Here is a 54,911-nt window from a genome sequence, read left to right on the forward strand (position 1 = left end):
CGCTAGGTTTCGTCTCCGCCGCACTGCCCGGCGTCGCGTTCCTGCTAGTGGCATCCGCGTTGATCGGTGCGGGCACGGGCATCATCACGCCGCTCGGATTCGCGGCCTTGGCGGCGAGCACACCACCCGAGCGACTCGGTCAGACCATGGGTACCGCCGAACTGGGACGCGAACTCGGTGACGCCGGCGGCCCGTTGTTCGTCGCCGCGATCGCGACAGTCGCCGTACTGGACGCCGGCTACCTCGCGCTCGCCGTACTCCTGGCTCTGGCGCTGCTCATACTCCGCCCGGCACGAAGCTGAAGAGGCTCCGGCCAGTCACCAGCGGCTCCGGTACGCCGGTGAAGCGGTGCACGCCGACGCCGAACCCGGCGTCCTTGTCCGACACCCAGACCAGCTCGAAGCCGTGCTCCTCGAACCATCCGCAGATCGTCGGCACGAGATCGGGATCCTCCCGATGCCGCGTCCAGATCACCGTCGCGCCGGTCCGGCACAACTGCGGGCTGGCCGCGACCGTGCGCTCGATATCCGCGTCCGTGATGTTGCCGAAGATCCCGCACAGCAGCACCACCTCAGCCGGCACCATCCCGTCGTAGTGATCCGTCAGCGACGCGTCACCCGTGACGACCTCGACCTGCTCCGGCGCCCGCTCCCGCGCGTACGCCGCCAACTCGGGATCCAGCTCCACCAGTCGCGCCCGCACATCAGCGCGCCGCGGATGATCCTCGAGTACGTCGAGCAGATCCCGCCCCTGCCCCGCGCACAGACTAATCACGGGCACTGGGCCCACCGGCGCTCTCTCCAGCGCGGCACGCACTTGCGTCTGCACCGCCACCAACCGCCGCGACAGCTCCGAACCAGGATCGTCGTACTTCTCGTGCCACGCCCGCCAGTCCATGTCAGGAGACATTAGGGATGCTGCGGTCCATCAGATCGAAGGCGTGGTTGACCAACGCCAACGCGCGCTCCCGCACCTCGTCGTCCGCGACGCCGTCCTGCGTCCACTGCTCGACCTTCCGGAGGACGAGCGGATGGACACTGAACACCTGATGCGCCAGCACCTGACCGCTCAGCTCACCTACCTCGGACGCCAGAGCGGCGGCGACCGCATCCTCGTGCACGGCCCACATCTGCTGACCGCGCGCCTGCAACAACGCGCTTCCGGCCAGGACCCGGCGGAAGTGCGCGGTCGGTCCGCTCGGATGGTCCTCGAACCGGCTCAGCGACCGACGGCGCAGCCCGGCCAGCAGGCTCTCACCGGGCTGCCGGTCGGCAACGGCCCGCAGCCAGCTCTCCTCGATCTCCCCCGACCGGTCGAAGAACAGATCCTCCTTGGCCGGGAAGTAGTTGAAGACGGTTTTCACCGACACGTCCGCGGCGGCCGCGACGTCGGCGACCGTCGTCCGGTCGAACCCGCGGTCGGCGAACAACCGCAGCGCCACGTCCGCGATCCGGGTCCGGGTCTCGCGCTTCTTCCGCTCCCGCAGACCGGATTCGGCCATTTCCGCACCTCCTTGAAGGAATAGCTTACATCGAGCTATATATTTATAGTCGACTGTAATTTTCCTTCAGACTGTAGGAGAACATCATGACCCGGACGTCGGTGCTGATCGTGGGAGGCGGGCTCGTCGGCCTGTCGGCGGCGCTGTTTCTGCAGTACCACGGCGTGGACTTCGTGCTGGTGGAACGCCGTACGGGCGCGTCCGTGCTGCCGCGGTCGCGTGGCGTGCACACCCGGACCGTCGAGCTGTACCGGCAGATCGGCATCGAGGACCGCGTCCAGGAGGCGGCGGCCACCGCGCTGAAGGCCGGTGCTTTCGGCGGCGCGCGCCACGGCCGGAACCTGATCGAGGCCGAGGGCCTGGACCTCAGCGCCCTGCACCGGAAGGGGATCGGCGGCGACCCGAGTCCGTCGACGTTCTGCTTCTGTCCCCAGGTGCTGCTCGAACCAGTGCTCGCGGACCTCGCGCGCGAGCGCGGCGGTGACCTGCGCTTCGGCACCGAACTCACGGCGTTCGCGGCCGGCCCCGACAGCGTGACGGCGACGATCGGCGGCGAGCAGATCGAGGCGGACTACCTGGTCGCCGCCGACGGCGCGGGCAGCCCGGTGCGGACCGAGCTTGGCTTCGGCGGCTGGACGCTGCCGCCGACCCACCGGTACCTGAACGTCTTCGTGCGCGCCGACCTGACCTCGATCGTCGAGGGCCGCACGTTCAGCCAGTGCGACGTCGCCAACGACACGGTCCGCGGGATCGTCCTCGCGAAGAACAACACCGACGAGTGGTCCTTCCACCTCGAGTACGACGACACTCCCCCCGGCAACCCGCTCGAGCAGATCCACGCGGCGATCGGCCGCGACGACATCGCGGTCGACGTGCTGGCGTCGAGCACCTGGGACACCCGGGTCCACGTCGCCGACGAGTACCGCCGCGGCCGGGTGTTCCTCGCCGGCGACGCGGCGCATCAGCACGCGCCGTGGGGCGGGTACGGCGCCAACACCGGGATCGCCGACGTACACAATCTGGCCTGGAAGCTGGCGATGGTGCTGAACGGGCGGGCCGCGCCGGAGCTGTTGGACACGTACGAGCCGGAGCGGCGGCCGCGGGCCGTCCTCGCCGCGCAGCAGGCACGGCTGCGGACCGACTTCTTCGCGCGCTACGGCATCGAGAACGAGACCAACGCCGCGGAGGTGGCCGAGCAGATCGACACCGGCGCGATCATGACGCGCTACAACTACACCGACGACGGGTACGTCGACGTACTCAGCGGCCAGGTAGGTACGCGGCTGCCGCACGGAGAGCTGTCGTCCGGGCAGTCGAGCCTCGACCTGTGCGGACCCGGGTTCGTCCTGCTGGCCGGACCGGACGCGCCGGACTTCGGCACTGCGGTCCCGGTGCACCGGATCGGCAAAGGCACCGAGCTCGACGGCGACTGGGCGGAGCTGACCGGCCTGGCCGCAGACGGCGCAGTGCTCGTCCGGCCCGACCAGCACGTCGCCGCCCGCTCGGACAGCGGCCTGACGCCCGCCAACCTGACCACCTTCCTGCCCTGACGCACGCGATCTGTAATCTCGCGGTGACGGACAGGCAGGAACTTCCGGGGCCGATGGATAGTTGTCCTTGGGGAGCCTGCGCACGATCAGAGGAGAGTCATGGCACGGCGTGTCGAACAGAAGGCTGCGGCCCGCGAGCGGATCGCGGCGCAGCTGGCCGCGCAGCAACAGGCGGAGCGCCGGCGGCGGCTGCTGCTCGCGGTCGGTGCGGTCGTCCTGGTCGTGGTGATCGTCGGCGGCCTGGTGACGATCCGGCTGGTCGGCGGCGGGAAGAAGACCGCGACCGGTCCGAGCGGCTCGGCCGGTGCGGACCTCGTCACGGCACTCTCCTCGATCCCGGACTCGACGTTCGCCGCCGTCGGCACCAGCGAGGTCAAGGCCGCCCCGTCAGCGATCACCGCGCCGGCGCTGACCGCCGGCGGCAAGCCGAAGGTGCTCTACATCGGCGCCGAGTTCTGCCCGTACTGTGCGGCGGAGCGCTGGCCGGTCACGGTCGCGCTGTCCCGGTTCGGCACCTTCAGCAACCTCGGCACGACGCACTCGGCGTCCGAGGACGTGTTCCCTAACACGCCGACGCTGTCGTTCCACGGCGCGACGTACACCAGCCAGTACCTCGCGTTCACGGGCGTCGAGACGACCACGAACGAGATGGTCGGGAACGGTTACAAGCCGCTCGACACGCCAACGGCCGAGGACCAGAAGACGTTCGACACGTACAACAAGCCGCCGTACGTCGCCAGCGACGGCTCGATCCCGTTCATCGACCTCGGCGGCAAGTACGTCGGGTCCGGGGCGACGTACAGCCCGGACCTGCTGGCCGGTAAGACGCAGACCGAGATCGCGAACGCGCTGAAGGACCCGTCGAGCCCGATCGCGAAGGCGGTCGACGGTTCGGCGAACGTCTACACGGCGGCGATCTGCAAGCTGACGAACAACCAGCCGGAGAAGGTCTGCTCGACCGAGGCGGTGACCGCGGCGGCGGCGAAGCTCGGCGCGGCGAAGGGCTGAGCGTGCCTAGTTCCAGCAGCGCAACCGCACAACGCCCGTCCCGGACCTCGCTGGGCTGGATTCCCTGGGCCACGTTGGTGGTGTCGGTGGCCGGCCTGGCGGTCGCGGCGTACCTCACCTACGAGCACTTCACCGCCGGCACCACACTCGCCTGCCCGGACACCGGCGTGGTCAACTGCGCCAAGGTGACGAGCAGCCAGTACTCGAAGGTCCTCGGGATCCCGGTCGCACTGCTCGGCCTCGCGTTCTTCGCCGGTATGACCGCCCTGTCGGTGCCGCCGATGTGGCGTACGTCGTCCCCGTGGCCGGGCCGCCTGCGGCTGGGCGGCGTACTGACGGGAGTCGTGTTCGTCTGCTACCTGATCTGGGCCGAACTGTTCCAGATCAACGCGATCTGCCTGTGGTGCACCGTCGTCCACGGGCTGACGCTCGTACTGTTCGCGCTGGTCGTCGTCCGCCTGGCCCTGGTCCCGCCCGCGTCATGAAATAGCGTCACAACGGGTACCGGAGCCGCATGCGATGGTTGCGGCTCCGTGGGCTCCTGCTGGCGAACTTGGTGCTGTTCTTCAGCTTCCTGGTCGGCCTGGCGTTCGTCGGCCACGCCCACGAGAACTCCGAACTGTCCGAGCACGGGCAACCGCGGCAGACCTTCGGGCAGTACGTCGGCTCGTCGTCGTTCGGCGAGGCGGTGTTCGAGAACTGGGAGTCCGAGTTCCTCCAGATGTTCATGTACGTCCTGCTCACGGCGTACCTGGTGCAGAAGGGCTCGGCCGAGTCCCGGCCCATCGACGAGCCGGCCGCGCAGGACGACGATCCCCGCGACCATCGCACCGACCGGAACGCGCCCTGGCCGGTACGGCGCGGTTCCGAGGTGATCCTCACGCTGTACGAGAACTCGCTGGCGATCGCGTTCGGGCTGGTGTTCCTGCTCTCGCTGTGGTTGCACGCGGCAACCGGCGCCGCGACGTACAGCGAGGATCAGGCGCTGCACGGCGGGCCGGCGGTGACGACCTGGCAGTATTTCGGGACGTCACAGTTCTGGTACGAGTCGCTGCAGAACTGGCAGAGTGAGTTCCTGGCCGTCGCGGCGATCATCGGCGGGTCGATCTACCTCCGGCAGCGGCGCTCGGCGCAGTCCAAGCCTGTCCACGCGCCACACTCCGAAACGGGTGGCTGATGACCGCGGAAGAATGGGTTCCCCACGAGGGCGGTATGCGCAAGCTCCGGGCGCGACTCCCGGACTGTCGTGGCTGCGAGTTGTGGGAGGACGCCGAGCGGGCCGTGGCGGGTGAAGGGCCGGTACGGGCAGAGATGATGCTCGTCGGCGAGACACCGGGCGATCATGAGGACAAGGAAGGCCACGTCTTCGTCGGTCCGGCGGGTCACCTGCTCGACAAGGCGTTGGTCGAGGCGGGGATCGACCGATCGAAGGTGTACCTCACCAACGCGGTGAAGCACTTCCGGTTCGAGCGGGAGGGAAAGCGGCGGATCCACAAGACGCCGACCGCCGGTCAGGTCACGGCGTGCCACCCGTGGCTGACGCGTGAGCTGGAGATCGTGACGCCGTCGCTGGTGGTAGTGATGGGAGCGGTGGCCGCGAAGGCACTCCTCGGCTCCAAGTTCCGAGTCACCCAGGACCGTGGCAAGCGGTTGGAGCTACCCGGTGGGCAGGCGGGTGTTGCGACGGTGCATCCGTCCGCCGTGGTGCGGTCTCAGGAGTTCCGGCGCGACTTCGGGCTCTTCGTCGACGACCTCCGGGTCGCGGTCGAGATCCTCGATCAGGTCGTGTAGTCGACCACCAGGACGGATTCCACGATCTGCCCGTCGGTCCGGGTCATCTGCTGGATCGGCATCCCCGGCAGGCTGGTCGCGAACCAGAAGATCTCGTCGGTCCCGCCGTCCCGCACGGTGTAGCGCAGACAGTCCAGCGGGCCGATCGCGGTCTCGATCCGCTCCGGCTCGATCGTCGTGTCGGCGGCCGCGAACGAAGCGTGCCGTTGCAGGTCGAGCCAGGTCGCCTTCAGCACCTGCGGCTCCCCCAGCGGCGCTCCGTCGAGCGACCGCCGCGAACGTTCCAGCGTGGCGCCGGCGTCGTCGCAGTCGACGTACGTGCTGATCAGCAGGAACGGGTCCGCACCGGCCGACTCGACGCGGCGCGTGATCGACTTGCCCACCCTCGTCGCGTCCCGGATCTCAGCGGCCGTGAACGGCGTCGGAGCGTGCCCGGCCTCCAGCACATGCGATTCCACTGCCCCACTGTAGATCTCGCCTCACCTGCCTGACCATCGCCAGCTGCGGACCTCGGGCAGGTCCTCGCCGTACCGCGTGACGTGGGCATGATGACGGGTGCGTTGACCGGCGAAGTACTGCCGCGTCGACACCGCCCGGGACCGCAGCGACGGCACCCGGTCGATGACGTCCATCGCGAGGTGGTACCGGTCCAGGTTGTTGCGAACGACCATGTCGAACGGCGTGGTCGTCGTACCCTCCTCGATGTAGCCGCGGACGTGCAGGTTGGCGTGACCGTTCCGCCGGTAGGTCAGGCGATGGATCAGCCACGGGTACCCGTGGTACGCGAAGATCACCGGCTTGTCCGTCGTGAACAGAGCGTCGTACTCCGCGTCCGGCAGCCCGTGCGGATGCTCGGTCGCGTCCTGCAGCCGCATCAGGTCGACGACGTTCACGACCCGGATCCGTAGCTCCGGCAGGTGCTCGCGGAGCAGGTCGACCGCGGCGAGAGTCTCCATCGTCGGGACGTCGCCCGCGCAGGCCATCACCACATCGGGGTCGCCCTCGTCGTTGCTCGCGAAGTCCCAGACGCCGGCGCCGCGGGCACAGTGCACCGCCGCCTCGTCCCAGTCGAGCCAGTTGGGCTGCGGTTGCTTGCCTGCGACAACGACGTTGATGTAGTTCCGGGTCCGCAGACAGTGGTCCATCGTGGACAGCAGCGTGTTCGTGTCCGGTGGCAGGTAGACCCGGACGACCTCGGCCTTCTTGTTCACCACATGGTCGATGAACCCCGGGTCCTGATGCGAGAACCCGTTGTGGTCCTGCCGCCAGACGTGCGACGTGAGCAGGTAGTTCAGCGACGGGACCGGCCGTCGCCAGTCGAGGCGGTTGATCGTCTTCAGCCACTTCGCGTGCTGGTTCACCATCGAGTCGACGATGTGGACGAACGCCTCGTACGACGAGAACAGACCGTGCCGCCCGGTGAGCAGGTACCCCTCCAACCAGCCCTGGCACGTGTGCTCGCTCAGGATCTCCAGCACCCGGCCATCCGGCGCGAGATGATTGTCGGTATCCCGCCGCTCCGCGAGCCACCGCTTCGGAGTCTCCTCGTAGACCGCCGACAGCCGGTTCGACTCGGTCTCGTCCGGACCGAACAGCCGCAGGTTGTCCGGGTTCAGCCGGAACGCGTCCCGAAGGAACGCACCGAAGACCTTCGTCGGCTCCCCGTCCTCCGCGCCGGGCGCCTTCACCGGTACGGCGTACTCCTCCACCGGCGGCAACTCGAGATCACGGCTCAGCAGGCCGCCGTTCGCGTGCTGATTCGCTCCCATCGTCCGGGCCGGATCCGGAGCGAGCTCCAGCAGCTCGGCGACCGGCCGGCCCTGATCGTCGAACAACTCCTCAGGCCGGTAACTGCGCAACCAGGACTCGAGCTGGCGGAGATGATCCGGGTTCGTCCGTACGCCGGACAGCGGCACCTGGTGCGATCGCCACGTGTCCTCGACCTGCTCGCCGTCGACCGTATGCGGGCCCGTCCAACCCTTCGGCGTCCGCAGCACGATCATCGGCCAGGCGGGGCGCACCGACGGCTCGCTCGACGAGCGCGCTTCCCGCTGGATCTCGTCGATCCGGTCCAGGCACGTGTCGAGCGTCGCGGCGAGCGCCTGGTGAACCCGGCCCGGCTCGGACCCCTCCACCAAGTAGGGCTCGTATCCATAGCCGCGCAGCAACGCGGTCAGCTCCTCGTCGCCGATCCGCGCCAGCAGCGCCGGATTCGCGATCTTGTAGCCGTTGAGATGCAGGATCGGCAGTACGGCGCCATCGCGCGCCGGGTCGAGGAACTTGTTCGAGTGCCAGGACGCCGCGAGCGGACCGCTCTCCGCCTCACCGTCACCGATCACGCAGGCCACGACCAGTTCGGGATTGTCGGCGGCGGCGCCGTACGCGTGGCTGAGCGAGTACCCGAGCTCGCCGCCCTCGTTGATCGATCCAGGGACGTCCGCCGCCACGTGGCTCGGTATGCCGCCAGGGAACGAGAACTGCTTGAACAGGCGGCCCATGCCGTGCTCGTCGCGCGTGGTGTTCGGGTACGCCGCCGTCCAACTCCCCTCGAGCCACGTGTTGGCGACCAGCGCCGGCCCGCCGTGCCCCGGTCCGGTGACGAACAACAGCTCCCGGTCGCGCTGCCTGATCACGCGGTTGAGGTGCGCGTAGATCAGGTTGAGTCCAGGCGTCGTACCCCAATGGCCGAGCAGGCGCGGCTTGAGATGCTCCGGGCGCAACGGCTCCCGGAGCAGCGGATTGGCGAGCAGGTAGATCTGACCGACGGACAGGTAGTTCGCCGCCCGCCAGTACGCGTCGATCCCGCGCAACTCGTCGTCGGTCAGCGGTCTGGCGTCGAGCTTCTGCACGCTACCGCCCGACGGCCTTCGCCAGTTCGGACTTGGTCATCTTCGAGCGGCCCTTGATGTTCTTGTTCTTGGCCTCGTTGTAGAGCTGCTCCTTGGTCCGGCCCTTCGACCCGCTGTGCGAGCGAAGACCGCCGCGCCGCCCCGACGAGATGTCCTGCGTCGAGGTCCGGCTCTTCTCCTTGGCCTCACCGGACCGCGCGCGTTCCTTGTTGACGGTCCGCGCCGCGATCTCCTCGGCGGTGTCCTCGCTCCGGCCCCGCTTCTTCAGGCCGGCCTTGATGTGCTCGTACTGCCGCTCGCGCTTCGGACTCGATCCTGCAGGCATGTCGTTGCTCCTTTCACCCAGTCCGCCCAGTACCCGGCGACGCTCCGGGCATTCGCCGGGTTTGGGCCCTACCGGGGCGGAAACCGGAGGCGCATGCCGATTGAGCTTCCGATCGCGTCGCCCCTCGACACAGGACGCGCGCTGCGAGACATCTTCCTGCCGCTGGTCGCGCAGGGCGCCATCCTCCGGAGGCCCCGTCTGGGCACGCTCGCGGAGCGGGTCCACGCCGACGATCGCGCGCTGCGGCTGGTACGCCGGTTCCGCTCGACGTACGGCGACGGGCCGCTGCTGTTCCACTTCGCCGGACGGACGACAGCGCTCGTGCTCGCTGCCGACGACGTACATCGGCTGCTGGCCGGGACGCCCGAGCCGTTCGCCGCCGCGACGACCGAGAAGGCCGGTGCCCTGCGGCACTTCCAGCCGCACGCGGTACTCGTGACGGATCCGCCGTTGCGCGCTGCCCGTCGTGACGTGAACGAACGAGCCCTCGACACCCATCAGCCGGTGCACCAGCACGGGCACCGCATGCTCGAGGTCGTTCGCGAGGAACTGGACACCATGACCGGGACCCTCGGCTGGGAGGAGTTCCGCGCGCTCTGGTCCCGCGTCGTACGCCGTATCGTCCTCGGCGATTCCGCCCGGGACGACACCGGCCTCACGGACGACCTCGACCGGCTCCGGGCGGACGCGAACTGGGCCGAGTTCCATCCGCGCCGGGACGCCGTCCGCGAACACTTCCTCGGCGCGCTCGCGGCGTACGTCGCGAAGGCGGAACCCGGGTCTTTGGTCAGCACGCTCGATCATCTCGACGGCGACCTCGATCCGGCCGGTCAGGTCCCGCACTGGTTGTTCGCGTTCGACGCGGCGGGGATCGCGCTCTGGCGCCTGTTCGCCGTACTCGCCGCGCGACCGGAGGCGCTCGAGCCGATCGTCACGGAAGCCCGCCATCCCGACGCCTCTCCGCTGCTCGCCCACGCCGGCGCAGCGGTCCAGGAATCACTGCGGCTATGGCCCACGACTCTCGTCGTACTGCGAGAATCGCCCACCCCCACCGAGTGGCGCGGCCGCACCGCCCCGGGCGGGACCCAGTTCGCGATCGTCAGCTCCGTCTTCCACCGCGACGGCGAAGCCCTCGACTTCGCCAACTCGTTCGAGCCGAGCATCTGGCTCGACGGCCGCGCCGACGGCCCGTGGCCGATCATCCCGTTCAGCGCCGGCCCAGCCGAGTGCCCCGGCCGCAACGTCGTACTCCTCACCACCAGCGCCGCAGCCAGCCACGTCGCCGCCCACTACGACCTCGACGTCGACCCCTCGACACGAGGGAAGCTCGCCGGGCCGCTGCCCACCACCTTCAACCACACCACCATCCGCCTGGCCTTCTGGCGAACCTGACGGATCAGGTGCCCGCCAGCCCAAGCCGATACGCGATTGAGAGGTTTGAGTGCTGCGCTGGTTGGGAACCGGTAGTCAGCTGCGCTCAGATGAGCGCACCGGGGTGGGAGGGTGATCATGGCTGTCGGCGGCGTGGATACGTACTACGACTATGACGAGCGTCAGTGGAAGTACAGACGCCTGGGCGGGGGCCCGGTACACAAGCCGGTCGTCTGCCCCGAGCCTGCCGACAAGCAAACAGAGGCCGCACAGACGGCCGCCGTACGCCGCGGGCGGCACACGTCGGCGACGGCTGAATCGGTCGGCGGGCACAACCGCTGACATCCGAACGCTTCGCGTCGGGCAGCACACGGCCAGGCCGAGTGCAGCCAAGCTCGAAAGCCGGGTCTCGTCCTGGCGCCCGGGGTTGGGTCCGGCGCGAAGCCTGGGGCACTGTCTAGTCAGCAGCTGCCGGGGTTTCGGTGCGTTGTGGGCTTGGCGACGGACTGGCCGTGGATGGGCTGGTCGGCGTGGGAGAGCTGCTTGGCGGCGTCGGCGACGGTGAGGCTGTCTGCGTTGCAGACGCGGACGCGCTCGGCGGCGTACTGCTGGGCGCGGTGGTGCTTGTGGAGGTGCTCGGCGACGGCGTGTTCGCCGAGGATGTGCCGGTCGACGGGGTGCTCGGCGTTGGTTGCACCGACGTACGTTGCGTCGGCCGCGCCGAGGTCGACGAAGTAGTCGAACCCGCTCCGGCCGTCGCTGTTTTCGTCGCGGCCGGTCTCGGTGTCGTGGCGCGGCTGCCGGATCCCGGGCCGACGTCGGTTGTCGGCGGCAACTTCGGGTCGTCGTTCAGTACGACACCGGCCAGCACAGCCGCCCCTGTCACCAGAACGGCAATCCCTCCGACAAGAAGAGCCTTCCGCCGCATCAAGGGCGGCTGCTCGGGCGCGATCGGCTGTTCCGCGGTGACGACTGGGAGCGTGGATGCGACCGACGCGAGGTCCGGCTGGCCGCGTAAGGCGCCGCCGGCGATCTCGGCTGCTGTGGGACGCGCAGCCTCGTCCTTCGCGAGCATCCGCAGCAGAACGTTCTCGAACGACCCGCCCAGCTCCGGCCGGGTCAGACTCGGAGGCGTGGGATCGGCATCAACGTGCTGATAAAGGATCGCCGCCGGATGCTCGGCCGTGAACGGTGGCTGACCAGTGACCAGCTGATACAGCACGCACCCCAGCCCGTACACATCAGCGGCTTTGCCCGCCTGTCCTCCCCTGGCCCGCTCGGGCGCGAGGTAGTGCGTACTTCCGACGATCTGCCCGGTCGCCGTGAGCGTCGTCGTACTGTCACCCGGAAGGTGGGCGATGCCGAAGTCCGCGACCTTCACCGTTCCGTCCGCGGTCAGCAGCAGGTTGGACGGCTTGACGTCACGATGGACGACGTCCTCCCGGTGCGCCGCGGCCAGCCCGGCTGCAGCCTGTTCGACGATGTCGATCGCCTGTTCCTTCGGCATCGGCCCGGACCGGTCGAGTTCCGCTGCCACGGTGCGGCCTTCGACGAGCTCCATCACCAGGAAGAACCCGTCGCCGTGGGGACCGAAGTCGTACACCGAGACGACGTGCGGGTCACTCAGCCGAGCGGCGGCCCGCGCCTCGCGCTGGAACCGCTCCCCCGCCCGCTCATCACGATCGGACGGCAACAGCAATTTGACCGCTACCGGCCGGCCCAACTGTTCATCCGTGGCCCGGAAGACCTCGCCCATGCCGCCCCGGCCCAGAGAAGGCCCCAGCAGATACCGCTCGGCAATCAGCATTCCGTCACCCGTACCCCACCCCAAACCCAAGCCAACCGCTCCCGCTCATGCCGTACCAGCATCCCCCGAGACCATGAAACCGCTAGCTCGGGGGTACGACAGCTTCCCGAAGCATCTGCAGAGCGGCGAGAGTAGCCTGCTCGACCACCTGGGCCGGGCCGCCGTCGAAGATGTCGTGACTGGCTTGCGCTTCGGCCAGGTGGTAGACGGCCGTGTAGACCGTGCCGGCGGGGTGGTCCTCATCGGGATCCGGGCCGCCGACACCGGTCACCGCGACGGCGACGTCGGCTCCCAGCAGTTCCGCGACCCCGCGGGCCATCTGAACGGCGCAGCGACCCGTCACCACGGGACCCGGATCGACGTTCAGAAGCTTGAACTTGACGTCTGCCGCGTACGCGACCACTCCCCCGGCGAACCACGAACTCGCCTCGGGTGCGGCTCCGAGTTGTCCGGCGATGGCTCCGCTGGTGAGCGACTCCGCGACGGCAACGCGCAGCCCGGCAGCCCGTGCGCTGGTGCCGACCAGCTTCGCGATTTCGGCCGACTTTTCGCTGAGATCCACGTCAACCGGTACCCCTGCGTATGTGTTCGGGACGTACGCATGTGAACGGGTACCGGCGCGGTCATCAGGAACTACCGAAGGGACAGTGAGATGCCGGGCGATGTTGTGGATCTGATCATGCAGGACCATCGGGAGGTCGAGCGGTTGTTCGACGAGTTGAAGGACAACCCGGACAAGCGGCCGAACCTGCTGCCGGTGCTGACGACGTTGCTGACGGCCCACAGCCGCGCCGAGGAGGCCGAGGTCTACCCGGTGGCGGCGTCCGAGGCCGGGGAGAAGGAGGAGGTGTCGCACAGCCAGCAGGAGCACATCGAGGCCGATCAGCTGCTGGCCAAGCTCGCGGCGACCGATCCGGCGTCGGCCGACTTCGAGAAGGTCCTGCAGAACCTCGTCGACGCGGTGTCGCACCACGTCGAGGAAGAGGAGACCAAGGTGTTGCCGGGCATGCGCTCCAACCTGTCCGACGAGCGCCGTACCGAACTCGGCGAAGCGTTCGCCGCCAGCCGCAAGCAGCACCTGGGCGAGCAACCGGGCGACATCACCCGCGACCAGCTCGCCAAGCAAGCGGCCAACGCCGACATCTCCGGTACGTCGAATCTCCCGAAGGACAAGCTCCAGCAAAAGCTGCAGGACGAGGCCGAGGGCTGATGAGCGATCCGACGCAGATCAGGGAGTGACTATGATCTGCGTCGGCTCGAGCGTCACGGATTGAGCAGGATCTTGACCGCGCCGTCGGCCTTCTGCTGGAACATGCGGTACGCGTCGGGGCCGTCTCGCAGTGGTAGGTGATGGGTCGCGAAGGTGTCGACGCCCAACGGGTCCTCGTCGGTGAGCAGCGGCAGGATCTGGCCGCTCCAGCGGCGGACGTTGGCCTGTCCCATCCGCAACTGGATCTGCTTGTCGAACAGTGTCAGCAGCGGCAGCGGGTCGGCCATCCCGCCGTACACCCCGACGAGCGAGATCGTGCCGCCACGACGGACGACGTCGATCGCGAGCAGGTCATCGGAGCACATCCGCCCCTCCACGCCGTACGCCTGCGCCCGCTCCAACCGGTCGGGGACCAGATCGACGCCGATCACCCGATGGCCCCGGCGCATTGCGATCCGGCAGGCCATGTCAACGCCCTCACGCTGAGAACCTTCCTCCGCGGCCTTCCGCAGCTGGACGGCCGGTACCCGGCGCCTACCCCAGCAAACGGCGGTGATTGGACGTCAGGGCATCGGGCACTCGATGGATGAGCGACCTCCTCGCACTGCGGCTTCGGAAGGAGTAGTCCCATGGGTGAGCATGAGGCCTGGACCACGATTGATGTCGCGCCGAACGTCGTGTTCGAGCGGCTGTCCGACCTGGAGCATCTTCCGCGGTACCTGCCGTGGCTGAGCGAGTTGCACCGTACAGGCTCGCGGCCGGTGCAGGCTCAGGGGCCGGAGGCGCGGCGGCCGCATCAGGCCGTCCGTGAGGAGGTCGATGTGACGACGGAGGGCGACGAGCGGCACGAGGGGTGGATCGACGTTCTCGACGAGGACCGGGTGCTGCGGTGGGGCGCGGACGGGCCGCGGGAGTATCAGGGTGAGCTGGCGGTCGACTTCGTCGCCGACGGTACGTCGAAGCTCACGGTTCGCCTCCGGACCACCCATGACGTCGACGTCGACGGGGAGCTCCGGCAGGTGCTGGGCGAGCTGAAGACGACCCTGGAGCACGAGAGCGAGCACGCGTCCGGCGCGCCGGACGCGTGACGGTGGGTCCCGGGCGGTCGTCGGCGCGGACAGAGGGTAGGATGGGTTCTCGATCGCGCACACAGGAGCGGTGAATTCTGAGCCGTGTTCCTGGGGGACCCTCTGGACGGCCCTCTGCACGACACCGCTTGGCATGACGTGGAAAGGCATGGCGTCTGGTCGACGGGTCGGTCCTCGCGTGGTCTGGGGTTCCGCCACGGCTCGGTCGTGGCACGACACAGGAGGAAATGTTGGCCCGACGAGGTCAGCGCCAGCCCGGCGCTACCCGTTCCGCTCCCCGTCGCCGGCGTCGCGTCCGTGACGGCGAGTCCGACGGTCTGATCCAGGTCCTCGCACAGGCCGTGCGCGAGGTCGAGGCCGCGGTCACCCGTGGTGCGATCAAGGCGTCGACCCGGACGAAGTTCCAGATCGTCGCCCTGCTGGTCCGCGAGGAGCGGGCCCGGGTGAACGGCGCCGAGTCCGCCACCGAGGCGTACCGCACCGAGCAGCTCCGGCGGCTCGACGGGATCGCGACGATCCTGGCGAAGACCGCCGCGCTGGAGCCGTCGCTGCTCGGTCTGCTGGCCGAGGACGCGGTGATCTCCGAGGCCGCTGCCGCGCTCAAGCGGCAGATGCTGGAGGACGCCGGCATGGAGGCGCCGGAGGAGGCGGAGCCGGAGCAACCGGTCGCTCCCCCGGAGACGCAGACCCGCCGGGTGGTGCCGCAGGCGGTCGTCTCGCGGCAGCTCGCCAACCCGTTCCTGACCCCGGACTTCTCCAACGCCCCCGCCCGCGCGAACAAGCCGAGCCGGCTGGGCGGCTGGGAGCTCATCGGACCGCTGCTGCGCTCCTTCGAGCACGCCGCGGCCTCGGCCACCATGCACCTGCCCGACCCGAAGTCGCTCCGGCTCGCCGGCGGTATCGACGCGCTCCGCCTCCGCGGCCTCGAGCTGATGCCGCACCAGGCCGGTCTGATCGAAGCCGCGGCGGAGGGACACCGGACGTTCCTGCTCGCCGACGAGCCGGGTCTGGGCAAGACCGCCCAGGCGCTGCTCGCCGCGCAGGCCGCCGACGCCTATCCCCTGCTGGCCGTCGTGCCGAACGTCGTCAAGACGAACTGGGCCCGCGAGGCCGGCCTCTGGACACCGCGCCGGACGCCGACCGTGATCCACGGCGACGGCGACACGATCGACGGTTTCGCGGACATCGTGGTGGTGAACTACGAGATCCTCGACCGGCACGTCGGCTGGCTCGGCGACCTCGGGTTCCGCGGCATGGTCGTCGACGAGGCGCACTTCATCAAGAACAAGAAGTCGCAGCGGTCCCGGAACGTGCTCGACCTGGCCAACCGGATCCGCAGCCGGCACGCCCGGCCGCTGCTGATGGCCCTCACCGGTACGCCGCTGATCAACTCGATCGAGGACTTCACCGCGATCTGGGAGTTCCTCGGCTGGATCGACGAGAAGGCCCCGCGGCCGGAGCTGATGGAGAAACTCGACGCGACCGACCTGACCCCGGCCGATCCCGGGTTCAACGCGGCCGCGCGGGCCAGCGTGATCGACATGGGCATCGTCCGCCGCCGCAAGGTAGACGTCGCCGCGGACATCCCGGCCCGCCGGATCGCCGACCTCCCGGTCGAGCTGGACGGCGCCGTCGGCCGCTCGATCCGGGCCGCGGAGCGCGAGCTCGCGGACCGGCTCGTCGAGCGGTACCGGACCGCGCTCGAGACCCGCCGCTCCGGTGTCGTGGTGGAAGGGATCGACCACGACCTGGTCCGCCAGGTAGCCGGCTGGGAACGCGCCGAGATGGCGACCAAGAAGACCGGCGACAACGTGTTCAGCCTGTTCCGCCGGATCGGTCAGGCCAAGGCAGGCCTCGCCGCCGACTACGCGGCGCAGCTCGCGCAGAACGTCGGCAAGGTGGTGTTCTTCGCCCGCCACATCGAGGTGATGGACACCGCCGAGGAGCTGTTCGCCGAGCGCGGCATCCGGTACTCGTCGATCCGCGGCGACCAGACCGCCCGCACCCGGCAGAAGAACATCGATGCCTTCGTCAACGACCCCGAGGTGTCGATCGCGGTCTGTTCGCTGCTGACCGCGGGCGTCGGCCTCAACCTGCAGGTCTCGTCGAACGTCGTGCTCGCCGAGCTGTCGTGGACCAACGCCGAGCAGACCCAGGCCATCGACCGGGTGCACCGGATCGGCCAGGACGAGCCGGTGACCGCGTGGCGGATCATCGCCGCGCAGACCATCGACACCCGGGTGGCGGACCTGATCGACGCCAAGGCCGGTCTGGCCGCCAAGGCGCTCGACGGCTCCGACGAAGAGGTCGGCTCCTCCGCCGACTTCCAGCTCGAGGCCCTGGCCGCCCTCCTCACCCGAGCGTTGGAAGCTTCAGCCTGACAGCTCGCCCACCGGCAGCTCGACACTCAGCGTGTTGGTTGCCGGTGCAAGGGGGCAGGTCCACTCCGGGCTGTAGGCGCAGGACGGGTTGTACGCGAAGTTCAGGTCGACGACGAACTCATGCGGGTCGCTGCCGAGGTCGGCGCCTTTCACCGTGTCGATCAGGTAGCGGCCGCCGCCGTACGTCGAGCTGCTCGCGTCCTTGACCGGGACGAAGAGCCCGCCGCCGTACGACTCCAGCCACCAGACGTCCAGGTCCCCGACCGGTAGGTGGAGTACGCCGACGCGCGAGAACGGGATCACGCCGTCGGTCGCGGACTGGAACTCCCAGCTGAACGGCTTCACGTCGGTGTCGATCGTCGCCTCGAACCGGAACTCGGGGCGGTACGCCGCAACGGGCGCCCCGGCGTACCGGTCGCGCCGTTCGACCGGCACCGGAGAGGCGGGGTGCTTCGTCAGCAGGTCGTTGCGGGTGGCTTGCCAGTGCGCGTGGGCGGCGGCTGGGTCGGGCTCGGCGCGGACGGCCTGGTAGAGCGCGAAGACCTGGCGGCGCCAGTCGGCTACGGCTAGTGCGGGGGCCGCGAACGTCACGGGTTCTCCTGTCAGCTCTTGAGTGCTTCGGCGGATTTCGCCCAGTTGTCGTGCAAGCGGTCGACGTACGACTGCGCCTGCGAACCGGCCTTGCGGCCGCGGGCGAAGATCCGCATGTTGCCCCCGCCGGCGTTGTAGCCGAGGGCAAGCAACTCGTCCTTGGTGTACAGGTCGGCGCGCTGGGCCGGCAGCCGTTTCGCGAGGTCGTGCAGGTGCCAGGCCGCGGCCTGGATCGCCAGCGCGGGGTTGTCGGGCAGCTCCTCCCACTTCCGCCGGGCGAAGTCGCGGCCGCGTTTGGTCTCGTCGAACGCGGGTTTGTGCATGTTCGCGATCCCGAACGCCGGGTCGGAGTCCACCTCCGCCCACTGCCGCTCGAACTTCGGGTCGTGCGGCTTGTACGACTCGTTGTACAAGATTGCCATCAGCAACTGCGGGTTGATCCCGGCCTGCGTGGCGTACCGCCGCACGTCGGGCGCGAAGTGCGCCGGATCGTAGTCGTCGTACCAGGGCTTCGACGTCGTGGTCTTCGCGGTCGGATTGGCGGTGGGCGTTGCGGTGGGTGCTGCTGTCGACTTGGTGGCGGGCTCTGTTCCGGCGGTGGTGTCCTCTTTGTCGGAGCAGGCGGCCCAGACCCCCACGAGCAGTACTCCGACCGCCACCCACCCCCAGCGTTTCGCCACCCCACCACCGTAGTCAGTCCGGGCAACGCGCCGATCCGCGACACTTCCGGAAAGCGCTTGCTACGGTGGTCAGGTGATCTACGAGCTGAACCATGTCGGTGGCCGGGTACAGGATCTCGAGGCAAGCCTGTCGTTCTACGGCGGGCTCGGGGCGGAGGTGGTCGACCGGTTGTTCATGCCCGGTCCGCGCGTCAACCGGGTACACATCCAGCTCGCGACCGGCCTGGTCGAGCTACTGCACCACGAGGAGCCCGACCCGCAGGCGACGTACGGGCTGAACCACATCGGCTTCATGACCGACGACCTCGACGGCGACTACGCGCGGCTGATGGACCTCGGGTACGCCGAACTCTCGTCGCCCCGCGTGGCCGGGAGCGGGCAGGGCCGGCTCGCGTTCCTGTCCGACCCGAACGGCGTACGCGTCGAACTCCTCCAGCGCTCGGAGGAGTTCCGGGTCGCACCGATCACGACGGGGCCGGTACTCGGGTTCACCCACGTCGCGGTCGCGGCGCCCGATGCCGCGGCGGCGGCCGAGTTCTACGGCACCCATCTGGGCATGGAACGCATCGCCGACGACACGTTCCGGCTGGGCGCCGACACCGTCAAACTCGTGCCACCACCCGCTCCGACCATCGCGCATCTCGCCTTCACCACCGCCTCTCCCGGCGCACCGACGCAAGACCCCGACGGCACCCCCATCACCTTCCTCCCCGCCTGACCCACCACCGCCCGTAGCTCCCGCGCGACCGGGACACATCTGCAGCGGGACAGGAGGTATCGGTCAGCTGGGTAGTGCACCTGAGCGTGATCGCGCTCGTGCGTACGGTGTCTCGCTGGTGCTCTACCTGTCGAGCCGCCGCAGCTTGTGTCCTGGCCTGCGGTCACCGAGCAGGCGTTCGGGCGCGTGCGAACAGACGGGTGGTGGCCAGCGACTGACGGTGCACCCGAGTGGGGCTGCCACCGCAGACGCGGCCGATAGGGCCGCTCTACCCGTTCGTCGGTACATCATCCGGGCCAGGCGCTACCCCACCCATCCGTCACCAAGAACGGTTATCCCCTCGAGTTGGGGTGGATGGGGTCATCCCCTCGCGCTGGGTGGGTGAGCGGAGGTGGTGGGCTCTAGCGTGGGGGGCGTGTTCGACTACGACGCTGAGATGCGGTTCTTGCAGGGGCGGTTTCGGGGTGCTTGGGGGGTGCGGGACGGGGATCGCGTGCTCGATGTGGGGTGTGGGGGCGGGCAGACGTCGCGGGAGGCGGCTGCGGATGCTGGGCGTGGGCATGTGCTGGGGGTGGATGTGTCCGAGCGGATGCTCGAGCACGCGCGTCGGCAGACGGCGGAGGAACACGTCAGTTACCTGCTCGCGGACGCGGCGACGTACGACTTCGGCGAGGCGTCGTTCGATGTGTGTATCAGCCGGTTCGGGGTGATGTTCTTCGACGATCCGGTGGGTGCTTTCGGCAATCTGCGGCGGGCGCTGCGGCCCGGCGGGCGGCTCGTCGCGATGGTCTGGCAGCCGCGGGCGGAGAACGAATGGGCCCAGGTGATCCCCGCGACCATCACCCAGGCCACGGACGACGGCGGCGGGACTTCGCCGGACCGCTCGGCAGGCGGATCGGTTTGGGATGAGTCGCCGTTCTCGCTCGGGGATCCGGAGGTTGTGCGGGGCATTCTTACGTCTGCGGGCTTCGGTGAGGTGGCGTTCGGCGAGGTTCGTGAGCGGCTGTACTACGGGCCCGACGTCGAGGCGGCGTACGAGAACGTGCTCCAGCTCCGCGAACCGCTAGCGCTGCTAGCGGAACTGACCCCGTCCGACGCCGAGCGCGCAAGGACCGACTTGCGTGCGATGCTCGCGGCGCACGGCAGCGGTGACGGCGTCCTGTTCGACTCCGCTGCCTGGATCGTCACCGCGAAGTGACCGGCGTCACATTTCGCGGACGTCGTATCCGCCGCGACCCGCCCGACGCCCAGGCATAAGCACCTCACACCACTTGATCAAGGAGCACCAGATGCGTTCCCTCATCACCACCGCGTTCATCTCCCTCGACGGCGTCGTGGACTCGCCCGGCGGTGAGCCGGGCTACCGCAACACGGGCTGGACCTTCAAGGACGTCGCGTTCGACGAGGCGGCGTACGCGCTCAAGGGCGAGGAGCAGGAAGCCGCCACCGCGCTGCTGCTCGGCCGGGTCAGCTACCAGGCGTTCTCGCCGGTCTGGCCGGGGATGGTCGAGGAATTCGCCGGCTACAACGCGATGCGGAAGTACGTCGTCTCGACCACCCTCCAGGACAGCGACCTGGTGTCGAACTGGGGCGAGACCACCATCCTGCGGTCCCTCGACGACGTCGCCGCGCTGAAGGAGACCGAAGGCGGCCCGATCATCGTCCACGGCAGTGCCACCCTCAACCGCAACCTGTCCGACGCGGGCCTGATCGACCAGTACAACCTGCTGGTCTTCCCCGTCCTCCTCGGCGCCGGCAAGCGACTCTTCAGCGACGCCGACCGCGACAAGCTCAACCTCAACCTCACGTCGAGCGAGTCCTACGGCAACGGCATCCAGAAACTGGTGTACTCCGTCCAGCACTGAGTTGTCGGACCCCTGTACTACGGTTCCCGCATGGGTGTACTGGGGAGGCACGAGGACGAGCACTACACGCCCGAGGACGGAATTCTTGTGGTGCAGGACGTGGGCGGCGGATCGTGGTACGAGGACCTGACCGCTAACGACGCGCATCCGGTCGGCACGCTCGGGCGGTCGGGACGCGGGTGGTTGTACGCCGCGGGCGGTGACGGGCCATGTGTCGTCCGTCTGCAGCTGCGCGACGACCGCCCCGCCGACGACGACCAGTGGAGCGATGTCTTCGAGGTTCCGTACCTGAGCCCGAGCGGCGCCGTCGGGCTGACCGGGCTCACGTCGGGCCCGGGTGGCGAGCATCTGCGGCTGGGTGAGCCCGGGATGTACCGCATCCGCGCGGCTCACCGCTCGCTGCCCACCGCTCCCGAACTCCCGGAGGACGAGGACGATCTCGAGCCGACCGACCTCTGGCAACTCGCCTTCTGGCCGGACCAGGAGCCCGCGGATCCACCCCGCTGGCTCCACCGCCACCGGCCGCCGGTGCGCAAGGCCGACCCGGGATGGAGGTCGGTGCTCGGGTTCCAGGAGATGGAGGTCGCCAGCGTTGTCGAATGGGGCGGGTCTGCTGCCGGCATGACCGTCGCCGACATCGACAGCTGGGGTGCCGATCACCATCGCGGCCCGAACTGGCTCGATCAGACGTTGCGCGTCAGTCATCCGCGCGAAGGCTGGCCGACGCTGGCCGAGATCGCCCGGCAGGTCCGCGTCCCCGAGCCACGGGTGCGACGCGACCTGCTCCCCCTGTACGTCGCGCTCCAGATCCTCACGTTCGACGGGACGCGGTACATCGCCGTCGAGGACAAGCCCGCGGCGAAGTACGTGCTGCGGCTACCGGCTGACGTGGTCACTTCGCTCGATGGGGCGCAGGCGGTGAAGCAGTTCACGGGGTACGCCGCGGATCTGGTGTCGGTCGTGTTCTGGGGTGGCGGCGAGCAGACGATCGCCTCCCTTGCGGAACGGACCTTGGCCTCGGAGGACGACGTACGCAGGACTCTTCGGTACGCCGAGGATCGCAAGCTGCTCGAGGTGCAGTGGCGTGGGCAGGACGCGGTGTCGTTGACTATTTGTCCAGCTGGGAGACCGAGGTGAGTATCGACGTACGGCCGGCGGATGTCTTCGAGGATGTGCGGGCGGTGATCGGGCCGAAGTCGCCGACGTCCAACGTGTGCTTCTGCTTGAGTTATCGGATTCCGTCGAAGCTCAACAACGCTCTTCGTGGGCCGGCGCGGGGTGCGTACGTCGAGGAGCTTTGTCAGGCGAGGCCTGCTCCTGGCGTGCTCGCGTACGACGGTGACACGCCGGTCGGGTGGGCCGCGATCGCGCCGCGGGCGGCGACGTCGTTCGCCCGGAACCGGAAGATCCCGCATGTGGACGAGCTGCCGGTGTGGTCGTTGTGGTGCGTCCGGGTCCGCCCGGGGCATCGCGGCCAGGGGATCTCGCATGCGCTGATCGCCGGCGCCGTCGAGTTCGCGCGGGAGAACGGTGCACCGGTCGTCGAGGCCTATCCGCTCGACAACGGCGACAGCAAGGTCGATCTGACCATGGCGTACGCCGGGATCCGCAAGAACTTCGAACACGCCGGCTTCACCAAGGCCGCCGACACCACGTCAACCCTCGCCGGACACCCCCGCATCCTCATGCGCCTCGACCTCCGCTGAGCCACCGCGCGGCCTTACGTGTCTCGATCTGCGTTCAGCCAGCGCGCGGCTGCGTGGTAGGTGTCGTCGGGTCTGCTGTTGAAGGCGATCGCCGCGTCCGGTGCGTGTTGCCGAGTCAGGTTGACGATCCGTTCGAACAGCTCGAGCTGCTCCTCGTTCCTCCGGATCCCGCCGCCGATCACCACGCACTCCCAAGACTGCGCCGCCAGCGCCGCGCGCACCACCGACTCGATATCGTCGCTGCCGTCCAGCCCGACCAGGCAGGTCTGCGCGCCGACACCGTGAGCGGCGAAGTCCGCCATCCCGACCTGGATCCCGGTCGCGACCGGCTCTGGATCCCAGGGCCCAGGAACGCGGTACGGATCGAGACCGATCACCAGCACCCGCGTGTCCATACCGCGACCCTACTCCTGGAGGTCGAAGGACAGCAGCGTGATGCTGTGCGGCGGGAAGTCGTAGCTTGCGTCGGTCAGTTCGACGACCCCAGGTCGCGCAGACTCACGGCGTCCGGGGCGCTCAGACTGTTGGACGCGAGTACGTCGTCCGCGGTCAACTGCTTCACCGCGGCCCGCGCAGGCAGGGCGTCCCGACTCGCGTCGACGCTCAGCCCGGCGCGGATCACGGCGTCCCGGTGGCGGTTGATGACGGCCACGCGGATCGACCCGCCGTCGGCAGTCTGAGTCGCCGAAACGTCCAAATCCGGCACCGTCGCCGGGAAGGTGCGGAACTCGCCGCGGTGATCACGCTCGTCGCCCTGCCGAACAGCGGTCAGCCGACCAGGCGACCGTACGTCGGCGGCGAGCGCGATCGGGCCGAGGTGGTTCTGATAAAGATCCCAGACGTGGTACGTCGCCGCGCGCACGGCACCGTTGGGGCGGGCAACGATCACGCCGTTCGCGTTCAGCAGGTTCACCGTGTTCGCCATCGCGACCGGGACCTCGCGACCGCCGGCGCGGTGCAGGGCGTGGAAGACGCCGGCGTAGAACAGCGCATCGGCGAGCGTTCGCGGACTCCACCGGTTCACCCTGTGCGCCGGATGGGTCGCCAGGCCGTCGACGTCGCGGGCGACCGTCCCGCCGTCGTCGGACGGCTGTGGCTCGGGCCAGGTCGCGGGCTCGACGTGCCGGATGTTCCATTCGTCGAGTGAGAGGGCCAGAGGGCGCTCGCCGGCGTTTCGCGCCGCGAGCTCGCCGACGAGGTCCGAGTACTGGACGATCTGCTGCTCGAAGTAGAGCGACTGGGCAACGATCGCGTCGTACTCGGATGCGCCGTCGATCTGCTGGGTCGTCGCGCCATATAGATGGAAGGACAAGTAGTCGATCTGGTTGCCAACGGCCCCTAGTACGGTCTCGGTCCAGCGGTCATCGGTCTTGCCGACCGCGACGAACTTGATCGACGGGTCGACGGCGCGCAGGAAACGGGCGTGTTCGGCCGCGTCGGCGGCGTAGGCGGCGGCGCTTCGGTGGCCCATCTGCCAGTCGCCGTACACCTCGTTGCCCAGCCCCCAGTACTTCACGCCGTACGGCGCCGGGTGGCCGTTGCGCGCCCGCTGCCGGGTGTACTCGGTGTCGCCGGCGTAGTTGGTGTACTCGAGCCAGCGGACCGCCTCGTCGACGTCGCGGCAGCTGTGCGCCAGGTACGGCTCGGTCCCAACCTCAGCGCACCAGGCCAGGAACTCGTCGGTGCCGAAGCGGTTGCTCTCCTCTGATCCCCACGCCAGCTCCAGCCGGCGCGGCCGGGCGTCGCGCGGCCCGATGCCGTCTTCCCAGTGGTACGCCGACGTGAAGTTGCCGCCCGGCCAGCGGACCACCGGGAGCCCGAGTTCCCGGCAGAGCTCGATCACGTCGGTCCGGAGACCGTTCCGCGGGCCGTCGCCGCCGTACGCCAGGGGTGAACCCTCGTCGAAGACGCCGCCCTCGATGTTGCCGAAGAACGCGGACTCCAGGAAGTGTCCGTAGATCATCGGGTCGATGGCGTGCCGCCGGTCCCGGCGGATGTCGATCGTCGCGACGGGAATCACGGGTGGGAGGCCTCCAGGTCGGGAGCATTGAGCACGGCGTTCGGGCTGGCCGGTGATGAGGTGAGTACGAGGGCGATGCCGCCACGGGCTGCGGCGTCGGGGCCCAGGGCTGCGCGGGTGATTCGTACGGAGCGGTGGACCTGGCTGTGGGTGTGCCTGCGGAACGCGGTTTGCAGTGGCTTGAACAGGTGGTCGCCGGTCTCGGCCAGTTCGCCACCGATCACGACGACTTCCGGGTTGACGGTGTTGCAGGCGGCGGCCAGTACCTCGCCGACGCGTGCACCGGCGACTGCCAGCAGGTCGCGGGCCTTGTCGTCGCGGGCGTCGAGGACGTTCTCGGATTGTTCTTGCAGGGTCGTCAGCGACACGTAGCGCTCGAGGCAACCGCGGCCGCCGCAGGAGCAGGCCGGTCCGTCGCGGTCCACGCTGATGTGCCCCAGCTCCCCCGCCGCGCCGCCGGCTCCCGCGAGCAGTCGTCCGCCCAGCACGATTCCGCCGCCGACGCCGTACGACAGCCGCAGGTACAACGCGCTGTCCACACCGGCACCGGCGCCCCACACTGCCTCCGCTAGCGCTGCTAGCCGCGTGTTGTTGTCCACGTGCACAGGTACGCCGAACCTCGCACGCAGGGTGTCCCGCACCAGCGCGATCCGATCGGCGGACCGGCCGACTCCCGACGAGCCTTCGGTCGACACGGGTCCGACGATGCCGACGCCGACTCCGGCGAGCGCGATCAGCGAGATGTCGTGGCGGGTGGTCAGGTCGTCGACCAGGTCCAGTGCGAGCTGCAGGCGGCGGGGCCACGGCGTACGGTCCGCGCAGGCGACCGCGCCCGAGGCGACGAACTCGTGCGCGACGTTCGAGATCGTCACCTGGATCCGGCGCTGCCCGAGATCGATCCCCAGCGCGAGCCCACCGGCAGGGTTCAGCGACACCACCGACACCGGCCGCCCACGCCCGCGAACCGCCCCCACCTCGCGGGCCTCGACCAGCGCCTGCTTGTTCAAGAGGGTCTGGACGATCGACGAGAGCGTCGCGCGGGACAGGTTCGTCTGTTCCGCCAACTGGGCGCGAGTCAGCGGACCTCGGGCGCGCAGGACCGACAGCACCCGTTCCTCGTGTGTCTCCCGGAGCAGCCGGAGCGGCCCGGACGATTCGCTTCCCACGGGACCTGACTCTGACCGCCGCACCCTATTTATGTCAACACTCCAGTTTTAATACACTGTCCTCATGCCGCCGAACGTTCTGCTCCTCTGCACCGACCAGCAGCGGTTCTCCGCGCTCGGTGCCTCCGGCAACGACGAGATCGAGACCCCGAACCTCGACCGGCTCGCCGCGCAGGGCGCGCTGTTCGAGAACTGCTACGTGCAGAACCCGGTCTGCGGCCCGTCCCGCGCCAGCCTGATGACCAGCCGGTATGTGCACCAGCACGGCCTCTGGGCGAACGGCGTCGGCCTCCCGGAGCACGAGCGCCTCTTCAGCAAGGAGCTCGCCGACGCCGGGTACGACTGCGGCCTGGTCGGCAAGTTCCACCTGAACGCCTGCTTCGGCGGCCGTTCCGAGAAGCGGCACGACGACGGTTTCCGCGTCTTCCGCTGGGCCCACGACCCGTACCCGGGCTCGTCCGAGAACGAATACCACCGCTGGCTCCACACCGTCCGCCCGGACCTGGCCGGTACAGAGGTCGACTACGACACGCTCCCCGCCGAGATCCACTACAGCCACTGGATCGGCGGGCAGACGATCGACTTCCTGACCCGGTCCCGCGACCGTGACAAGCCGTTCCTGTTCGTCGCCAACTTCTTCGACCCGCACCACGGCTTCGGCGCCCCGGAGGACTCCGTACGCCGTTACCGGGACAAGGCACTCAGCCGCCCGCTCCCCGACGACCTGACCGGGAAGCCCGCGATCCAGACCGAGGCGTCCCATGCGTCGTACGCCGGCCACGCGCGCGGGTTCACGTCGTACAGCCCGGAAGAGCTGCAAGAGGTGAAGGCGGCGTACTACGCGATGGTGACGCTCGTCGACGACGAGGTCGGACGGATCCTCGACGCGCTCGACGCCGAAGGACTCAGCGACGACACGCTCGTCATCTTCACCAGCGACCACGGCGAGATGCTCGGCGACCACGCGCTGATGCTCAAGGGCCCGATGATGTACGAGCAAGCCGTCCGCGTCCCGCTCATCCTGCGCCGGCCGTCCGTGATCCCGGCCGGCACCCGGAACACCGAGCTGGTCCAGTGGATCGACGTCGGCGCCACGATCCTCGCCGCCGCCGGGCTGCCGCCGCTCGGCGAGGGACAGGATCTGTTGCCGTTGGCCACCAATCGCGCGACGGGGCGTGGCTGGGCGCTAAGCGAGTACCGCAACAGCGGGCACCCGTACCCCGAGCCGGTCCACCTCACGATGCTCCGACGCGACCAGTGGAAGCTCATCGTCCAGCACGGCTCCCCCGCAACCACCAGGGACCGAACCGGCGAGCTGTACGACCTCACCGCCGACCCGAACGAACTGCAGAACCTCTGGGACGACCCCCTGCATCGAGACATCCGGACCGAGCTCCAGGAGTTCCTCCTCGACGTCCTGGTCGCCACTGAGGACCGCAGTCAGGAACGCGTCGCGGACTGGTGAGAAATTCGCTGGCGAGCACACCGAGCGGACGCGTACGGTACCGACGGACGTGACTTCACGCGAGGAGGTGGGACCCATGAATGCTGTATCTCGACGGGTGCTCCCGCTTTCCGTCACGGCAGGGCGATCGGACTAGGTGTCGCCAGGAGCGCCGCACTCAGGCACTCCTGAAAGGGCACCACCATGACCGATCTGCAGTTCATCAGCACCACCACGACGGACGGCGTTCTCGAACGCGAGTTCACCCTCGGCGACAGCATCCACGGCATGCTCTGGTCACCAGCCGCACCGCCGGCCCGGTCCGCTCCGCTGATCCTTCTCGGGCACGGCGGCGGACGCGACGCCAAGGCGCTCCCGATGGTCGGCCGCGGCCGGCACCTGGTCGCGGCAGGCTTTCACGCCGTCGCGATCGACGCGCCCGGTCACGGCGAGCGGCCGCGTACGGCGCTCGACGACCAGCAGATCGCCGCGATGCAGGAGGCGATGAACACCGGCGTACCGGTCGGACCGATCGTCGTCCCCTACAACCTGCACCTCGCCGAGCGTGCCGTCCCGGAATGGCAGGCGACCCTCGACGCGCTCGAACAGCTGCCCGGGATCGACGGCCCGTTCGGGTACTTCGGGCTCAACATGGGCACCGCGATCGGCGTACCGCTGGCCGCCGCCGACGCCCGGGTCGCGGCCGCGGTGTTCGGCATCTTCTGGTACGACGGGACGCTCGCCGAGCACGCCCGCCGGATCACGGTGCCGGTCGAGTTCCTGCTGCAGTGGGACGACCAGCACATCCCGCGCGACTCCGGGCTGGCGTTGTTCGACGCGTTCGCGTCGACCGAGAAGTCCCTGCACGCGAACGCGGGCGCCCACAAGGAGGTTCCACGGTTCGAGGTCGAGAGCATGGTGCGGTTCTTCGACCGGCACCTCCGGAGTTAGGCCCGTGGTCAGGACGTGCTGAAGCGCTGTTCGACGGTGTCGAGGAAGGCTTCGACCTGGCGGTAGGTTTCGGAGCTGTAGACGCCGATGCTGCGTTCGGTGCCGAGGGCTTCGCGCATTGCGTCCAGGTAGCGGCGCTGCAGGATCTCCATCTGTTCGCGGGTGTCCGCCTTGGTCTCCCGGAGCTGCTGGCTCCCGGAGACCAGGCGCGGCACGATCCGGTCCTTCAGCGTGCTGACCACGACCGGATCGAGAGGCTCGCCGTCGACGGTCTGCTCCTCGAGCGGTCCGACCGCATCGATCGCGGCCTCGCCGATCTGCCGCATCAAGGCCTGCACCGAGTCGCGCTTGTCCGCACTGCTCTCCGAACGGAACCGCATCCTCGCGATCACCGCAGGCAGCGAGATCCCGAACAGCACCAGCGTGATCAGCGCGACGATGAACGCCGCGAGCACGACCGTGTCCCGGTGCGGCGTACCGGCCGGGATCGTCTGCGCGGCCGCAACCGTCACGACACCCCGCATCCCGGCCCAGGCGAGAACGAGCAGGCCGCGGCCGGTGATCGGTTCCCGCTCCTCGAAGTCGGCGTCCGCCCGGCCGCGGGCGAGCCGTTTGCGCGCCCATGCGACGCGGTTCTCCTCGCGCGCACCGGCCGGCTCCATCGAATCCAGGTGCTCCTCGAACTGGTCCAGCTGAGCCCGGACCTGCTCGCCGCGGTCGCTCCGGCCGAACCGGCTCTGCAGCCAGGGCCAGGCCAGCCCGAGGAAACGCAGTACGACCAGCAGACCGACCACCAGCAGCACGAGCCCGGTGATCTCGCCGACTGTCGTCTCCGCCCGGGCGTCGTCGACAAGCTCCGGCAACTGGTACCCCATCGCGAGGAAGACGCCGCTCTCCAGGATGAAGCTGATCGTCGTCCAGGTGGTCGCCTGCGTCTGCCGGTCGCGCGCACTGAACTTCCGGCTGCCGAGCGCTCCGGTCAGCAGACCGGCGACCACGACGGCGAGTACGCCGGACGCGTGCGCCTCCTCGGCCGGGAAGTAGGCGAGGAACGGTACGGCGAACGAGATCGTCGTGTTGAGCACCGGGTCGTCGAGACGCTGCCGCAGTACGACGGTCAGCAGACCGATGGCCGTACCGATCAGGATCGCGCCGACGACCGCCCAGGCGAAGTCGAGCGCGGTGTGGCCGAGGCTGAAGTGGGTGGTGACGGCGAGCGCGGCGACCGCCGTACGCAGGACGACGAGCGCCGACGCGTCGTTGACGAGACTCTCGCCTTCGAGCACGGTCATCAGGCGCGGCGGGAGCCCGACTCGGTGCCCGATCGCGGTCGCCGCGACCGCGTCGGTCGGGCTGACGACCGCGCCGAGGGCGACGGCGAGCGCGAACGAGATCCCCGGGAACAGGGCGTGCACGACGAGCCCGATCACCAGCGCGGACACGATCACCATCACGATCGACAACCACGAGATCAGCCCGAAGTTCCGCCGTACGTCGAGCACCGGGAGCTGGACCGCCGACGCGTACAGCAGCGGCGGCAGGATGCCCGCGAGGATGATCTCGGGCTCGACGTGGATGGCCGGCGTGCTCGGCAGGTAGCTGGCGCCGATGCCCAGGGCGACGAGCAGCAGCGGTGCCGCGACGCCGGTCCGGCGGGCGAACACGGAGGCCGCGATCATGATCGCGAGCCCCGCTCCGGCGATCAGAACGATCTGATGGTCCACGTGACAGCACTCTAGGGCCGGTCACCGGCGGCCCCGGGTAATGACCAGGGATTCTCACTGGTGTCACGGGGGTGCCGCGGCGGCACAGTGGAGGTCGGTGAACGAGTCGAATCCCCTGGAGGAAGCAATGAGCACGGACCTGAAGCTGGAAGCCGTCGTCGTCCCGGTCGCGGACGCCGATCGGTCGAAGGAGTTCTACAGCGGCCTCGGCTGGCGGCTGGACGCGGACTTCGCGTTCGACAACGGGTTCCGGGTCGTCCAGTTCACCCCGCCGGGCTCCCCCGCCTCGGTCCAGTTCGGCACGAACATCACCTCGGCCGAGCCGGGCACCGCGCAGGGGCTGTACCTGGTCGTCAGCGATGTGGAAGCGGCCCGGTCGGAGCTGCTGGCGCACGGCGCGAAGGTCAGCGAGGTCTTTCACCCGGCTGCTCCGGGCGCGCAGTTCGAGGCCGGCGACACCAGCGGCCGGGTGACCGGGCCGGCAGACGAGCGGTCGAGCTACGGGTCGTTCGCGACGTTCAGTGACCCGGACGGCAACACGTGGCTGTTGCAGGAGGTCACCAAGCGGCTGCCTGGTCGCGTGGACGATGCGACGTACAGCTCCGTCGATGACCTCGAGGCAGCCCTTCGGCGCGCTGCGGCCGCCCACGGCGAGCACGAGGCCCGCACCGGCCAGGCCGACGAGAACTGGCCGACCTGGTACGCCACCTACATGCTCGCCGAGCGCACCGGAGCCGAACTCCCCCAGTAAATGTCCATGGCCGCGCCTAGCCTGCGAGCATGAACCGGATCGATCGGCTGTACGCGCTGGCCGAGGAGCTGCGGGCGGCGGGGCCTCGAGGGCGTACGGCGCGGCAGCTGGCGGCACGTTTCGAGGTGAGCGTGCGGACCATCGAGCGTGATCTCAGTGCGCTCGGGCAGGCCGGCGTACCGCTGGCGACGAAACAGGGCCGGACCGGCGGGTACTCCGTGGACCGGTCGATGAGCCTCCCGCCGCTGAACTTCACCGCGCGGGAGGCGATGGCCGTCGCGGTCGCGTTGAGCCGCAGCGAGCACGTGCTGTTCGCCCGCGACTCGCGGACCGCGCTGCAGAAGATCGTGGCCGCGATGCCGCCGCGGGATCTGGACGAGGCGCGGACGGCGGCGGCGAAGGTGCGGCTGCTGGTCCAGCCGGTGCCTGCTCCGGACGGGCAGATCGCCGAGCAGATCTGGCGGGCGGTGCGGGACAACCAGGTCCTGCGGATCGAGTACACCGACGTCGGCGGGATCGGGACCGAGCGCGAGGTCGAGCCGCAGCACGTCGTCGTCGGACCGAACGGCTCGTACCTGACCGCGTGGTGTCATCTGCGGCAGGAGGACCGGGTGTTCCGGATGGACCGGATCACCCGCGCCGAGCGCACCGCGACACCGCCGTCCCGGCCGCTCGCGACCGGAGACCTGCAGGTCGACGGGTACGAGACCAAACTGCCGGATGCCGCGCTGCGTCCCGAAGATCTTTTTCCAACTCCGACATAGGGCTGTCGCGAACCGCTGACAGCGTGGGTCTCACAATCCACCTGATGAAGGAGAGAGATCGATGAGTACTCCGGCCCCTGGCACGCTGGCCTGGTTCGAGGTCGCGACCGACGACCCCGAGACCACGCAGAAGTTCTACGGCAGCCTGTTCGACTGGACCTTCGAGTCCGACGGCGGGCTCGCCGCCACCGGCCTCGAGTACCGCAACATCACCGCCTCCGGCGCCGACCGGCCGATGGGCGGCATCTTCGGCACCAACGGGCAGCTGCCGAACCACGCGGTGTTCTACATCCTGGTCGCCGACATCGAGGCGACTTGCGCCGACGCCGAACAGCTCGGCGGCACGGTGATCAACAAAAGCCTCGACACAACCCCGGCCTTCGCCTACCTCCGCGACCCGGCCGGCAACCAGTTCGGGGTCTTCACCCCGCCCGCCGCATGACCCGACCCACCAAGCGCACGTCCCCGCCGGCCACCGCCGGCGGGGACGCAGCGCGGGAGCTGTACGACGAGCTCACCGACGACCTGCTCTACGACCCCGCGATCGGCCACGGCACGATCATGGGCCATCCGTGCATCCGCCTGGCCGGCCAGTTCGTCGCCTGCCTCGAGCGGAACGGCACGGCCCTGATCCTCAAACTCCCCGCCGACCGAGTTACCACGCTGATCGCCGCGGGCACCGGCACCCAGTTCGCCCCGACCGGCCACCCGATGCACGAGTGGGTCACCATCCCAGAACCAGACCGCACCCTCTGGCAGTCACTCCTCACCGAGGCCGTCGCCTTCGCCCGTCAGAACCTCCCCGCCCGCTCAGACGGCTAGCCGGCCGCCGTCGACGGGCAGGGTGGCGCCGTGGATCAGGGAGGCCGCGTCGGACGCCAGGAAGACGATGCCCGCGGCCACTTCGTCCGGTGTGCCGACGCGCTGGAGCGGCGTCGTACCGGCCAGGTGGTCGAGGTTCTCGCCCATGACCGCGGTGCCTTCGGTGCGCGTCGGTCCGGGGCTGACCGCGTTCACGCGGACCCCGGCCGGCCCGAACTCGGCTGCCCACGCCCGGGTCAGCAGCTCCACGGCCGCCTTGCTCGACCCGTACGCCGCCATCCCGGCCATGCCGACGTACGCGACCATCGTCGTCACGTTGACGATCGCGCCGGAGCCGCGCGCCGCCATCAGCGGAGCCAGTTCGGCGACCAGGTAGAACGGTGCCCGCACGTTCACGGCGTACACCGCGTCGAAGTCGCTGTCCGCGACCTCGGCCGTCGGCCCGAACGGGAAGATCCCGGCGTTGTTGATCAGTACGTCGACCCGCCCGCCGCCGAGGTCGATCGCCTGCTTGGCGAGCGACCGCACACTCGCCAGGTCGGCCAGATCCGCCTGCACGAAGTCCGCCGTACCGCCGTCGGCACGGATCTCGTCGACCGCGCGGCTCCCCCGGGCGACATCCCGTCCGCTGATCACCACCTGCGCGCCGCGCCGCGCGAGTTGGCCGGCGACCGCGCGACCGATCCCACTGTTGCCGCCGGTCACGAGTGCGGTCCGGCCGGCGAAGTCCTGCGTCATATCGGTTTCCATCCACTAGTTGGAGTCTTCGCTCCCGATACTTCGCCGACGAAATTGGAGTATCAACTCCAAAATCCGTACGGTGGGTGGTATGACGCTGACCAGGAAGGGGCAGGCGACCCGGGACCGGATCGTCGTCGCCGCGGCGCGGCTGATGCTCGAGTACGGAGTCGCCCGCACCACCATCGAGGACATCCAGGCCGCCGCGGGGGTGAGCCCGTCGCAGCTGTACCACTACTTCCCCGGCAAGGACGCCCTGGTCTCGGCGGTCATCGATCACCAGACGGCGCAGGCGCTCGACGTACAGCAGGGCTGTTTGGAACGGCTCGACACGATCGACTCGCTGGGCCGGTGGCGGGACGTGATGGTCGGCATCCTCACCGAGATGCAGTGCGTCGGCGGCTGCCCGCTCGGGTCCCTGGCGAGCGACCTGTCGGACAGCGACCCGGTCGCCCGCACCCAGCTCGCCGCCGCGTTCGCGCGCTGGCAGGAGCTGATCCGTCAGGGCCTGAGCGACATGCAGGAACGCGGTGAACTGGCCGCCGACGCCGACCCTGGAGATCTCGCCGTCGCGATGCTCGCCGCAGTGCAGGGCGGGCTGCTGCTGAGCCAGGTGAATCGCGATCCCGCACCGCTGCGGATCGCTGTCGACACCATGATCGACCACCTGCACGCCTCGACGAGCCCCGCGGTTCCGTAGGGTTCGCGGTATGGGTAGCAGTGTCTACGTTGCTTCGGTGGAGGGCACGACCGGGAAGTCGACGGTGGCCCTCGGGGTGCTCCACCAGTTGTCCCGGCGGGTCGGACGAGTGGCGGTGTTCCGGCCGATCGTGCGCGCGGACACCGCGACGCACGGCGGGCGGGACTACGTTCTCGAGCTGCTGATCTCGCAGGACGCGGTCGAGCAGTCGTACGACGACGGTGTCGGGGTCACGTACGACGAAGTGCACGAAGACCCCGATGCGGCGCTGGACACCATCGTCCAGCGCTATCACGCGGTCGCCGAGCAGGCCGACGCGGTGCTGATCGTCGGCAGCGACTACACCGATGTCGGCACCCCGACCGAGTTCTCGTTCAACGCCAAGATCGCGGCGAACCTCGGCGCGCCGGTCCTGCTCGTGCTGAACGGGTTCGGCCGGACGCCGCACGACGTACGGGCCATCGCCGACATGGCCGCGGCCGAGCTCGCCGCGAACCACGGCTCGCTGTTCGCGGTGATCGCCAACCGCGTCGACGAAGGCGAGGGCAAGCCGCTCGTCGCGGCACTGGACGGCATCGGCGCGCCCGCGTTCGCGATCCCCGAGGAGCCGGTGCTGAACCAGCCGCTCGTCGCCGACCTGCTGGCGCCGATCGACGGCCGGCTGCTGAGCGGTGACCCGCAGCTGCTGACCCGCGAGGTCACCGGGCTGATGATCGCCGGGATGACGATGCCGAACGTGCTGGACCGGTTGTTCGACGGCGCCGCGGTGGTCACCGCCGGCGACCGCCCCGAGGTCGTGCTCGGTGTCCTGATGGCGCACGCGTCCCGGACCTTCCCGCAGATCGCCGCGATCGTGCTGAACGGCGGCTTCAAGCTGCCGGGCCAGGTGCAACGGCTGATCGAGGGCCTCGGTGTCACGTTGCCGATCATCGAGACCGATCTCGGGACGCAGGCCACCTCCGCCAAGCTCACCGCCGTCCGCGGCCGGCTCACGAAGGACGCACCGCGCCAGATCGACACGGCCCTGGCCCTCTTCGACCAGTACGTCGACGGTACGGCGTTGCTCGACCAGCTCGCGCTCGCCCGGAGCAGCGCCGTGACACCGCTGATGTTCGAGCACCAGCTGGTCGACCGGGCCGTCTCGGACCGCAGGCACATCGTGCTGCCGGAGGGCGAGGAGGAGCGGATCCTGCGCGCGGCCGACGTACTGCTGCGGCGGGGCGTCGCGGACCTCACCCTGCTCGGCGATCCGACCACGATCAGCGCGAAGGCCGCGGCCGTCGGCGTCGACGTGACCGCGGCGCGCGTCGTACATCCGGAGAACAGCGAGCTTGCCGAGCAGTTCGCCGCCGAGTACCACCGGCTGCGGCAGCATCGCGGGGTCGACCTCGACCGTGCCCGCGAGCTGGTCCGTGACGTGTCGTACTTCGGCACGATGATGGTTCAGCTCGGGCTCGCGGACGGCATGGTGTCGGGCGCCGTGCACACCACCGCACACACGATCCGGCCGGCCCTCGAGGTCGTGAAGACCGTTCCGGACGTGTCCGTCGTCTCGTCGGTGTTCTTCATGTGCCTGCAGAACCAGGTCCTGGTGTACGGCGACTGCGCGGTGAACCCGGACCCGACGGCCGAGCAGCTCGCCGATATCGCGATCTCGTCCGCGGCGACCGCCGTCGCGTTCGGCGTCGAGCCCCGGGTCGCGATGCTGTCCTACTCGACCGGCACGTCCGGCGCCGGCACCGACGTGGAAAAGGTGTCGAAGGCAACGAACATCGTCCGCGAACGCGCACCGCAGCTGCCGGTCGAGGGACCGATCCAGTACGACGCCGCGATCGACGCGGCGGTGGCGCGGACGAAGTTGCCGGACTCCCCCGTCGCCGGACGGGCCACGGTGTTCGTGTTCCCCGACCTGAACACCGGCAACAACACGTACAAGGCAGTGCAGCGCTCGGCGAACGCCGTCGCGGTCGGCCCGGTCCTGCAGGGCCTGCGCAAACCCGTCAACGACCTGTCGCGCGGCGCGACCGTCCGGGACATCATCAACACGGTCGCGATCACCGCGATCCAGGCTGGTGAGACCCGATGAGCAGCCACGTCCTGGTCATCAACGCGGGATCGTCGTCCCTGAAGTACAGCCTGGTCGATGCGAAGTCGGGCGAGGCGGCGGCGACCGGGCTGGTTGAGCGGATCGGCGAGGAGCAGAGCCATCACGTGCACCACGGGCCTTCGGGCTCGTACGACGACGATCAGGCCGTCGCGGATCACGAGGCCGCGCTGGAGGCCGCCGTACAGGCGTTCGAGACGCACGGTCCGGCGCTCGGTGACGTGGACATCCTGGCGGTCGGGCACCGGGTGGTGCACGGCGGCGACAAGTTCGCGGCGCCGGCGTTGGTCGACGACGAGTTGATCGCGGCGGTGACCGAGCTGGTTCCGCTGGCGCCGTTGCACAATCCGGCGAATCTGGAGGGTATCGAGGTCGCGCGCCGGCTCTTGCCGGACCTGCCGCATGTGGCCGTTTTCGACACCGCGTTCCATCAGACGTTGCCGCCGTACGCGTACACGTACGCGGTGCCGACCGCCTGGCAGGAGGAGTACGGGATCCGGCGGTATGGGTTCCACGGCACGTCGCACTCGTTCGTGTCTGGGCAGGCCGCCGCGCTGCTCGGGCGGTCGGTGGAGGACGTGAACCTGATCGTGCTGCACCTCGGCAATGGGTGCTCCGCGACCGCCGTCCAGGGTGGCCGGTCGGTCGATACCTCGATGGGGCTGACGCCGTTGGAGGGTCTGGTGATGGGGACGCGGTCGGGCGACCTCGATCCCGCGATCCACGGCCTTCTCGCGCGGGTCGCGGGGCGGTCCGCCGAGGAGACCGACCGGGCGCTGAACTCGGAGTCCGGGCTCAAGGGCCTGACCGGCGTGAACGACTTCCGGGAGGTGTCGCGCCGCCGGGCGGCCGGGGACGAGCGGGCACAGCTCGCCTTCGATATCTACTGCTACCGGTTGAAGAAGTACATCGGCGCGTACTACGCCGTACTGGGAAGGGTCGAGGCGATCGTCTTCACTGCCGGGGTCGGCCAGCACTCGGCCGAGGTCCGCGCGGCCGCCGTCAGCGGGCTCGAAGGCTTGGGCATCCGCCTCGACCCGGCCCGCAACGCCGACCCGAGCGACAGCATCGCCTCCACCGACGACAGCCCGGTCGCCGTACTGGTCATCCCCACCAACGAGGAATGGGAAATCGCCCGCCAGGCCCTGGACGTTGTCGGCGGTTAGCGGGTCATCGCGGCGTCGATGAGGCGGGTGGCCGCTCCGGCGAGGTCCTCCGCGGTCGTGCCGATGTCCGGCATCTTCGACGCCGACTGGAATCGGACGGCCAGCGCCAGCAGGTCGGTGCGGGTGAGCTGCTCGCCCTCTTCCCAGCGCGGAGGCACCGGTGGCGGCGTCGGGATCTTGATCACGACAGTGCCGATCACGACGACCGTGCCAGGTGCCGGGATCACGGTGGTCAGCACCGGCGGGCTCGCGATCACCCCGTTCGTGAACGCGTCGAGTGCGTCCTTGACGTGTGCGCGTTCGGGTTCGGCCTCGGCGGCGTCCGGGCTCGCGGTCCGCCCCCGGGTCACGGCCAAACTCGCCTCCATCGAGCAGGCCAGGAACAGCAGCGCGAGCCGCTCGTCCGCCGTCCGGCCGCCCTTGGGCGCGAACCCGCCCTCGGTGTCCTCGAAGACTGCCGCGCCGGTCTCGACGAGCCCCAGGAAATGAGCGACCCCGACCGGGTCGATCACGGATCCTTCCTCACACGGGAAGGGAGCGCTCACCATCGCGCACAGGTCGTCCGGGGTGAGTTCGATCAGGGCCATCGGAACCTCCAAGTGCCGTCGGGTCCTCTGTAGAGAGGACCGCCGAGCACCACCTGGTGATACACGACGGCGACGTCGTACATTGAGTGGTGGTGATGCACCATGCCCCAGGTGAGATTTCACAGCGACGAAGCGACCGCCGTCCGGCGGGGTCATCTTGTGCCTGAGCAACTGGAGGACTGGGTTCCTTCGGCGTGCGCGGCCGTGGCCGAGCATCTGCGTCACCGCGGCATCGCGCCGACCGGCTACCCATACGCCCGCTGGCACCCGCTACCCGGCGGCGAGATCGAAGCCGAGGCCGGTTTCCCGGTCGGTACGCCGATTGCGAGCAGCGGGGATGTCGAGCCGTCCTCCCTGCCCGCCGGGCCGGTGCTCGCCGTCTGGCACACCGACCCGGACGGGAAGCTCCCGCTCAGCTATCACGCCGTCCGCGACTGGCTGGAAACCGGCGCGGCGGTCGCGACCGGCGACAGCTGGGAGATCTACCACGACCTCCCCACCTGCGACCACGTCGGAACCCGCATCGAAATCGTCCAGCCCATCACCTTTCCAACACCCTGACCTCAGCGGGTCAGGGTTTGAGTGGCCTCTGCCAGTTCGGCCAGGCGGTGGGCGCGGGCGGACTCGGCCGGCGTGAAGGGCTCTCCCGGACGGCTGAACGCGAACAGGCCGGTCCACGGCGAGGGGACCTTCAGCACCGTCCCATCATCGGGAAGCTGACCCGTCAACGTCGCCCGATCGGTCACCAGCTGAGCTCCGAGCAGCTCGGCGACCGCGTGCGGCAGTTCAGCCGGATCCGCAACCACGCGGGCCGACAGACTCAATGCCTTGGTCTGGCCGTCCACCAACGCCAGCGCCGTCGTCGGCCACACGTGCGTCTCGCGCCCGCCGGCCGACTCGATCGCATCCTCCAGGTCCGCGGCGGTGACGTCATCCGGCGTCGAGACCACCAGCTCGTCCCGCACCCCGTCGTCGACCGGATGAACGTGCAGCCCGAGGATGTTCGCGTCCAGGACGGAGAGCTGCCGGGTAACGCTCTCCAGCGTCCCCGCCCGGTCGTCGAGCGTCACGCGAATCCGCCACAACGTCCCGATCCCGTTCCGCGGACGAGCCTTCGGGGCGTGCAGCCAGGACCGCAGCAGCCGCATCGTCGACGGCTCCACCACCCAGATCACCAGCGCGGTCGTCACACTCGCCAGCACCGCGACCGAGACCAGGTACGGCGGATGCGCGGCCAGCACCGCCGCGTGCAACGCGAGCTCGACAGGCGCGATCGCCACGAGCTTCGCGAGCGTCAGGCGGAGGCGCCGCGGGTGGGGCAGCCTTCCACACACGTCACAGGCCGTCCCGCCGGTGAGCGTCGTACGCAACGAGTCCATGACTCGAAGCATCCCCGCCGCAGATTGCCCGCCTGTTGCACCGATGTGAAGTTCGCCGGTGGACCTAGGCGACGCTCCGGACGGCGTCGGTGACGCAGGCGAGGGCGAGGAGCCTGACGATGTCGACATGGGCGTCGACCTGGCCGGTGGCCGCGGCGACGAAGCCGTCGCCGTCGAACTGGGTGTGCGGTGGCGTGATGGAGCGGGCGAGGCCGTCATGGGCGCCCTGGGCAACGGTTCGGCAGGCGGTCTTGTCGAGGCGGGCGTTCGTGACGACGACGCCGATCGTCGTGTGCGCGCGCCCCTCGGTGAACGCGAACGGCTCCGCGAGCATCCGTACGGCGTCGAACGACACGTCCGCGCTGCCGTCGTCGATGTCGCCGAACGCGTTCACCACGGCAAGGCAGGCCACCACGAGCTCACCCAGCCGGTGCTCGGCGTACCCGAGCCCGCCGGGTCGCCGGCCGTCCGGCCCGCGCCAATGACCGACGTACGCGCCGGTCCCCGCCCCCACCTGTCCTTGGAGCGTCTGGTCCACGGTGCACGCCTGCGCGGCCGCGTACCCGGCGGCGGAGTCAGGAGCCGCGGCCGGGTCGCCCGCGGTGAGGTCGAACAGCGCCAGCGTCGGCACGATCGGCACCGGGCCCGCGGGAGTCTGCACCCCGCGCCCCTGCCCGCGGTAGAACCGCATGACACCGTCGGCCGCCGCCAGACCGAACGCCGATCCCCCGGTCAGTACGACGCCGTCGATCGCGCTCACGGCCTTCCCCGGCTCCAGCAGCTCCAGTTCCCGCGAGGCCGGTGCACCGCCGCGCGCCTCGTAGGACGCGACCGTGCCGGCCGGCAGATCCACGACCGTGCAGCCGGTCCGCCCCTCGAAGTCGCTCCAATGCCCCACCCGGACTCCTGGCACGCCGAACGTCGTCATGCGGACCAAGATAGGCGTAGCTCAGGCTCGGTCGGCGGAGAGTTCCTCGGCGATGCGGTCGCCGATGACGAGGCAGGCGGTGGCGGCGGGTGACGGCGCGTTCAGGACGTGCAGGGCGCGGCCGTCGCGGAGGAACAGGAAGTCGTCGACCAGCTTGCCGTCGCGCGTCACGGCCTGGGCACGGACACCGGCGCCGGACCGTCGTACATCGGAAACCTGCAGCTCAGGCAGCATCCGCCGGGCCTCGCGGACCAACGCCCGACCGGTGAGTGAGCGGACGATCTCCTTCGCGCCGGTGCGTGCGTACCGGCGGGCGAGCTTCCAGGACCCGCGGTACGTCGCCGACTCCCACACGTCCCGTACGACGATCTTCCCCCACGAATACCCCTCGCGGGACAGCGCGGGGACGGCGTTCGGGCCGAGGTGAACGCTGCCGTCGATGCCGCGGGTCAGGTGCACACCGAGGAACGGCAGGTCGGGATCGGGCACCGGATACACCAGGCCCTTGACCAGGAACTCCCGCTCGGGGACGAGCTCGCTGAACTCGCCCCGGAACGGCAGGATGCGGACGCCCGGTTCCAGACCGGACGCACGCGCCAGCCGGTCGCTGTGCAGGCCCGCGCACACCGCCACCCGGTCGGCCTCGATCACGTCATCCGTCGTCCGCACGCGCACCACGGAGCCTGCGTTCTCAACGGCTGTCACGGACACCCCGGTCCGGATCTCGCCGCCCGCCGCGCGGATGTCGTCGGCGAGGGCAGCGGCCACGAGCTTGAAGTCGACACGTCCCGTGGAGTCGACCGCGAGTGCGCCCTTGACCCGCAGGTGGGGCTCACGCTCGGCGACCTCGTCCAGGGTCAGCCGGCGCACCGGGACACCGTTCTCGCGGCCGATCCCGAAGAGGCGATCGAGTTGAGGCAGTTCGGCCTCGGTCGTCGCGACGACCAGCTTGCCCGGTACGTCGAGCTGGATGCCCTTCTCCTCGCAGTACTCGCGCAGCGCCGTACCGCCGGCGACCGCGAACCGCGCCTTCAGCGAGCCCGGGCGGTAGTAGAGCCCCGAGTGCACGACGCCCGAGTTGTGCCCGGTCTGGTGCGCCCCGACGGCCGGTTCCTTCTCCAGTACGACGACCGGCGTACCGGGATCGCGCCGCTGCAGGCTTCGCGCCACAGCCAGCCCCACGATCCCGCCACCGACCACCACCGCAGATCTCGTCACCTGTGAAAAGAGCGCGGACCCCTGGTCAGAAATACAGCCACGTGCGCAGCTCCGTCGCGAGGGCCACGGGCGCGTCGTACTGGATCAGATGGCCGGCGTCCGGTACCTCGACGTACGACGCCCCCGGGATGAGCCCGGCCAGCCGCCGCCCGGTCGCCGGCGGGATCCACGCGTCGTCGCTCCCCCAGACCACCTTCACCGGGATCTCGAGGCTGCCGACGGTGCGCTCGTTCCGGACCAGGAAGTCCTCGTCGTACTGCGCGATCTGCCGGTAGAACGCCGGCTGCCCGGCCTCGGTGCACCACGGAGAAACTAGCGCTGCTAGCTCCTCGTCCCGCAACCCGCGATGACTCGCGGCGCTCACGTACGCCCGCAGGATCGCCTCATGGATGTACGGCGGCAACTCGCCCAGCGTCGTCGGGTGGCGCTTCACGAATTGGAAGAACGCCGACCCGCTCGGCGGAATCGCCACCACGTCGACCAGCATCAACGACTCGTACGCCGCTCCCTCGGCTAGCGTTGCTAGCAAAGAGACAGCACCGCCGAAGTCGTGCGCCACGACCCGTGGCCGGTCCAACTGCCAGTGCTCGAGCAGCGCCACGAATGCTTTCGCCTGGGCGCCGAAGTCGACCGCGTGGTCGGGGTGCTTGGACGACTCGCCGTACCCCGGCATGTCCCACAGGTACACGGTGAAGTCGGCGCTCAGCGCGTCCGCGTACCGCGACCACACGCGCGACGAGAACGGCGTCCCGTGACAGAACACCACCGGTGGACCGCTACCGGCCCTTCCCCAGGCGATCGATCGGCCTTCCCAGCTGAATCGCTCGTTGACATCCATCCCACCACCTAACCATCTAGGCGGTTCATGATGGTTAGGTGATGTGCGCGATCTGCTCCTGGATCCGGAACTCGAGGCCGTCGGCGACCGCCAGGTACACGTCCTGGTCGACGAGGTTGCCGTCGAGGCGGAGCAGGCCGCGGGGGCTGTCATAGAAGTGGCCGCTCGGGAGTCCGGCCGACATCGCGATGGTGCCGCTGACCTCGCCGAGGCGGGCGAGGAAGCGGATCGCCTCGTAACAGGACTCGCCGACCGCGTTGAGCGCGGGCGCGAACGCCCCGAAGCGGGCGTAGTACTGCTGGGCGAACTCGTTGCTCTCGACGGTCGTGAGCTTGTCGAAGTACGCCGCCGCCGCGTAGACGCCGTGGTTCGCGCCCGATCCGGCGCCGAGCAGCGTGTTCTCCTCGATCGCCGGGCTGAGACGGAGAAGCCTCTCGCTCAGCCCGCCGGCCGCGAACTCCCGATTGAAGTGCACCGCGTCCTGGCCCATCAGGAGCATGATCACGCCGTCGGCATCAGTGGTCCGGAGTCCGTCGATCACGTCCCGGAAGTCCGCCGTACCGAGCGGCACGTACGCCGAGTGCACGATCTCGGATCCCGTTCCCTGCAAGGCTTCCTGCGCGACCGAACCGGTGACCCGCGGATACACGTAGTCGTTGCCAACGACAACCCAGCGCCGGGCGCCGAGGTGCTCGCGCAGCCAGTGCGCCGCCGGCAGTAACTGGTTGACCGGCCGCTCGCCGAGCATGAAGACACCAGGCGTGTCGTCGCCGCCCTCGTGCATCGCCGCGAACGCGTACACGACCCGCCCGCCGATGCGTCGGGTCAACGCGACCCGGACGGCGGAGATGTGCCAGCCGGCGACGGCCTCGACGCGACCAGCGTCGACGAGCCGCCCGACCTCCTCGGCGACAACCTCCGGCGAGCGGCCGGCGTCCACCTGGACGAGCTCGACCTGACGGCCCGCGATACCGTTCCGCGCGTTCAGCTGCTCGGCCGCGAGCTGCCCGCAGGCCAGACATGACGGCCCGTAGATCCCGGTCGGGCCCTGCAACGGCACGACGAAAGCGATCGGCAGTACGTCGGTACGCCGCACCGTCACCTCCTCCGGTCCGAGGCCAAGTGTGACCGACGATGCCGCGGAACCGCGAGCCACCGGTTATATTTCCCAGCACCTGAACCGAGGAGGAGGTGCGGCATGCTGCTGTTGCTGAAGCGGATGGAGCGGCAGTTCGAGCTGGGCCTGCAGCCGCTGCTTGGCGAGTTCGGGCTGACGATCGAGCAGTGGCGGATCATGGCCGCACTCCGCGAGGAGCCCGGACAGCCGATGTCCGTCCTCGCACAGTCTGCCGTCCTGCCAGCCGCCAGCCTCACCCGGCACGTCGACAAGCTGGTCGAACGCGGCCTGGTTCTGCGCCGCATCCATACCAGTGACAAGCGGCGGGTCATCGTCGCGCTCTCCCCCGTCGGCGCCACGGTCGCCGAGCGTCTCGCCTCGGCCCAGCGCGGTCTCGAGGAAATGATTTCAAAGTACTTCCAGATGGAAATACACGAACGTAGCAGCTCGGCAACACAGCGGTAACACGGCGTTCCTAGGTTCCTTCCATTCGGGTGCATCCCCCGCCGGCAGCGTCGCCGGCCCGCCGGAGCACCGCTCGCCCGAAGGTGCCGCCAGGAGTTCGCCCATGTCTGTGGAACCCTCGCTCGACCACCGCACCACCGCTGCAGCCCCCGCACCCACCACCGCGACCCGCGAGACGCTGGAGGACTACACCCTCCGGTTCGCGCCGCGCAGTTACCGGAAATGGTCGACCGGCGTCGTCGCCGTCTCCGCTCTCGGCGGGATCGCCTACCTCGCCGACTTCGCGATCGGCGCGAACATCGGGATCTCATACGGGACCACGAACGCGCTGTGGGGTATCGCGATCTTCGCGGTGGTGATCTTCGCGACCGGCCTGCCGCTCGCGTACTACGCCGCGCGCTACAACATCGACCTCGACCTGATCACCCGCGGCAGCGGCTTCGGGTACTACGGCTCGGTCGTCACCAACGTGATCTTCGCGTCCTTCACGTTCATCTTCTTCGCGCTCGAAGGCTCGATCATGGCGCAGGGTCTGCAACTGGGTCTGCACGTGCCGCTGTGGCTCGGGTACGCCGTCTCGACGCTGGTGATCTTCCCGCTGGTCATCTACGGGATGAAGGTGCTCTCCACGCTTCAGGTGTGGACGACGCCGCTGTGGCTGATCCTGATGGTGCTGCCGTTCGGCTACCTGCTCGTGTCGCACCCGTCGTCGGTGTCGACGTTCTTCGACTACGGTCCGGACGCCGACTTCGGATCGATGCTGCTGGCGGCCGGGGTGTGCCTGTCGCTGATCGCGCAGATCGCGGAGCAGATCGACTACCTGCGGTTCATGCCGCCGAAGACCCCGGAGAACTCGCGCCGGTGGTGGACCGCGATGCTGCTCGCCGGTCCGGGCTGGGTGATCTTCGGCGCGCTGAAGCAGGTGATCGGGCTGTTCCTGGCCGTGTACTTGATCGCGAACGTCGCCGACTCGTCCTCGATCGCGAACCAGCCGGTGCACCAGTTCCTGGAGATCTACCGCGGGTTCCTGCCCGGGTGGCTGGCGATGACGCTGGCCGTCGTACTGGTCGTCATCAGCCAGGTGAAGATCAACGTGACGAACGCGTACTCCGGTTCGCTGGCCTGGACGAACTCGTACACGCGGCTGACCCGGCACTACCCCGGACGGCTGGTGTTCCTCGGGTTCAACCTGGTGATCGCGCTGGTGCTGATGGAGGCGAACATGTTCGACTTCCTGAACACCATTCTCGGGTTCTACGCGAACTGCGGGATGGCGTGGATCGTGGTCGTTGCCTCGGACATCGTGTTCAACAAGTACCTGCTGCGGTTGTCCCCTCTGCAGCCTGAGTTCCGGCGCGGGATGCTGTACGCCGTGAACCCGGTCGGCTTCGTGTCGATGGCGGCGGCCGCGGGCGTCTCGATCGTCGTGTTCTTCGGCGGATTCGGCGCCGGGATCAAGCCGTACTCGCCACTCGTTGCGATCGGGCTGGCCCTCGTCCTCCCGCCGGTGCTGGCCGTGATCACGCGCGGCAAGTACTACCTGCGGCGGACCGACGACGGACTCGACCTGCCGATGTACGACGAGCACGGGAACCCGTCGGGCGAAGTACTGACGTGTCATGTTTGCCGTCAGCAGTACGAACGCCCCGACATGACCGCCTGCGCGACGCACTCCGCGGCCGTGTGCTCGCTCTGCCTGAGCACAGACAAGGTGTCCGACCACGTCCTTCCCGCACAATCATGATCTGCCCCCCGCCGGAGCTGCAATGATGCGGGTTGGGGAGGATTACCTACCCAAATCGGACAGTAATCCTCCCCATCCCGGCCCGTCCGACTGCGCTCGCAGTCTTCGACCTCCGAAGGGAGTCAGCGGCGGTCACGCCTCGCCTTGAACAACGGGCCGGCCCCGCACCACTCACATGAACTTCACTCCCGCTGACGTCGAGAAGCTGCTGCTCTCCGTGGCCGGTATGGTCGCCCGCGACCGGCTGGCCCGGGGAGTGCTTCTCAACCACCCCGAAGCCGTCGCCCTGCTCAGCACCTGGGTGATCGAACGCGCCCGCGAAGGCGCTCTCGTCGCGGACCTGATGGAAACCGGTCGCACCGTCCTCACCCGCGACCAGGTGATGCCTGGAGTGGCCGAACTCCTCCACGACGTCCAGGTCGAAGCAACGTTCCCGGACGGGCGGAAGCTCGTCACCATCCACCACCCGATCGTCTGAGGAGCACCATGTCCGCTCCAGATACCTCCCCGGTCGACCCGCGCAGGGCAGCACTGCCCTCCGGTTCCGGGCTGCTGCCGCCTACGAAGTCACTGATCGGGCCGGCGCGCCTGCGCTCGATCTCCTGCCTTCACCTGCACGTCGCCGAGTGCGTGCCGTCTGGGAGGTGAGGCGCGATGGCTGACGTCTCAGAAGCGGGGAACACCGCGTTGCCTGGTACGGCGGCACCCGGAGCGATTCGGGTGCGACCCGGCACAATTCGGTTGAATGCCGATCGCTCAGACGACGAGCGTTTGCGGCTGGTGATCGTGAACGCCGGCGACCGGCCGATCCAGATCGGCTCGCACCTGCACCTGCCGGACGCCAACTCGGCCCTCACCTTCGACCGCGAGGCCGCCCAGGGGTTCCGGCTGGACATCCCGTCGGGTACGTCGCAGCGGTTCGAGCCCGGTGCCTCGCGTGAGGTGGCGCTGGTCGCGCTGCGAGGCAACCGCCGGGTCCCGGGCATCCAGTTGAAGGGCGCGGATCGTGGTTGAGATCTCCCGGGCCGCGTACGCCGCGCTGTACGGGCCGACCGTCGGCGACCAGGTGCGGCTCGCGGACACCGACCTGTGGGTGGAGGTCGAGCAGGACTTCACCGTCGGCGGCGAGGAGGTCGTCTTCGGTGGCGGCAAATCGATCCGCGAGTCGATGGCGCAAGGGACGACGACCCGCGCGGAGGGTGCGCCCGACACCGTCATCACCAACGTGCTGGTGCTGGACTGGTGGGGCATCGTGCGCGCCGACGTCGGCATCCGCGACGGCCGCATCATCGCCCTCGGCCGCGCGGGCAACCCCGATATCGCGGACGGCGTCCACCCGGACCTCCGGGTCGGGCCGTCCACCGACGTGATCGCCGGCGAGGGCCGCATCCTCACCGCCGGCGCGATCGACTCGCACGTCCACCTGCTGTCCCCGTCGCAGCTCCACGAGGCGCTCGCGACCGGGATCACCACGATCGTCGGCGGCGGCACCGGCCCGAGTGAGGGCTCCAAGGCGACCACGGTCACCCCCGGCGCGTGGCACCTCGAGCAGATGCATCGCGCGCTGGACGCCGTACCGCTCAACATCCTGCTGCTCGGCAAGGGGAACACCGTCAGCGCCGAGGCCCTCGCCGAGCAGGCGCTCGCGGGCGCCGCCGGGTACAAGGTGCACGAGGACTGGGGTTCGACCCCGGCCGCGATCGACGCCTCGCTGCGGGCCGCGGACGAGTGGGGACTGCAGGTCGCGCTACATGCCGACAGCCTGAACGAGGCCGGGTACGTCGAGTCGACGCTCGGCGCGATCGCGGGCCGGGGCATCCACGCGTTCCACGTCGAGGGCGCGGGCGGTGGTCACGCGCCGGACATCCTGTCGATCGCGTCGCACCCGCACGTCATCCCGGGCTCCACGAACCCCACGTTGCCGCACACCGTCAACACGGTCGCCGAGCACCTCGACATGCTCATGGTCTGCCACCATCTCAGCCCCGACGTCCCCGAGGACCTCGCGTTCGCCGAGTCCCGGATCCGGGCCACCACGATCGCCGCCGAGGACATCCTGCACGACCTCGGCGCGCTGTCGGTGACGTCGTCCGACGCGCAGGCGATGGGCCGGATCGGTGAGGTCGTCACGCGCACCTGGCAGGTCGCGCACGTGATGAAACACCGCCGCGGCGCGCTGCCGGGCGGCCTTCCCGCCGACAACGAGCGGGTCCGCCGATACGTCGCGAAGTACACGATCAACCCGGCCATTGCCCACGGCATCGATCACGTCGTCGGCTCGGTCGAACCGGGCAAGCTCGCGGACCTCGCGCTCTGGGACCCGCGGTACTTCGGGGTCCGCCCGAGCCTGGTGATCAAGGGCGGCGCGATCGCGTGGGCCGCCCTCGGAGATCCGAACGCGTCGATCCCGACGCCGCAGCCGGTGCTGATGCGGCCCGCGTTCGGCGATGCGATCGGGGCGGACCTCTCGTACACGTTCGTGTCCCCGGCCGCGCTCGACAACGGGCTGACCGAGCGGCTCGGTCTGCGGCGCGGGCTACTCGGCGTCCGTCCGACGCGGGACATCACCAAGGCGGATCTGAAGAACAACGACGCGCTGCCGGCGATCGACATCGACCCGGAGACGTTCGCGATCAAGGTCGACGGCGAGCTGGTCGAGCCGGCGCCGGCGTCGGTCCTCCCGCTCGCTCAGCTGTACGCGATGTTCTGATGGGCAACGCCGAACTGGTCGCGATGATGCTCGCCGACGGCCGGCTGCCGACCGGCGGGCACACCCAGTCCGGTGGACTGGAGCCCGCGGTCCGCGCGGGCCTAGGTGCCGACGGCAAGCAACTCACCGACGTCGCGGCCTATGTCCGCGATCGCCTCCGTACGACGACCCGCGTGGAAGCCGCTGTCGCTGTCCTCACCCGCCACATGGCGCTGGCTCTTTCCGGAACAAAAGTTGCACCAGGCGACAAAAATGTTCCGGAAAGCTCCGGTATGCAAATGATCGAAGCCGCGTGGGCCGCGCGGACGCCGAGCCACGTGGTTCGGGGCGTCTCGCGGCGGCAGGGGCGGCTGTTGTTGCGGTTGGCGCGGCGCGTGTGGCCGGGCGTGTCGGCGTACCTGCCGAATGACGGCGAGATCGCGAGGCCCGTCGTACTCGGGGTCGTCGGGGCGGTGACCGGGCTGTCGGCGGAGCAGGTGGCGCGGACCGTCGCGTACGACGATGCGCAGACCGTCATCTCCGCGTCCCTGAAGTTACTGCCCGTGGACCCGGCCGACGCGGCGACCTGGCTGGCCGGCCTGCACGACGACATCGAGCGGCTCGTCAAGGACGTCGCGCCGCTGACCCGCATCGACGAGATCCCGGCCGATGGTGCGCCGCTGATCGACGTGTTCGCGCACCACCACGCCATCGAGAGAATGAGGTTGTTCCATGCCTGAGACGCCTGAGACCCGCTCGTTCCGCCTAGGTGTCGCCGGGCCGGTCGGCACCGGCAAGAGCTCGCTGATCGCGACCGTCTGCCGCGAACTCGCCGACGAACTCCGCCTCGGTGTCATCACCAACGACATCTACACCGACGAGGACGCGCGGCTGCTGCGCTCGGCCGGCGTCCTCGACCCGGAACGCATCCGTGCCGTCGAGACCGGCGCCTGCCCGCACACCGCGATCCGCGACGACGTCACGCCGAACCTGATCGCGGTCGAGGACCTCGAACGCGACTTCGCGCCGCTCGACGTCGTCCTGGTCGAGTCCGGCGGCGACAACCTGACCGCGACGTTCTCCCCCGCGCTCGTCGACGCGCAGATCTTCGTCCTCGACGTGGCCGGCGGCGGTGACGTGGCCCGCAAGGGCGGTCCCGGTATCGCCCGCGCCGACCTCCTGATCGTCAACAAGACCGACCTCGCGCCGTACGTCGGGGTCGACGTCGAGCAGATGGTGAAGGACGCCGAGACGGCCCGCGACGGGAAACCCGTGATCGCGCTCTCCCGCACGGATCCCGCGTCGATCGCACTCCTGACCGCATGGGTGCGCTCGATGGCACACGTCGTACGCACCGGCGACCACACCCCCGTCGATCCCGGCCCCATGGCCCCGCACTCGCACGTCGGCGAGAACGGCGAGGTCATCACCCATGTCCACACGCATTGAGGTCGTCGCCGACCCGGTCCGGGACCGCTGCCTGCTGACGACCGACCACCTCTCGCCGCGGCAGCTGCCCGGTGCCGCCGGCGTCGTACGCGTCGCCCTCGTCGCCGCCGGTGCGCTGCTGCTCGCCGGCGACGACGTACGCATCGAGATCGCTGTCTCCGGCGCCGTCCGGCTGGAGATCGTGGAAACTGCCGGAACCGTTGCCTACGGCATGCGTGGCGGTTCCGCGCGCTGGGACATCGACATCCGCCTGACCGACGGCGCCAGCCTGCAGTGGTACGCCGAACCGTTCGTCGTCGCCGCCGACGCCGACGTCACCCGTACGACGACCGCACGCCTCGCGACCGGCTGCACCGCGCACCTTCGCGAGTCACTCGTCCTGGGCCGCCAAGGTGAAACCGGCGGCGTCCTGCGTACCGCGACCCGTGCCTGGCTCGGCGAGGACCTGCTCCTCGCCGAGGATCTCGACCTCTCCCCCGACACCCGCACCGGCTGGGCGGTCCTGGGTACGAACCGTTGCCTCGACACCGTGACCACGCTCGGCTTCCGGCTACCCGACGACCCGCAAACTCTGCAGCTCGAGGGCCCGGGGTCGATCGCGCGCCGCCTGGTGCACGAACAGCATCAGAGCACCCTCAACCGCCCAGCCTCCGCGAGCTACGCCCGGTAAGCGCTCCACATGCTGCTCATGCGAGTGCTCTGGTCGAGGGTGAACTGGTTGTAGCAGGAGTCGTACGAGTAATCCATGTAGTTGTGGATCGGGTCCAGGCCCGGCAGCGAGCACGAGTCGCGTCCGGTCGGGCAGCCGTTGGTCGGGCTGCTCTGCGCGGGCGTGTCGGCGACCTCGTCGTTCGTCGCCGTACAACCGCCCTGGAACGTGTGGTACAGCCCGAGCCAGTGGCCCGCTTCGTGCGTCGCGGTCTCACCGAGGTCGTAGTTCGTCGCCGAGCCACCGGGCAGCGACGTGTACTGCACGCGGATCCCGTCGATGCCGGGCTGCCGCGCGTAGTCCCAGGGGAACGTCGCGATCCCGAGGTACGCGAAGTCGACCAGCCACATGTTCAGTGCGTTCTTGCCGCCCTGACGGGTCTTCTTGCGATACGTGCTGCTCTGCTTGTCCTTGTGCCACTGGTTGTTGTCGTACTTGTTGACACCGGCCAGTGTGAACGTGAAGCCGGTGTTCGCGGCCTGCGACGACTCCTGCCCGCCGTACGTCTTGTTCAGTACGGCGATCTGCTGCGAGATCTGGGTGTCGGTGACATCGCCGTTGCCGGCGGCGTCCCGCATCACGTGAACGTAGACGGGCACGTTCACCGACGCGGCGGCGCGGGCGGTCTTTGCCTTGAGCAACCGCGCCGTCTGGGCTTCGATCGCCTTCTGCTCGGCGGCCGAGATGTCGCGGGTGTCGGGACCGTGACCGCCCTTCGCGGACGCGCCGGCCGGCGGTACGAAGCAGTCCGGCGCCTCGCCGACCGGCATTCGCGCGGTCGCTTGACCGCTCAGTGGAGTCAGGACCAGAGCCGCACCCGAAACCAGGACCGCCAGGGCACGGGAACGAGGGATGAGAGATCGCATAGCTGCGCTCCTCCAGGTCGGGCCGCTGGGCGGGCGGCCGGTTGTCCCGAATACTGCCCAGCACTTACCTGACACGGAAGCGGTCGCTCCCCAAACCAGGGGAATCCTTCGCCATGACTCGATGGTTGCTATATACCGATGAACTGACTATCGTCTGGCGCATGTCCTCTTCCGAGATGCGCGAGCCGACGTTCCTCGTCCTGGCCGCCCTCGCCGACGGCCGCAAACACGGCTACGCGGTGATCAGCGAGGTGTCAGGGCTGTCCAGCGGCCGCGTCACCCTCCGTCCCGGCACCCTGTACGCCGCTCTCGACCGCCTCTGCGACGAAGGTCTGGTCCGCCCGGCCGGCGAGGAGATCGTCGACGGGCGCCTCCGTCGGTACTACGAACTCACGGACGCCGGCGCCGAGACGCTGTCCACCGAGGCGGCTCGCCTGCAGTCCAACGCCGACCAGGCGCTCCGCAAGCTCCGGCTCCGGCTCGGTCCCGCGGCAGGAGGTGGCGTCGCATGAGCGCCCTGTACCGCGCCGTACTGAAGTGCTACCCGCGTTGGTGGCGCGACCAGCACGGCGAAGAGGCGCTTGGCCTGTTGCTCGACTCTGCCGAGGCTCGTGGCCGCGCCGACTTCAGGGATCTGCTCAACCTGGCGGCCCACGCCGCTCGGCTCCGCCTGACCCAGGCAGGTCCGCCCACTCTGGTGCAGGGCATCCGCAACCGGGTGTCGGTGATCGCGGTGGCACTGCTGGCCGCGATCAGCAGTACGTTCCTGGTCTTCGGCGAGTGGGCGCCCTGGGATCCGCAATCGAGTATGGAGGGCTCGCCGATCGGCAACGTGACCACCGGATCGATCCCGTACCTGGCCGGGCTGCTCGCCGCGCTCGCGATGATCCTCGGCCGGGCGGTCTCGGCACGATGGCTCGCCGCCTTCAGCGCACTGAGCGCGCTGGCGATCATGGCGCCGCCGATCGAACAGTTCGCGCACAGCTTCGGCTTCACCCGCCCGCCAGGCGGCGTCCTCGCCTTCGTCGTCATGGTGGCCGCCCTCGCCGCGACCGGTGAGCCAGTGCCGCCCCGCAGCAGCTCACGCGGCCTGTTCGCGCTGCTGACAGCCGGTCCGACCATCGCCGCGATACTCGTCCTCGCATCGTCGCTAGGCCCCGAGCCTTGGTTCTTCTACCGCCTACCCGATCAGGTCTCACTGCGAATCGCCCTCGGGATCCTGCTGGGCACCGGCCTCATCGTGCTCGCCGCCGTCCTACTGATCGCGGGCCACCGCACCTGGGGCACCGCCCTCGCGGTGAACTCGGCCCCCTGGCTGCTCCTGTTCGCCCTCGACCCGACAGTGCGCGGCGTAGGAGCCGCACCAATCAGCGGCCCGAGCCTGCTGGCCCTCGTAGTCGCCGCCGCACTACTCACAGGCCTGCTCGTGATCCGGCGTCAGGCATCCAAGCCAACTGATACGCCCAGTCAATCAATCGCGCCGAAATGAGTACTTGTTCTGACTCAATATTGGTATCTACGGTGAATGAATGGAACTGCGTCACCTGCGGTACTTCGCGGCTGTTGCCGAGACCTGTCATTTTGGGCAGGCGGCTGAGCGGCTGCACATGGCGCAGCCTGCGCTGTCGCAGGCGATTCGGCAGCTCGAGTCCGAGCTCGGCGCGGTGCTGCTGACGCGGACGACGCGGCAGGTCCGGCTGACGCCGGCAGGTGAGTTCTTTCACGGCGAGGCCCGTCGCATCCTGCACCAGCTGGACGGTGCGGTCAGCGGCGTACGGCGGGTCGCCGAGGGGCGCCGTGGTCTGGTCCGGGTCGGGTTCACGGGTACGGCGGCGTTCACCCAGCTCCCCCGCTTCGCCCGGATCCTGCAGAGCCGTCTGCCCGACGTGGCACTCGAGGTGCACGCGGACCTGCTCACTCCCGCCCAGACCGCGGGCCTGCGCGACGGTAGCCTGGACCTCGCCGTTCTCCGACCACCGCTCTCCGCCGGAACTCCAGCCGTCGGGGATCTCGACGTGCGGACGATCGAGAGCGAGCCGCTCGTGCTCGCACTCTGTGCGGATCACCGGCTCGCCAAGAAGCCCGAGATAACGCTCTCTGACGTCTCCGGCGAGCCCTTCGTCTTCTACTCGTCACAGAACTCCGCGGTCAACGACGCCGTACAGCGCGTCTGCCAGGCAGCGGGCTTCACGCCACGGCGCGAGCACGAGGCGCCCGGCACCGCGGTCCTGCTGCCACTGATCGCGGCAGGCCTCGGCGTCGCCCTCGTCCCCGGATCCGTGCGCGCCGTACCGCTCGAAGGAGTCGTCTTCCGCGAACTCCCCGACGCGGGCTCGATCGAACTCGCCCTCGCCTGGCGGCGCGACGAACCGTCGGCCCTGGTCCGCACGGTCCTCGCCGAACTCGATGCCGCCGGCATCTTCCAGCCCACTGAGCCCCAGGAAGTGAACCGATGAAGATCACGGCGATCGAGGCCATCCCGTTCGCGATCCCGTACCGGAAGCCGTTGTACTTCGCCAGCGGTTCGGTCGAAGTCGCCGAGCACGTCCTGGTCCGGGTGCACACCGACGACGGGATCGTCGGCATCGCCGAGGCGCCCCCGCGCCCGTTCACGTACGGCGAGACGCAAGCCGGCGTCATCGCCGTGATCGACCAGTTCTTCGCCCCCGCGATCATCGGCACCAGCCTGCTCGAACGCGAACTGATCATGGCCCGCCTGAACCGCACCGTCGGCAACCCGGTGGCCAAGTCCGCCGTCGACATGGCGGTCTGGGACGCCCTTGGCCGCACCCTCGACCTCCCGGTCACCGAACTGCTCGGCGGGTACTCGGACCGGATGCGCGTGTCCCACATGCTCGGCTTCGACGAACCCGCCGCCATGGTCGACGAAGCGGAGCGGATCCGGGACCAGTACGGCGTCCGGACGTTCAAGGTGAAGGTCGGGCGGACGCCGTACCGCCTCGACACCGCCGTGGTGCGCGCGCTCCGAGAAGGACTCGGCGACGACATCGAGCTGTACGTCGACGGGAACCGCGGCTGGTCGGCCTCGATCGCGGCCAGGGCGATGCACGAGATGGCGGACCTCGGGCTGCTGTTCGCGGAGGAGCTGTGCCCGGCGGACGACGTCCTCGGGCGGCGCTGGCTGGTCGGGCAGTGCGACGTACCGTTCATCGCCGACGAGTCCGCCGTCACGCCGGCCGATGTCACCCGGGAGATCCTCGGCGGCGCCGCGACCGCGGTGAGCATCAAGACCGCGCGCACCGGGTTCACGTACTCCCAGCGTGTGCATCACCTCGCCGAAGGGCTCGGGGTGGAGGTGGTGATGGGCAACCAGATCGACGGTCAGCTCGGCACGATGTGCACGGTCGCGTTCGGTTCGGCGTTCCGGCTCACGACGCAGCGCGCCGGCGAGCTGTCGAACTTCCTGGACATGAGCGACGACCTGCTCACCGAGCCGCTGCAGATCGTCGACGGCACGCTCGCGGTGCGCCCCGGCGCGGGACTCGGCGTCGAGATCGACCCCGGCAAACTGGCCCGGTACCGGCAGGACGCTGGCTGAAGCTCGACAGCAGCAACGTCATGCCGCCCAGGTCTTGATGGGTGGGTTCCGGGCGTCGAGGTCTTGCGGTCGAATTATCGATCACTTACCGTCTGGGTGATCGATCACTCGACTGTCCGCCTGACACCTCCACCGCCCAGTGAGGACTCGTTGTCATGCCTCGAACCGTGTCGTTCCGCCTGATCCTCGCCGGCCTGGTGGCGCTGCTGATCGCTGTCGCCGGACTGCCGCCGGTCAGTGCCGCGCCCGCGCAACCCGTCGCCGGCCACAGCAATCCGTTGATGAGCGACATCGCCCAGGCGTTCTCCGACGTCGGGCTGATCCGCGCCAAGGACGGCGCCTGGTACTCCTACGCGACCAACACGAGCCTGACCCGCGAGAACGCGGACAACGGCGGCCCGCAGCACCTGATCCCGATGGTGCGCTCCACCGATCTCGTGCACTGGGAGTTCCTCGGCGACGCGTTCAGCGCCGAGAACCATCCCGAATGGGCGCCGTGGCCGCAGAAGGGTTACTGGGCGCCGGACGTCCGGTACGTCGACGGCCAGTACTACATGTACTACTCGGCGCCG

61 protein-coding genes (2 of these 61 running past the window's edge) are annotated in these 54,911 nt (G+C 69.3%); 39 read left to right on the forward strand and 22 right to left on the reverse strand.

From position 1 onward, the window contains the following. On the forward strand, positions 1-302 hold the end of the coding sequence (locus E0H92_RS33660) for an MFS transporter (protein WP_238173725.1). It extends 829 nt beyond the left edge of the window; only the last 302 of its 1,131 coding nucleotides appear in the window; the start codon falls outside the window, past its left edge; its stop codon occupies positions 300-302. Here E0H92_RS33660 and E0H92_RS33665 read toward each other — a convergent pair. Continuing rightward, on the reverse strand, positions 277-897 hold the full coding sequence (locus E0H92_RS33665; protein WP_131461745.1) for a class I SAM-dependent methyltransferase: 621 nt from the start codon (positions 895-897) through the stop codon (positions 277-279). The genes E0H92_RS33660 and E0H92_RS33665 overlap by 26 nt on opposite strands. A gap of 1 nt (position 898) precedes the next feature. Continuing rightward, positions 899-1,501, reverse strand: coding sequence for a TetR family transcriptional regulator (locus E0H92_RS33670; RefSeq protein ID WP_131499083.1), 603 nt, complete (start codon positions 1,499-1,501; stop codon positions 899-901). 86 nt (positions 1,502-1,587) lie between these two features. On the opposite strand from E0H92_RS33670, the gene E0H92_RS33675 reads away from it, so the two are divergent. The 5 genes from E0H92_RS33675 to E0H92_RS33695 all read left to right on the forward strand — a co-directional run bounded on the left by E0H92_RS33675 (position 1,588) and on the right by E0H92_RS33695 (position 5,850). Next, positions 1,588-3,051 (forward strand): FAD-dependent monooxygenase, encoded by a 1,464-nt coding sequence (locus E0H92_RS33675; RefSeq protein ID WP_131499084.1) that lies wholly within the window; start codon positions 1,588-1,590, stop codon positions 3,049-3,051. A gap of 99 nt (positions 3,052-3,150) precedes the next feature. Next, a complete protein-coding gene (locus tag E0H92_RS33680) occupies positions 3,151-4,059 on the forward strand; it encodes a DUF929 family protein (RefSeq protein WP_131499085.1) in 909 nt (302 codons plus the stop codon). 2 nt (positions 4,060-4,061) lie between these two features. Beyond that, positions 4,062-4,544, forward strand: coding sequence for a vitamin K epoxide reductase family protein (locus tag E0H92_RS33685; protein ID WP_238173714.1), 483 nt, complete (start codon positions 4,062-4,064; stop codon positions 4,542-4,544). A gap of 29 nt (positions 4,545-4,573) precedes the next feature. Further along, a complete protein-coding gene (locus E0H92_RS33690; protein ID WP_131499086.1) occupies positions 4,574-5,236 on the forward strand; it encodes a DUF6766 family protein in 663 nt (220 codons plus the stop codon). Then, complete coding sequence (locus E0H92_RS33695; RefSeq protein WP_131499087.1) at positions 5,236-5,850, forward strand: UdgX family uracil-DNA binding protein; 615 nt, start codon at positions 5,236-5,238, stop codon at positions 5,848-5,850. The genes E0H92_RS33690 and E0H92_RS33695 overlap by 1 nt, the downstream gene beginning before the upstream one ends. Here E0H92_RS33695 and E0H92_RS33700 read toward each other — a convergent pair. From E0H92_RS33700 to E0H92_RS33710, 3 genes are read right to left on the reverse strand one after another with little or no spacing between them, the layout of a single operon-like run. Further along, the gene (locus tag E0H92_RS33700; protein WP_131499088.1) at positions 5,838-6,308 is read right to left on the reverse strand and encodes a hypothetical protein; all 471 of its coding nucleotides are present in this window, start codon (positions 6,306-6,308) and stop codon (positions 5,838-5,840) included. The two genes, E0H92_RS33695 and E0H92_RS33700, sit on opposite strands and share 13 nt — an antisense overlap. 21 nt (positions 6,309-6,329) lie before the next feature. Further along, on the reverse strand, positions 6,330-8,699 hold the full coding sequence (locus E0H92_RS33705) for a phosphoketolase family protein (protein WP_131499089.1): 2,370 nt from the start codon (positions 8,697-8,699) through the stop codon (positions 6,330-6,332). 1 nt (position 8,700) lies between these two features. After that, positions 8,701-9,024 (reverse strand): plasmid stabilization protein, encoded by a 324-nt coding sequence (locus E0H92_RS33710; RefSeq protein ID WP_131461751.1) that lies wholly within the window; start codon positions 9,022-9,024, stop codon positions 8,701-8,703. A 93-nt stretch (positions 9,025-9,117) separates the two neighbouring features. On the opposite strand from E0H92_RS33710, the gene E0H92_RS33715 reads away from it, so the two are divergent. Next, entirely contained in the window at positions 9,118-10,416 is a 1,299-nt protein-coding gene (locus E0H92_RS33715) for a cytochrome P450 (RefSeq protein ID WP_131461752.1), read from the forward strand. A 117-nt stretch (positions 10,417-10,533) separates the two neighbouring features. Then, a complete protein-coding gene (locus tag E0H92_RS33720; protein ID WP_131462227.1) occupies positions 10,534-10,737 on the forward strand; it encodes a hypothetical protein in 204 nt (67 codons plus the stop codon). 115 nt (positions 10,738-10,852) lie between these two features. Here the strand turns inward: E0H92_RS33720 and E0H92_RS33725 are convergent, their stop codons facing one another. Together E0H92_RS33725 and E0H92_RS33730 are read right to left on the reverse strand one after the other, a co-directional pair. Then, a complete protein-coding gene (locus tag E0H92_RS33725) occupies positions 10,853-12,202 on the reverse strand; it encodes a serine/threonine-protein kinase (protein ID WP_131499090.1) in 1,350 nt (449 codons plus the stop codon). An 82-nt stretch (positions 12,203-12,284) separates the two neighbouring features. Further along, complete coding sequence (locus E0H92_RS33730) at positions 12,285-12,764, reverse strand: CinA family protein (RefSeq protein ID WP_238173715.1); 480 nt, start codon at positions 12,762-12,764, stop codon at positions 12,285-12,287. A gap of 90 nt (positions 12,765-12,854) precedes the next feature. Between E0H92_RS33730 and E0H92_RS33735 the strand changes: the two genes are divergently transcribed. Continuing rightward, complete coding sequence (locus tag E0H92_RS33735; RefSeq protein ID WP_131499092.1) at positions 12,855-13,412, forward strand: hemerythrin domain-containing protein; 558 nt, start codon at positions 12,855-12,857, stop codon at positions 13,410-13,412. A 53-nt stretch (positions 13,413-13,465) separates the two neighbouring features. On the opposite strand, the gene E0H92_RS33740 is transcribed toward E0H92_RS33735, so the two are convergent. After that, positions 13,466-13,879, reverse strand: a complete 414-nt coding sequence (locus E0H92_RS33740) for an MDR/zinc-dependent alcohol dehydrogenase-like family protein (protein ID WP_202873956.1) — start codon at positions 13,877-13,879, stop codon at positions 13,466-13,468. A 162-nt stretch (positions 13,880-14,041) separates the two neighbouring features. Between E0H92_RS33740 and E0H92_RS33745 the strand changes: the two genes are divergently transcribed. Both E0H92_RS33745 and E0H92_RS33750 read left to right on the forward strand, forming a co-directional pair. Continuing rightward, on the forward strand, positions 14,042-14,500 hold the full coding sequence (locus E0H92_RS33745) for an SRPBCC family protein (RefSeq protein ID WP_131499093.1): 459 nt from the start codon (positions 14,042-14,044) through the stop codon (positions 14,498-14,500). A gap of 227 nt (positions 14,501-14,727) precedes the next feature. After that, on the forward strand, positions 14,728-16,881 hold the full coding sequence (locus E0H92_RS33750) for a DEAD/DEAH box helicase (RefSeq protein ID WP_238173716.1): 2,154 nt from the start codon (positions 14,728-14,730) through the stop codon (positions 16,879-16,881). On the opposite strand, the gene E0H92_RS33755 is transcribed toward E0H92_RS33750, so the two are convergent. After that, on the reverse strand, positions 16,873-17,472 hold the full coding sequence (locus E0H92_RS33755; RefSeq protein ID WP_131499094.1) for a DUF1684 domain-containing protein: 600 nt from the start codon (positions 17,470-17,472) through the stop codon (positions 16,873-16,875). The genes E0H92_RS33750 and E0H92_RS33755 overlap by 9 nt on opposite strands. 11 nt (positions 17,473-17,483) lie before the next feature. After that, positions 17,484-18,152: a transglycosylase SLT domain-containing protein gene (locus tag E0H92_RS33760; RefSeq protein WP_131499095.1), complete on the reverse strand. Its 669-nt coding sequence runs from the start codon at positions 18,150-18,152 to the stop codon at positions 17,484-17,486. A 73-nt stretch (positions 18,153-18,225) separates the two neighbouring features. On the opposite strand from E0H92_RS33760, the gene E0H92_RS33765 reads away from it, so the two are divergent. The 5 genes from E0H92_RS33765 (at position 18,226) to E0H92_RS33785 (ending at position 22,441) form a co-directional block, all read left to right on the forward strand. Continuing rightward, positions 18,226-18,870 carry a VOC family protein gene (locus tag E0H92_RS33765; RefSeq protein WP_131499096.1) on the forward strand — a complete coding sequence of 215 codons (645 nt, stop codon included), beginning with the start codon at positions 18,226-18,228 and terminating at the stop codon, positions 18,868-18,870. Between the two features lie 415 nt (positions 18,871-19,285). Next, a complete protein-coding gene (locus tag E0H92_RS33770; RefSeq protein ID WP_238173717.1) occupies positions 19,286-20,068 on the forward strand; it encodes a class I SAM-dependent methyltransferase in 783 nt (260 codons plus the stop codon). Between the two features lie 91 nt (positions 20,069-20,159). Continuing rightward, on the forward strand, positions 20,160-20,735 hold the full coding sequence (locus tag E0H92_RS33775) for a dihydrofolate reductase family protein (RefSeq protein WP_131461761.1): 576 nt from the start codon (positions 20,160-20,162) through the stop codon (positions 20,733-20,735). Between the two features lie 30 nt (positions 20,736-20,765). Further along, positions 20,766-21,872, forward strand: coding sequence for a DUF6042 family protein (locus tag E0H92_RS33780; RefSeq protein ID WP_131499097.1), 1,107 nt, complete (start codon positions 20,766-20,768; stop codon positions 21,870-21,872). Further along, positions 21,869-22,441 (forward strand): GNAT family N-acetyltransferase, encoded by a 573-nt coding sequence (locus E0H92_RS33785; protein ID WP_131461763.1) that lies wholly within the window; start codon positions 21,869-21,871, stop codon positions 22,439-22,441. The genes E0H92_RS33780 and E0H92_RS33785 overlap by 4 nt, the downstream gene beginning before the upstream one ends. A 14-nt stretch (positions 22,442-22,455) precedes the next feature. On the opposite strand, the gene E0H92_RS33790 is transcribed toward E0H92_RS33785, so the two are convergent. From E0H92_RS33790 to E0H92_RS33800, 3 genes are all read right to left on the reverse strand, one after another. Then, positions 22,456-22,836, reverse strand: coding sequence for a hypothetical protein (locus tag E0H92_RS33790; RefSeq protein WP_131461764.1), 381 nt, complete (start codon positions 22,834-22,836; stop codon positions 22,456-22,458). Positions 22,837-22,910: 74 nt separating this feature from the next. Then, positions 22,911-24,461: an alpha-L-arabinofuranosidase C-terminal domain-containing protein gene (locus tag E0H92_RS33795; RefSeq protein ID WP_202873957.1), complete on the reverse strand. Its 1,551-nt coding sequence runs from the start codon at positions 24,459-24,461 to the stop codon at positions 22,911-22,913. After that, positions 24,458-25,627 carry an ROK family transcriptional regulator gene (locus E0H92_RS33800; protein WP_131499098.1) on the reverse strand — a complete coding sequence of 390 codons (1,170 nt, stop codon included), beginning with the start codon at positions 25,625-25,627 and terminating at the stop codon, positions 24,458-24,460. Before E0H92_RS33800 ends, E0H92_RS33795 begins: the two co-directional genes overlap by 4 nt. A gap of 64 nt (positions 25,628-25,691) precedes the next feature. Between E0H92_RS33800 and E0H92_RS33805 the strand changes: the two genes are divergently transcribed. Together E0H92_RS33805 and E0H92_RS33810 are read left to right on the forward strand one after the other, a co-directional pair. After that, positions 25,692-27,092, forward strand: a complete 1,401-nt coding sequence (locus E0H92_RS33805) for a sulfatase family protein (protein WP_131499099.1) — start codon at positions 25,692-25,694, stop codon at positions 27,090-27,092. 183 nt (positions 27,093-27,275) lie between these two features. Beyond that, positions 27,276-28,022 carry an alpha/beta fold hydrolase gene (locus E0H92_RS33810; protein WP_131499100.1) on the forward strand — a complete coding sequence of 249 codons (747 nt, stop codon included), beginning with the start codon at positions 27,276-27,278 and terminating at the stop codon, positions 28,020-28,022. A gap of 8 nt (positions 28,023-28,030) precedes the next feature. Here the strand turns inward: E0H92_RS33810 and E0H92_RS33815 are convergent, their stop codons facing one another. After that, positions 28,031-29,746 carry a cation:proton antiporter gene (locus E0H92_RS33815; RefSeq protein ID WP_131499101.1) on the reverse strand — a complete coding sequence of 572 codons (1,716 nt, stop codon included), beginning with the start codon at positions 29,744-29,746 and terminating at the stop codon, positions 28,031-28,033. 127 nt (positions 29,747-29,873) lie between these two features. Here E0H92_RS33815 and E0H92_RS33820 point away from each other — a divergent pair, with 127 nt between their 5' ends. The 4 genes from E0H92_RS33820 (at position 29,874) to E0H92_RS33835 (ending at position 32,083) form a co-directional block, all read left to right on the forward strand. Further along, positions 29,874-30,497, forward strand: a complete 624-nt coding sequence (locus E0H92_RS33820) for a VOC family protein (RefSeq protein WP_131499102.1) — start codon at positions 29,874-29,876, stop codon at positions 30,495-30,497. A gap of 29 nt (positions 30,498-30,526) precedes the next feature. Next, positions 30,527-31,261: a helix-turn-helix transcriptional regulator gene (locus E0H92_RS33825; protein WP_131499103.1), complete on the forward strand. Its 735-nt coding sequence runs from the start codon at positions 30,527-30,529 to the stop codon at positions 31,259-31,261. Positions 31,262-31,322: 61 nt separating this feature from the next. After that, complete coding sequence (locus E0H92_RS33830) at positions 31,323-31,703, forward strand: VOC family protein (protein ID WP_131499104.1); 381 nt, start codon at positions 31,323-31,325, stop codon at positions 31,701-31,703. Further along, entirely contained in the window at positions 31,700-32,083 is a 384-nt protein-coding gene (locus tag E0H92_RS33835) for a hypothetical protein (RefSeq protein ID WP_131499105.1), read from the forward strand. Before E0H92_RS33830 ends, E0H92_RS33835 begins: the two co-directional genes overlap by 4 nt. Here the strand turns inward: E0H92_RS33835 and E0H92_RS33840 are convergent. Further along, positions 32,072-32,821 (reverse strand): SDR family NAD(P)-dependent oxidoreductase, encoded by a 750-nt coding sequence (locus E0H92_RS33840; protein WP_131499106.1) that lies wholly within the window; start codon positions 32,819-32,821, stop codon positions 32,072-32,074. The two genes, E0H92_RS33835 and E0H92_RS33840, sit on opposite strands and share 12 nt — an antisense overlap. A 91-nt stretch (positions 32,822-32,912) precedes the next feature. On the opposite strand from E0H92_RS33840, the gene E0H92_RS33845 reads away from it, so the two are divergent. From E0H92_RS33845 to E0H92_RS33855, 3 genes are read left to right on the forward strand one after another with little or no spacing between them, the layout of a single operon-like run. After that, on the forward strand, positions 32,913-33,521 hold the full coding sequence (locus E0H92_RS33845; protein ID WP_131499107.1) for a TetR/AcrR family transcriptional regulator: 609 nt from the start codon (positions 32,913-32,915) through the stop codon (positions 33,519-33,521). Positions 33,522-33,531: 10 nt separating this feature from the next. Next, positions 33,532-35,607 (forward strand): phosphate acetyltransferase, encoded by a 2,076-nt coding sequence (pta, locus tag E0H92_RS33850; RefSeq protein ID WP_131499108.1) that lies wholly within the window; start codon positions 33,532-33,534, stop codon positions 35,605-35,607. Continuing rightward, the gene (locus E0H92_RS33855; protein WP_131499109.1) at positions 35,604-36,791 is read left to right on the forward strand and encodes an acetate/propionate family kinase; all 1,188 of its coding nucleotides are present in this window, start codon (positions 35,604-35,606) and stop codon (positions 36,789-36,791) included. Before pta ends, E0H92_RS33855 begins: the two co-directional genes overlap by 4 nt. Here the strand turns inward: E0H92_RS33855 and E0H92_RS33860 are convergent. Beyond that, the gene (locus E0H92_RS33860; RefSeq protein WP_131499110.1) at positions 36,788-37,378 is read right to left on the reverse strand and encodes a hypothetical protein; all 591 of its coding nucleotides are present in this window, start codon (positions 37,376-37,378) and stop codon (positions 36,788-36,790) included. The genes E0H92_RS33855 and E0H92_RS33860 overlap by 4 nt on opposite strands. Positions 37,379-37,489: 111 nt before the next feature. On the opposite strand from E0H92_RS33860, the gene E0H92_RS33865 reads away from it, so the two are divergent. After that, positions 37,490-37,939 carry a GyrI-like domain-containing protein gene (locus E0H92_RS33865; protein WP_131499111.1) on the forward strand — a complete coding sequence of 150 codons (450 nt, stop codon included), beginning with the start codon at positions 37,490-37,492 and terminating at the stop codon, positions 37,937-37,939. 2 nt (positions 37,940-37,941) lie between these two features. On the opposite strand, the gene E0H92_RS33870 is transcribed toward E0H92_RS33865, so the two are convergent. The 5 genes from E0H92_RS33870 to E0H92_RS33890 form a co-directional block, all read right to left on the reverse strand. Next, entirely contained in the window at positions 37,942-38,757 is an 816-nt protein-coding gene (locus tag E0H92_RS33870) for an ACT domain-containing protein (protein WP_165550146.1), read from the reverse strand. 64 nt (positions 38,758-38,821) lie between these two features. After that, positions 38,822-39,685 carry a P1 family peptidase gene (locus E0H92_RS33875; protein ID WP_131499112.1) on the reverse strand — a complete coding sequence of 288 codons (864 nt, stop codon included), beginning with the start codon at positions 39,683-39,685 and terminating at the stop codon, positions 38,822-38,824. 21 nt (positions 39,686-39,706) lie between these two features. Continuing rightward, on the reverse strand, positions 39,707-40,903 hold the full coding sequence (gene lhgO, locus E0H92_RS33880; RefSeq protein ID WP_131499113.1) for an L-2-hydroxyglutarate oxidase: 1,197 nt from the start codon (positions 40,901-40,903) through the stop codon (positions 39,707-39,709). A gap of 25 nt (positions 40,904-40,928) precedes the next feature. Further along, on the reverse strand, positions 40,929-41,741 hold the full coding sequence (locus tag E0H92_RS33885) for an alpha/beta fold hydrolase (protein WP_131499114.1): 813 nt from the start codon (positions 41,739-41,741) through the stop codon (positions 40,929-40,931). Positions 41,742-41,775: 34 nt separating this feature from the next. Next, positions 41,776-42,837 (reverse strand): substrate-binding domain-containing protein, encoded by a 1,062-nt coding sequence (locus E0H92_RS33890; RefSeq protein ID WP_131499115.1) that lies wholly within the window; start codon positions 42,835-42,837, stop codon positions 41,776-41,778. A gap of 102 nt (positions 42,838-42,939) precedes the next feature. On the opposite strand from E0H92_RS33890, the gene E0H92_RS33895 reads away from it, so the two are divergent. From E0H92_RS33895 to E0H92_RS33930, 8 genes are all read left to right on the forward strand, one after another. Then, entirely contained in the window at positions 42,940-43,323 is a 384-nt protein-coding gene (locus E0H92_RS33895; protein WP_131461783.1) for a MarR family winged helix-turn-helix transcriptional regulator, read from the forward strand. Positions 43,324-43,426: 103 nt separating this feature from the next. After that, entirely contained in the window at positions 43,427-45,067 is a 1,641-nt protein-coding gene (locus E0H92_RS33900) for a hypothetical protein (protein ID WP_131499116.1), read from the forward strand. 175 nt (positions 45,068-45,242) lie between these two features. Beyond that, complete coding sequence (locus E0H92_RS33905; RefSeq protein WP_131461785.1) at positions 45,243-45,545, forward strand: urease subunit gamma; 303 nt, start codon at positions 45,243-45,245, stop codon at positions 45,543-45,545. A gap of 176 nt (positions 45,546-45,721) precedes the next feature. After that, entirely contained in the window at positions 45,722-46,081 is a 360-nt protein-coding gene (gene ureB, locus E0H92_RS33910) for an urease subunit beta (RefSeq protein ID WP_131499117.1), read from the forward strand. After that, on the forward strand, positions 46,074-47,777 hold the full coding sequence (locus E0H92_RS33915) for an urease subunit alpha (protein ID WP_131499118.1): 1,704 nt from the start codon (positions 46,074-46,076) through the stop codon (positions 47,775-47,777). The genes ureB and E0H92_RS33915 overlap by 8 nt, the downstream gene beginning before the upstream one ends. Continuing rightward, positions 47,777-48,496: an urease accessory protein UreF gene (locus E0H92_RS33920; protein ID WP_131499119.1), complete on the forward strand. Its 720-nt coding sequence runs from the start codon at positions 47,777-47,779 to the stop codon at positions 48,494-48,496. Before E0H92_RS33915 ends, E0H92_RS33920 begins: the two co-directional genes overlap by 1 nt. After that, positions 48,489-49,205, forward strand: coding sequence for an urease accessory protein UreG (ureG, locus tag E0H92_RS33925; RefSeq protein WP_131461789.1), 717 nt, complete (start codon positions 48,489-48,491; stop codon positions 49,203-49,205). The genes E0H92_RS33920 and ureG overlap by 8 nt, the downstream gene beginning before the upstream one ends. Further along, positions 49,189-49,875 (forward strand): urease accessory protein UreD, encoded by a 687-nt coding sequence (locus E0H92_RS33930; protein WP_131461790.1) that lies wholly within the window; start codon positions 49,189-49,191, stop codon positions 49,873-49,875. Before ureG ends, E0H92_RS33930 begins: the two co-directional genes overlap by 17 nt. On the opposite strand, the gene E0H92_RS33935 is transcribed toward E0H92_RS33930, so the two are convergent. Beyond that, complete coding sequence (locus tag E0H92_RS33935; protein WP_131499120.1) at positions 49,863-50,780, reverse strand: zinc metalloprotease; 918 nt, start codon at positions 50,778-50,780, stop codon at positions 49,863-49,865. The two genes, E0H92_RS33930 and E0H92_RS33935, sit on opposite strands and share 13 nt — an antisense overlap. Before the next feature lie 161 nt (positions 50,781-50,941). Between E0H92_RS33935 and E0H92_RS33940 the strand changes: the two genes are divergently transcribed. The 5 genes from E0H92_RS33940 to E0H92_RS33960 all read left to right on the forward strand — a co-directional run. Continuing rightward, complete coding sequence (locus tag E0H92_RS33940) at positions 50,942-51,292, forward strand: PadR family transcriptional regulator (RefSeq protein ID WP_131499121.1); 351 nt, start codon at positions 50,942-50,944, stop codon at positions 51,290-51,292. After that, the gene (locus E0H92_RS33945) at positions 51,289-52,269 is read left to right on the forward strand and encodes a hypothetical protein (protein ID WP_131499122.1); all 981 of its coding nucleotides are present in this window, start codon (positions 51,289-51,291) and stop codon (positions 52,267-52,269) included. Before E0H92_RS33940 ends, E0H92_RS33945 begins: the two co-directional genes overlap by 4 nt. Before the next feature lie 40 nt (positions 52,270-52,309). After that, complete coding sequence (locus E0H92_RS33950) at positions 52,310-53,236, forward strand: LysR substrate-binding domain-containing protein (RefSeq protein WP_131461794.1); 927 nt, start codon at positions 52,310-52,312, stop codon at positions 53,234-53,236. Beyond that, positions 53,233-54,339, forward strand: coding sequence for a mandelate racemase/muconate lactonizing enzyme family protein (locus E0H92_RS33955; protein WP_131461795.1), 1,107 nt, complete (start codon positions 53,233-53,235; stop codon positions 54,337-54,339). The genes E0H92_RS33950 and E0H92_RS33955 overlap by 4 nt, the downstream gene beginning before the upstream one ends. A gap of 155 nt (positions 54,340-54,494) precedes the next feature. Then, positions 54,495-54,911 carry the 5' end (the start) of a family 43 glycosylhydrolase gene (locus E0H92_RS33960; protein WP_131499123.1) on the forward strand. 1,818 nt of this gene lie beyond the right edge of the window, so only the first 417 of its 2,235 coding nucleotides appear in the window; it begins with the start codon at positions 54,495-54,497; its stop codon lies beyond the right edge, outside the window.

This window comes from Kribbella speibonae, assembly GCF_004331375.1.
Classification (GTDB): domain Bacteria; phylum Actinomycetota; class Actinomycetes; order Propionibacteriales; family Kribbellaceae; genus Kribbella; species Kribbella sindirgiensis.

What these genes read in the sequence shown, in the direction of transcription:
- E0H92_RS33665 (WP_131461745.1), bottom strand. Translation starts at nt 897, where the DNA reads ATGGACTGGCGGGCGTGGCACGAGAAGTACGACGATCCTGGTTCGGAG.
- E0H92_RS33670 (WP_131499083.1), bottom strand. Translation starts at nt 1,501, where the DNA reads ATGGCCGAATCCGGTCTGCGGGAGCGGAAGAAGCGCGAGACCCGGACC.
- E0H92_RS33675 (WP_131499084.1), top strand. Translation starts at nt 1,588, where the DNA reads ATGACCCGGACGTCGGTGCTGATCGTGGGAGGCGGGCTCGTCGGCCTG.
- E0H92_RS33680 (WP_131499085.1), top strand. Translation starts at nt 3,151, where the DNA reads ATGGCACGGCGTGTCGAACAGAAGGCTGCGGCCCGCGAGCGGATCGCG.
- E0H92_RS33690 (WP_131499086.1), top strand. Translation starts at nt 4,574, where the DNA reads ATGCGATGGTTGCGGCTCCGTGGGCTCCTGCTGGCGAACTTGGTGCTG.
- E0H92_RS33695 (WP_131499087.1), top strand. Translation starts at nt 5,236, where the DNA reads ATGACCGCGGAAGAATGGGTTCCCCACGAGGGCGGTATGCGCAAGCTC.
- E0H92_RS33710 (WP_131461751.1), bottom strand. Translation starts at nt 9,024, where the DNA reads ATGCCTGCAGGATCGAGTCCGAAGCGCGAGCGGCAGTACGAGCACATC.
- E0H92_RS33715 (WP_131461752.1), top strand. Translation starts at nt 9,118, where the DNA reads ATGCCGATTGAGCTTCCGATCGCGTCGCCCCTCGACACAGGACGCGCG.
- E0H92_RS33720 (WP_131462227.1), top strand. Translation starts at nt 10,534, where the DNA reads ATGGCTGTCGGCGGCGTGGATACGTACTACGACTATGACGAGCGTCAG.
- E0H92_RS33725 (WP_131499090.1), bottom strand. Translation starts at nt 12,202, where the DNA reads ATGCTGATTGCCGAGCGGTATCTGCTGGGGCCTTCTCTGGGCCGGGGC.
- E0H92_RS33735 (WP_131499092.1), top strand. Translation starts at nt 12,855, where the DNA reads ATGCCGGGCGATGTTGTGGATCTGATCATGCAGGACCATCGGGAGGTC.
- E0H92_RS33740 (WP_202873956.1), bottom strand. Translation starts at nt 13,879, where the DNA reads ATGGCCTGCCGGATCGCAATGCGCCGGGGCCATCGGGTGATCGGCGTC.
- E0H92_RS33745 (WP_131499093.1), top strand. Translation starts at nt 14,042, where the DNA reads ATGGGTGAGCATGAGGCCTGGACCACGATTGATGTCGCGCCGAACGTC.
- E0H92_RS33750 (WP_238173716.1), top strand. Translation starts at nt 14,728, where the DNA reads ATGTTGGCCCGACGAGGTCAGCGCCAGCCCGGCGCTACCCGTTCCGCT.
- E0H92_RS33775 (WP_131461761.1), top strand. Translation starts at nt 20,160, where the DNA reads ATGCGTTCCCTCATCACCACCGCGTTCATCTCCCTCGACGGCGTCGTG.
- E0H92_RS33780 (WP_131499097.1), top strand. Translation starts at nt 20,766, where the DNA reads ATGGGTGTACTGGGGAGGCACGAGGACGAGCACTACACGCCCGAGGAC.
- E0H92_RS33790 (WP_131461764.1), bottom strand. Translation starts at nt 22,836, where the DNA reads ATGGACACGCGGGTGCTGGTGATCGGTCTCGATCCGTACCGCGTTCCT.
- E0H92_RS33805 (WP_131499099.1), top strand. Translation starts at nt 25,692, where the DNA reads ATGCCGCCGAACGTTCTGCTCCTCTGCACCGACCAGCAGCGGTTCTCC.
- E0H92_RS33810 (WP_131499100.1), top strand. Translation starts at nt 27,276, where the DNA reads ATGACCGATCTGCAGTTCATCAGCACCACCACGACGGACGGCGTTCTC.
- E0H92_RS33820 (WP_131499102.1), top strand. Translation starts at nt 29,874, where the DNA reads ATGAGCACGGACCTGAAGCTGGAAGCCGTCGTCGTCCCGGTCGCGGAC.
- E0H92_RS33825 (WP_131499103.1), top strand. Translation starts at nt 30,527, where the DNA reads ATGAACCGGATCGATCGGCTGTACGCGCTGGCCGAGGAGCTGCGGGCG.
- E0H92_RS33830 (WP_131499104.1), top strand. Translation starts at nt 31,323, where the DNA reads ATGAGTACTCCGGCCCCTGGCACGCTGGCCTGGTTCGAGGTCGCGACC.
- E0H92_RS33835 (WP_131499105.1), top strand. Translation starts at nt 31,700, where the DNA reads ATGACCCGACCCACCAAGCGCACGTCCCCGCCGGCCACCGCCGGCGGG.
- E0H92_RS33840 (WP_131499106.1), bottom strand. Translation starts at nt 32,821, where the DNA reads ATGACGCAGGACTTCGCCGGCCGGACCGCACTCGTGACCGGCGGCAAC.
- E0H92_RS33845 (WP_131499107.1), top strand. Translation starts at nt 32,913, where the DNA reads ATGACGCTGACCAGGAAGGGGCAGGCGACCCGGGACCGGATCGTCGTC.
- pta (WP_131499108.1), top strand. Translation starts at nt 33,532, where the DNA reads ATGGGTAGCAGTGTCTACGTTGCTTCGGTGGAGGGCACGACCGGGAAG.
- E0H92_RS33855 (WP_131499109.1), top strand. Translation starts at nt 35,604, where the DNA reads ATGAGCAGCCACGTCCTGGTCATCAACGCGGGATCGTCGTCCCTGAAG.
- E0H92_RS33860 (WP_131499110.1), bottom strand. Translation starts at nt 37,378, where the DNA reads ATGGCCCTGATCGAACTCACCCCGGACGACCTGTGCGCGATGGTGAGC.
- E0H92_RS33870 (WP_165550146.1), bottom strand. Translation starts at nt 38,757, where the DNA reads ATGGACTCGTTGCGTACGACGCTCACCGGCGGGACGGCCTGTGACGTG.
- E0H92_RS33875 (WP_131499112.1), bottom strand. Translation starts at nt 39,685, where the DNA reads ATGACGACGTTCGGCGTGCCAGGAGTCCGGGTGGGGCATTGGAGCGAC.
- E0H92_RS33885 (WP_131499114.1), bottom strand. Translation starts at nt 41,741, where the DNA reads ATGGATGTCAACGAGCGATTCAGCTGGGAAGGCCGATCGATCGCCTGG.
- E0H92_RS33895 (WP_131461783.1), top strand. Translation starts at nt 42,940, where the DNA reads ATGCTGCTGTTGCTGAAGCGGATGGAGCGGCAGTTCGAGCTGGGCCTG.
- E0H92_RS33900 (WP_131499116.1), top strand. Translation starts at nt 43,427, where the DNA reads ATGTCTGTGGAACCCTCGCTCGACCACCGCACCACCGCTGCAGCCCCC.
- E0H92_RS33905 (WP_131461785.1), top strand. Translation starts at nt 45,243, where the DNA reads ATGAACTTCACTCCCGCTGACGTCGAGAAGCTGCTGCTCTCCGTGGCC.
- ureB (WP_131499117.1), top strand. Translation starts at nt 45,722, where the DNA reads ATGGCTGACGTCTCAGAAGCGGGGAACACCGCGTTGCCTGGTACGGCG.
- E0H92_RS33920 (WP_131499119.1), top strand. Translation starts at nt 47,777, where the DNA reads ATGGGCAACGCCGAACTGGTCGCGATGATGCTCGCCGACGGCCGGCTG.
- ureG (WP_131461789.1), top strand. Translation starts at nt 48,489, where the DNA reads ATGCCTGAGACGCCTGAGACCCGCTCGTTCCGCCTAGGTGTCGCCGGG.
- E0H92_RS33930 (WP_131461790.1), top strand. Translation starts at nt 49,189, where the DNA reads ATGTCCACACGCATTGAGGTCGTCGCCGACCCGGTCCGGGACCGCTGC.
- E0H92_RS33935 (WP_131499120.1), bottom strand. Translation starts at nt 50,780, where the DNA reads ATGCGATCTCTCATCCCTCGTTCCCGTGCCCTGGCGGTCCTGGTTTCG.
- E0H92_RS33940 (WP_131499121.1), top strand. Translation starts at nt 50,942, where the DNA reads ATGTCCTCTTCCGAGATGCGCGAGCCGACGTTCCTCGTCCTGGCCGCC.
- E0H92_RS33945 (WP_131499122.1), top strand. Translation starts at nt 51,289, where the DNA reads ATGAGCGCCCTGTACCGCGCCGTACTGAAGTGCTACCCGCGTTGGTGG.
- E0H92_RS33950 (WP_131461794.1), top strand. Translation starts at nt 52,310, where the DNA reads ATGGAACTGCGTCACCTGCGGTACTTCGCGGCTGTTGCCGAGACCTGT.
- E0H92_RS33955 (WP_131461795.1), top strand. Translation starts at nt 53,233, where the DNA reads ATGAAGATCACGGCGATCGAGGCCATCCCGTTCGCGATCCCGTACCGG.